Source organism: Fulvivirga sedimenti (assembly GCF_020328055.1).
The window spans coordinates 1,211,099-1,268,769 of sequence record NZ_JAIXNE010000004.1; the positions used below are offsets into that span (position 1 = coordinate 1,211,099).

Genomic DNA, 57,671 nt, shown 5'->3' on the forward strand with positions numbered 1-57,671 from the left:
CCGAACGATAGCCATGTCACGAAATTCATTTTCTGAACGGTCACGATAGACCACTACCGGACCACGGGCAGTAATGGCAGCGGCCGTCTGGCAGCAATCACAAACACGATTATCCAATTCCCATTCGCCCTTTCTGGTACCATCACTTCCCAGGATGGCTGCACGGAGTGTCATTGCTCCTTCACCGTGGGAACCTGTAGTATTTCGTCCATCAAGCCAGGAGATGAACACATCAGTACCGGAGGGTACCATCGAAACAAATCCGTGTTCTGCAGGGACGCCATCTTCGTTCAGCGTGAACGGGGTGCTCCAGCTGATACCACCGTCAGCCGATCTGCGCAGGTATATATCGTAATTATATGTTCCCGGATCAGTCTTCTGAAGATAATGCGCGAAAATAATCTCACCCTGGCTCGTAACCAGGGAAGGAAAATCAGCCCAGTTCACAAACCAGTCAGCACCTTCGGCAATAGTCTGTATTTCCGACCATTGCTTGTTGCCCAGGTAACGTGTATACCGAAGTTGTGCAATTTCACCACGGGTGGTTGTCCAGGATAGAAACGTATTACCGCTGATATCAGTAAACAGGTTGGGAGCCTCACTGGGAGAGTCGGAAACTACAAAGTTTTCGACATCAGGAGAAAGTTCTGTTTGTGCCGTATCGCTTCCGGAACAGGCATTCAACACAATCGCGGTAGTAAGAAGAATTAAAATTTCACGCATAAGAAACACTAAGGACGTGAAATTTTCCTTTACATGAAACCCGCAGCACTTACAGTGCGTACCAAATTTCAAAGATTCCCTCAGCAATAGCCGAAGCTCCTAAAAACGCGCCGATTCCAATGGTAATATGCCTGGGAGCGATCCTGCCAAAGACATATGGAAGTCCGGAAACATTGGCTAGTCCGAATCCGGTTGCCAGCAAAAGACTGCCTGCAACAAAGAGAACTGAATTATTCCCTGCCATTAAAATGATGAGAATTCCAATGATCATCATACCTATGGTATATTGAAGTACACTTCTTATACCCGTCCGAATTACATAACGGCTGCTTACAAATGCAATCAATGCTGCAAGGCCGAGTGCCATGAACGAAAACTGATCTCCATTAAATATTTTAAGGGGTGAATTGACCGGTATATATTCTACCAGAAATGCTCTTCCAACGCCGAGCATTAAACCAATTTTAAGAATGGTTGAAACACTTGTTTTTACTGATCCGGGATTTGCACTTTGCTGAACACGTTCGTATACTTCATCAGTGGTAAGACGGTAAAAAAGATAACCGGTTCCCAGTACCAGTATGCCCCCGACAACGAATGTAAGTGTTTCCCCAAAAAACTGAATCAGTGAAATAACCAGGGGCTCCAGCGAATAGATCAGGTCGGTGATCAGAATAACCACACCCATCGCGATGGGCAGGTTTTTCTTGTTCGCGAAACTAACAAGCATCGAATAGGCAGGTGCTATAAATACTGCCATGCCGATCAGCCACAGAACTACCATCACTGGCAATATGGCCGCGATACCATGCTCAGGACCCAGGCTGATAATGCTTGCAACGATCATGAAAATCATTGCCGTTGCACTGATGCCGATCATATAGGTCATGAAATACTTACTTCTTCGGGCGAGATTTCGGTCAGCAATCCATCCTGCCACAACGGGCACCAGGATAAGTACAAGCGCCTTTACAAAAACAAGAAGGGTGGACAATCCGGTCAGCCCGAAACGCTGCAGTAAAACAGGCTGATATTCAAGATAGGCGATCCATGAGATAGCAATCGCGGCATTGAGGGCACCCAGACTGAGAACCTCGGGCCATTTAATTGAAGTATTATCCAGTGTGATAACGGGCTGTGAAGACTTTACGCCAGTTTGTTGGGAATAGGTATACATATTAATGCTAATCGATCCGCATATGTATACGATCGCTGAATACTTGGTAACTTCCGTTTACCCGTTCTTTTATCAGCTCCTCAACCGCAAAAAAACGACAGCAATCACCACAAAACCGATCCCGGTAATCCCGGGAGGATAGGCGCCAACTGAATAGGACAAATAGAACATGGCCAGTGCAAGGAGTATCAGAATAATGGCGGCTGACTTTAGCAGGGATTGGTTCATGATTTCAAGGGTTTGTATCATAAGATACAAAAATCAGGTTGAAGAGTAATCAATTCAGGCCTGCTGAATGGCCGCCAGGATTTTATCCCGCTTTTTCGTGAGGAAGTTCTTCTCTGAATTATTATTCACCTTTTCGATCGCGATATCAATTTGTGAGCGGGCCTTTTCATATATACCCTGACGGAAATAATATTCTGCCAGTAAGCCATGATACAGATACCGTCGCTGTTCCAGCTCTTCGGGCTCAATCTTTTGGAGAATATTCATGGCTTCGGTGAATTGTTCCAGCTGAATATGAATGATCGCCATATTGAGGTGATTCAAAGGTGATGAATAAACCGCATCCAGCCGTTCATACCACATCAGTAACCGGGACCAGTCGGTCTCCTCATATGTCGGTGCCTTCAAATGTTCCGATGCGATAGCCGCTTCATAGTGAAATCGGGAAAGTTCTTCGGTCTCGACTGCCTTATTCATCGCCGAGTGCCCAAGTTCAATCAATGGTCTGTACCATGCTGTACGGTCCTGTTCCCTCAGGCTTATCACTTCATGGTCTGCATTGGTTTTACTGCGAAGGCGGGCAGAATGAAAACACAAAAGTGCAAACAACGCGTGGGATGCCGCCGTCGATGTGTAGGAATTCGTTAGAAGCATTTTACTGAGCCTGAGCGCTTCCCCGCATAGTTCCTCCCGAATCAGGAGCTCCTTTTTGCCGCTATGAAATCCCTCGTTGAATATCAGATAGATCACATCATGTACCCGATCCAGCCGATGAGGCAATGAAGATCCCTCCGGGATCTCGAACGCAATCTGCTCAGCCTGGATCGTCTTGCGGGCACGTTGAAGCCGCTTTTTTACTGTTTCCTGCTTCAGCAGCAATGCAGAGGCAATCTCTTTCTCACTGAAACCCGAGATGGTTTTTAGCGAAAAGGCGAGCTGATCCCGTGTATCTAACCGGGGGTTGCAGGCGGTAAATATCATTCTGAGCTGGCTGTCGCTAACCTCGTTTTCCAGGATCAGATCGGTTTCCGACTGATTTTCAAAATCAGGAATCACTTTTGGAAACCGCTTCTGTTCTGAAGCGCGCTTACGCAGTATATCCAACATACGGTTTTTCGCCGCTTTATACAGCCATCCTTCGGGATTGTCGGGATATTGATTGGGCCAGGAACGGAATGCCGTAATGAACGTATCCTGTACTGCGTCCTCGATGGTATCCAAATGTTCGAGTCCGAATATTTTTGCAAGCAAAGAAACCATCTTTCCGTATTGATGACGGAAAAGATGGTCGAGCTGTTGGTTGTTGCTCATTGCTGGTCGAAGACCATCACCTCACGGATCTCTACGGTTCCGCCGATATCGTAATCCGGAAAATCTTCAGCCACCTTCGCCGCGGCTTCTGCGTTTTCCACATGGATTACGTAGTAACCTCCAACGAGTTCCTTCACTTCAGTAGCCGCCAGGTCTGTAACTGTGCGGTTCGGACCGGAGATTCGTTTTACTTCAGGGTGCAGCGCGTTGCCCTCCTTCACAATTCCGGCTTTTTCCATTTTTTCATGCCAGCCCCACCATTTACCCATCCGCTGCTGAATTTGTTCTGGGGAAAGTCCGAGTTCGCCGTAATCGGCACCGAGGAAAATCATCATATAGTCTTTCATGTTGATTGTTGTTTTAGATTATGAGTTGTCGTTATTTAATATAGTTACATTTCAGGTTTTCTGCTAGATTTCCAGCACTTCGTGGACCTCTACCGTAGCATTGGGATGCCAGTTCAGATGAGGATGATCACTGAAGAGTTGCAGAATTTCCTGCTGGTTCTGACCTTGAAGTACCGAAAATCCGCATACTTCCTTTTCAGAAAGCCGGGATTTCAGATCTTGTGTAACCGCGCTTCCGTTTCCCAGTGGTGCGCCAAAATCTACGATGGCTTCATCGTGTTTCGCTTTCCAGTCGAACCACATCTGCATGCTCGCTTCCCGCTGTTCAGGTGTCGACTGTGCTGATTGCTGCAGGGCTTGCGCCGGTGCATGATAGAGAACAATAAATTTTTTCATGATGATAAATTTTTGTGTTGTTATAAACTTTCAATGCAAAGACGTTGCTGTTATCATCAGGGGGGACAGACTTTCAATTTTTTTTTTGAAACATTCTCTTTTCAGCTCGTTGGCTGAGTACAATCACCTCAGGGAGAGATTCAGGTCATTGTTAATAAACTGTCTCCTTCCTAAAATCGTATAACATATCAGGAGCATGCTGATCGTCATTACGATATTGCTGCTTATCATCCTCGGAATCTTATTTGTTCCGATCGTGATTCAAATAGACACTGTTCACGAGACCTACCTTGTGAAGGTCAGCGGGATTGGTGCGTTTCAGATGGATCACGAAGAAAGTGAGCTTGTTTTCATTCTTATGCTGCCATTTTACAAAAAGGTGATTCATCCATTTCGTTTATCGGAGAAGAGGAAGAAATCTCCAAAGCCCGCAAAGGATACACCTGGAAAGAAGGAAAAGAAAAAATCACGCATGACGTTCCCACGGATGCTGTCCCTGATCAGGTCGTTCCGGATTAGGGAATTTTATTGCACGATCGATTCCGGCGATTATGTACGGAATGCCATGCTGGTTCCTGTTTTTCAGGCAATTACAAGTTACCGGAATAATCTGTCGGTGAATTTCACCGGCGAGTTTCAATTACAATTGTATGCATCCAATAACCTGTTCCGTCTGGGCAGGGCATATCTGAATGTGTAATCATAAATTAAATGTTCAACATAAAACTCAAAAGTCATGGAAATGCAATTCACGGAATTACTTGATAAGATCACAAAGTTCATCGAGTCGGAAGCCCGTTCTGAAACAGTGATCGGCAAACCCTTTAAGTTGGGTGAGTTTGATTGCGTACCTGTTATCCGGATCGGCATTGGATTTGGAAGCGGCGGAGGCGGCGGAAATGCCCCGAAAAACGGACAGGGTGAAGGCGGCGGCGCCGGTGCAGGCATGGGCATTGAACCCATCGGATTTCTGGTTACCAAGAATGACGAAATTTCCTTCCTGGGCGTAAACAAATCCAGCAAGGGAATATCAGCCGCGTTTGAAAAAATACCGGACCTGGTGGAGAAAATGATGACGAAGAAGAAGGAGGAAGCCTGAAACTAGTGGACAGTGGAGCAGTGGAGCAGTGGGTAAAGAGTCTGTAGTATTCAGTGCAAATATTTTAAAACGCAATATAATTGCCTTAAAATGTAGGATGAGATTCCGGCCTGTCCAGCTATATTATCACTCAGGCAAGTAAGCCGTCAAGGATGAAATTAAAGTTGTGTTTCATAACACACTCACTCTACACTTTCCAAACTAAAAAAGCCCATCGCTTCGCGACGGGCTTTTTTGATGTGATCCCGCTGGGGCTCGAACCCAGGACCCTCTCCTTAAAAGGGAGATGCTCTACCAACTGAGCTACGGAATCCTATTAAAAAAACGAACTTTAAATCGTTCGTTTTGTAAATGGAGTTGCAAAAGTAAGACCTCCCCCGTAAAATGCAAAGGTTACCTGAACAAATTTTTTCACAGGGCAGAATTCTTTAGCATCAGACAAATACTTAAGACCCAATTTCCAATTCGATCAAAATTTTTACTGAATTATCTTCAGATGATCCTTCACAATCAAACATACACAGATGTCTTCCGATAAATTCTTTATAATTGTGGTCGGATGAAACGGTTAATTCTTCTTGCATTCCTTTTTACCTGGTTGCTGTCTGCAGAAACAGTACTGGGTCAGCCGGCATTACTCAGCCGGGCAGACTCGCTGTTCACTGCGGGTAAGTACACCGAATCATTTGGAATATACGATGAAATCCTGACCGCCAACAAACAGTATTCACCGGCCATGCTGATGAAGATGGCCTATATCAAGGAAGGTCTCAATCAGTACAGCGAAGCCCTGTATTACCTGAACCTTTACTACCTGAAAACGGCAGACCAGGCTGTTCTCGCAAAGATGGATGAACTTGCCCAGGCCCGTAATCTTCGAGGCTACAGTGTTAACGATCAGGACATCATCTATACCTTTTTCTATCGTTATTATCCGTACATGATCGGTGCGCTCATGGCACTGGCCATTCTGATGCTTGCCCTGGTATACCGGGAACGCTTCCGGCTAAATCAAAGCGGGAAAGTGCCCGCTTTCTTTATGCTTGCCGTACTTGCCGTGCTGTTTTACCTGCTGAATTTCGGCCTGTCTTATGATAAAGGTATCGTAAATGACTCAACCGCCTACCTCATGGAAGGACCTTCCGCTGGTGCCGACGTGGTTGAGGTGATCGGGAAAGGACACCGGCTGGAAATCAATGGAAAAAAAGACGTCTGGATCAAAACATCCTGGGATAACAGGCCTGTTTATATCAAGGCCTCCAAACTCAAACCGGTCACTTTCTAATAACGTACGGTTACAGCTCCCTTAAATTCCTTGTCGGTCAGGCGAACGACATAATAGTATATTCCGGCAGGAACGCCCTCGCCATACCATCTGAAATACCGGTCGGGTGACCGAAAGACCGATTCTCCCCATCGATTATAGATGATCACCTCTTCAAATTTTCGTTCGCAATTATCCAGGGGTAGTCCTGTTACAATTGGCCGATTATCGTCGGTGAAACCATCCAGGGCAAAATATTGATTATATTCATCGTCATTGGGAGTGAAGATATTTGGCGGAATAAATTCCGAATCCGGGGAAACAATATCAGCAATCGATAATTCCAGCGTCAGGATTTCTTCACCACGTTCATAACAGTTGTCATCCGTCAACCGGAAGGTAAAGGAATACAGATCTTCTTCCTCCCCTATCGTGAATACATCACATTCAGGCAGCCAGATGAGTTCCGATTGTATTCGCTCCCTGCCGCGAACACTTTCAAATGTAAATCTGCCGACCAGCCGCGGGTCTGACTGAATCAATTCGAGGTGCATTTCATCATTATCGAAATCAATTCCCTGGATTCGTATTCTGATCTCTTCACCAATTTCAGCCTCGAGGCGGGCATTTACAATTTGGGTTTGGGTAAGACTTCTCGCGGTAAGCACAAGAGGTGTGGCAGCTGGCGGTTCCAAGATGAGATCCACCCTTAGAGTATCCCGGTTCGTAACTTGGCATTTATCAAAATCCTCAATGAAAAAGGCCATGTTCAATGTATCACGCTGTTCCAGCGGGTAGTCACAAGGAATGGCCATTCGAAATGGAGCAGATGGATTATCCAGTCCGCGCCCCGTAGCCCCCGCAAAGGAAATATCGTAATCGCCGAAATTAAAATTCAGACCTCTTCCTGTAATGGTCACCTCATCATTATCTTCATCAATACCGAGAACATTAAAATTAATCTCCTCACCCAGTGACAACCTGAATACAGCCTCCGGTTCATCCCTTCCTGTTCGGTTGGTATAAATCTCAGGAGATGTATTTGGCGGAAGATTGACTTTCAACCGGAGAGTGAGCCTTGTCGGGTCGCTGATCATACATTGATCTTCATCATCCAGCTGCAGCTGTATGGTAAATTCCGACCGCTCCGCGAAACTTGTTTTCGCACAATCATAATCCCATAAAAAACGGACCTCTGTACGTCCTGCTTCATTCTTTTCCTGTATGAATGACATTCCATATTCTTCAAGCCGGAAATTGAATGGGACAACAGCCATTGTAAGGGCATCCAGATCAATATCCCCCCCGACAATTAGCTGATCAAGCGATCCGCCCGATTCCTCATTCACTTCAATGGAATATACAGCCGGAAGATTTTCAAAGAATGGCCGGTTATTTGGAGGCGGACGTACATTCAGGCGGACGATCACTGTATCCAGTTCGGGTTGCGGACAGGCATCGTCCATCGCAATGATACCGATTTCATATGGCTGGTTTGGCACATAGGGACAATCGGGAAAGCAAACCGTAAATCTGGCTACATCATTTGCCCCGCGCAGCGGAACATTCTCACTGAAATCAATAACTATGTCTTCCAGGTTCGCGTCGAAATTGATTGGAATTGCGCGAATGCTGACGTTCTCGACGAGCTCGCCGCTCACAGGAATATCACGCACTTCAAATTCCACACATTTGTCATCATCTGTGTAGTCGAAGTCGATGATATCACCTTCCCTGTACACCTCCTGGCTGCCCACTTCCCTGGCAAGTATGGATGGTGCATTATTCACACAGCCATCCACGACGAGCATCTGGAAATCACGCCGCATCTCGCCAATCTTTATGCCATCACGAAATTCTTCACACTGTACAGCAAAAACAAAAAGACCTGTTTTCTTTGGAGTGACCGTTAGAAGACCTTTTTTACTAATCTGAAGATCAGGGTCCCCTTGCATAATGTTGGTCAGATTGAAACCATTTTTCCACTGAACTTCGGGATACGGACCCGGATTCGGCGGATCAGGCAACGGATCAAAAGTATTGAAAGTTGAATAGGGAGTAACCATGGAATATACCAGGGAATCTCCGTCGTCATCTACCCCGGAGAAGTCGACATAATAGAATTTGTCGACGCACCCGTAGTCGCGCAAGGGCGGAAACAGACGTGGGGTGGAATTTACAAAGGGCTGTCCATTTTTTGCTACCGGGGGAAACTCAAGATAGAAAGTCTGGCCGGCCGAGATTCCCATACCAGGAATGTCGCTGTATATATTATCAATCAGGTAGTTCCTGCAGCACCGTTCAAAGGCCACATAGTATCCCCCCGGATCATCAAAATCCTCCGGAGGCAGGTTTAGGGCCGCGGTGTAGAGCAAGCGCGACGTGCGCAGAAAATCTTCACTGCAGGCGACATTGCTGTAAGGTACATTTGACTGATTCGAGAGGGGTAACAACACCTGCCGCATAAACCGGTTGTCCGACTTCCGGTAAATGTAAACAGTCACGAAATTATCAAGGGCCCCGGGGCTTCCATTTACAAGATCGAAATACAGGATCAGGTTCAATTGATAGTTATAACCATCCTTATGCAGCAATTCAAATTCTCCACCTACGATATGAGAGGCAAATGCACTACCTTTGAATGCAAAAAGCATTAGGAGTACAAGCACACACCGGCGAGCTGTCTGATTCATCGTACGTAGTGGTTTGTAGTAGTTGGGTTAACTATGAAGATAAAAAATAAAATATTAACCGCCATAGAAATTGAAAGAATGGCGGCAGAAGGTAAATGTGTTGCGCATCATGATGGTAAAGTTGTTTTTGTAAATCAGGTGGCCCCCGGCGATGTGGTTGATATACAGATCATTAAGAAACGCCGCAACTATCTCGAAGGTAATCCGGTGCACTTTCATACCTATTCCCCTCTTCGTACTCAACCTTTTTGCGATCATTTCGGAACCTGTGGCGGATGCAAGTGGCAGCACATCGGCTATGAAACACAGTTGGCCTTTAAGCAGCAACAGGTTATCGATGCGATGGAACGCATTGCCAAAGTTCCGGTTCATACCATTCATCCCATCCTGGGATCAAAGGAAACCAGATTTTACCGAAACAAACTGGAATATACGTTTTCCAATAAACGATGGCTTACGCGGGAAGAAATTGAATCAGGTTCTGATCTGGGCCGCGAGGCGCTGGGCTTTCATATTCCCGGCCGCTTCGATAAAATCCTGGATATCGAAAAGTGTTATCTTCAGCCAGATCCTTCAAACCAAATACGTCTCTGGCTTAAGGACTATGCAATTAAAAATAAACTCCCATTCTTTGATCTGATTGATCAGACCGGGTATTTGCGAAACCTGATCATTCGTACCGCATCAACAGGTGAAGTGATGGTGATTGTCCAGGTAGCGGAAAAAAATGATGACTTGTTAAACCCGTTAATGGAAGCAATGAAAGTTGCCTTTCCGGAAATCACTTCTCTTAATTACGTAATCAATCAGAAAAAAAATGAAACCTTCCATGACCTGGAAGTCGTCAATTATTCAGGCAGAGCCTATATTCTGGAATCCATGGATTTACCCGACGGATCAGGAAGAACAGTCAGCTTCAGGGTTGGACCAAAATCATTTTACCAGACTAACAGCCGGCAAGCGAAAACGCTCTACGATGTGGCTTACAGAATGGCCGCGCTCAAAGGAGATGAAACAGTCTATGACCTCTATACAGGCACCGGAACCATTGCTAACTTCATCGCACATGGAGCGAAAAGGGTTATAGGTATTGAATATGTGGAAGCGGCTATTGAGGATGCACGTGTGAACAGTGCTGAAAATGAAATATCAAATACCAGCTTTTTTGCCGGTGACATGAAAGACCTCCTCTCAGCTGATTTTATTGAGAAACATGGTAAGCCTGATACGGTAATCACCGATCCTCCACGAGCCGGAATGCACCAGGATGTAATCAACGTGCTGCTTACAACTGCACCGGAGAAGATCGTTTATGTAAGCTGCAACCCCGCTACACAGGCAAGGGATATTGCGTTGCTGGCCGGGATGTACGATCTTATGGAAATCCAGCCGGTCGATATGTTTCCGCAAACACATCATGTGGAGAACGTGGCATTATTGCTGCGCAGGTAATACCAACCACTGCCAAAATCGACCGTTCCGGCAAATGATAACGGAAGCTGTCCCCTTTTTTAGTATCTTCCTTTTATGAACCGCCTGGTCCGTCATAAAGCATTTCCTGAAGCATATATCTGGATCACTGCACTGGCAGTGCTTGCATTTATAAATCCTGGAAATAATCACTGGACGCTGTGTCCGCTGGCAAATATAGGTATTGATTTTTGCCCCGGATGTGGTCTGGGTCGCGGCATATCGCACCTGCTGCATGGTGAATGGTCACAATCGTGGAATACACATCCTTTAAGTTTTCTGGCAGCGATCATTTTGGTTCATCGTATAATTCGTTTATTTAGTTCAAACAAACCTTTAACAACAACCACCTATGGCAAAAGCAATAGAGTTATTTCCTGAATTACAGGGGCTGGAATTGGATTATATCCAGAGCGTAATTGGTCCTCTTTCCGATGAGGAGGCAATCAAATTTCTTAATATTTACCGCGCACGTCGCAAACGGCCGGAAGATATCCTGATCTTCTCAATCATTGGCCTGTTCCTGATTCCGGGCTTGCAACGATTCTTCCTGAACCAGATCGGAATGGGAATTCTTTTCTTTTTTACAATCGGACTGTGTTTTATCGGCTCCATCATTGACCTGGTGAATTACCAGAAAATGACCTTCGAATTTAACCAGCGTGTGGCTGATGAAGTGCGAATGGGCCTGGGAATGTGAATTGTGGTCAGTAGTCAGTGGTCAGTAGTCAGTAGTCAGTAGTCAGTAGTATTTCGTTTATGCCATTGAGGTAGAATCGTATTCCAAACTTAAAATTCAACAACAAATAGCGAAGGTTTTGATGCAAAAAACTATTAGTCAGAAAGCCAGAATCGATTGTTAATCCCTACCACTACTACTGACTACTGACTACTGACTACTGACTAATCATTGTATTCATAGGTTCCGGAACCGATACTACCGAAATATTCCTGAAACACCTTCAGGTACCGGTCAAGATCCTGATCGGAAACCTTCTTGCCATTGAACCGAAAACTGTCTTTACTAACCTTTAGTTTATTCAGTTTTTCACCATTTTTCAGATAGTTGTCATTGCGCAACATTCTTTCAATCATTGACTGGAACTGGTTGTGCCGATCCATTTCCACCTGTGCACGCTCCATCTCCTTTTCAGCCATCTCAAGTTCTCTTGCCATCATTTTCTCCCGGATCTCCATCTGCTGCGCCAACTGCTTCTGCACCATTTCCATCTCCTGCGCGATTTGTTTCTGGGTGATTTCCATTTCCTGGGCAAGCTGCTTCTGGGCAATTTCCATTTCCTGCCTGATACGCAAACGCTCCTCGTCGGACAGCTTACCGCCGTTTTTTTCGAACTCTTCACGGACCTGTTCCCTTACACGTTCCCACTCTTCACGCATCTGTTCGCGCTGTTCAAGAAGTTGCTCCCGCATTTCCATCATCTGTTCACGGCTTACTTCCCTCAATTCAAGCTGGGCCCGTCGGATTTCCTCCCTCGCACGGCGTAATTCTTCGCGTTGGCGGTCATTAAGTCGGGTCCATGTGGTATCTCTTCTCAGAATATTGGTATCCAGTGCAACCTGCACAGAGCCTGTCAACACATTCATGTCCAGGTCTTCAATCACCTCAAATGCCTTTTCTATATTGATCTCTGCAACGCCCGAAAGTGTAATATCCATGTTCGCCATGGCATCCATGGATGCGGTCATGATCGGATCAAAATCTATTTCTGCAAATCCGGATAAATCAATATCAAGATCCAGGGTATCCAACGAATTCACCGCAACCACATTTGGCATCGTTGTTTGCGCAGGAACCTTCACCCGATTGATTTTTGAGGCTGGTTTGGTAGTGTCGGATAAAATGGATCTTGAGACGGACTGCGAAAGAATACCCGCTGTAACCTTTTGAGCCTGTGCCTGATCATCACCCGGCTTAACGCTGATGAAATTGAAGCCAATCAGGCCGACTGTAAATATAATGGCCATTACCACCAATTTGTAATTTCCACCCTGACGATAATCGGGTTCAAGCAACCGGCGGATCCTGTGTAGTAAATCACTTTTATCAGACCCCAGACCCATAGCCAGTCCTGTGCCAGCCAAACGATATGTCTCAAGACTGGACAGTGCTTCAACGTATAACCGACGGTCGGAACAAAAATCCACGGCAAGATCATCGCAGCATCGTTCCCGCTCGTTATTGATGCTTTTCGAGATCCACCAGACAAACGGATTGAAGAAGAATATAGCCTCCAGGCTACGTTGAATAATATTCACCAGGTAATCATGCCGGCGAATATGCGCGAGCTCGTGGGCAAATATGGCTTCAAGCTGTGTTGCTGAAAGACCACTCAACAACGTGACGGGTAACAGCAAAACCGGACGTATATGTCCGTAGATCATGGGCATATCCACATGCGCAGAATTCAGAACCCTGATCCTCCGCGTAATACCAAGATCCGTTGCCATGCGGTGTATTTTATCCTCCCAAACAGAAGGAACATCGGTGTTGGACAGAGCGGTAAGTCTTCCCAGGTAATGAAAACCCGCGATCATGCGAAGAACAAATAATGATGTGCCAACCAGCCAGAAATTAATAAACCAGGGCATCAATGTCCGGAAATCGGTTAAGATCGATTCGGCAGGAACTGCTGAACCGGCCAGCAGCAGGATATCCATCGATTCATCGGCAGCCTGTAAGCTTACAGTGGGCCAAATAATAAATGTCGTTACCGCAACGGAAATAAAAAAACCACCAAAGGCAATCAATCCTCCCAGGTAACGCCTGTGGGCATCTTTGAATAACTGCCGAATCATCAGCAGGGCCATTGACCAGATGGCGCCCTGCCAGAGCGAATGAAGTAATGCCATACCGACAGCCTCCTTATACATTTCAGGGATCATGACATTCATTTCACACCCCCTTCCAGATCATCCAGATACTTGCGAATAGCATCCAGTTCCTTTTTCGATGACTTGCGGCTTCCAAGCGCGCCCATTACAAGCTTCATCGCCGAGCCCTTGAAAGCCCCGTCCAGTAATTCATTCACCAGGGACTGCTGGGCATCTGACTCAGAGATGGCTGCTTCGTAAATATGCGTTTTACCATCGCGCGTACGTCCGACAATACCCTTGTCGAACATGATCTGCAAAAATTTCAGCGTGGTGGTGTACCCGATCTCACGATCCCGGGACAACTCATCGTTGATCTCCCGAACGGTCGACGGACCCCTCCCCCACAATACCTGAAGGATCTCGAATTCCTTCTCGGTTGGCTTTGACTTCTTTCCCATTGTTGTAATTTATTTTGAGTTAAAATCTTATTACGAATTGTTTCGTACTTCAATGGTACGGAGAAAAATTCTCTCCGCCAACTTTAATTACGAAAATTTTCGTAGAAGGTTTACAGAATTTTCAACCGGAGTTTATTTTACGCTCACTGACTGGGAAAATCAGTCATTTACCTGTTTATCACTTGCAGCACCGATCGAAAAATGGTTGCCAACGGTATTTTCACCAGAACTTCTGATCTAAATCAGTTGTTAATTTGAGGAGAATTACTTTCATACTCTGGTGGTTCTCATTAGTTTTGTAACTGCTTTAAAAAAATGTCCGTACATTTTAACGTCATAGGATTATCATTCAAAGGAACTCCCATAGAGATCAGGGAGCAGCTTGCGCTGGATGAAAGCGAAGTTCAGCGATTACTGCAGTTTCTTTCCGACTTCACATCTGTGCAGGAAGCGCTTGTGTTGTCGACCTGTAACCGTACGGAAGTTTTCTTTTCATCTGAAGACGGCCAGGCTAATGACATTATAAAGGGCATTGCCACCATAAAAGGTCTTTCCTTTGAGGATATCGTAAAGTTCTTTCAGCACAAGGCCGACCACGAAGCAAGTATCGAATACTTATTTCGTGTGAGCATGGGCCTGGAAGCACAGGTGATAGGTGACATTCAAATCTCCAACCAGGTAAAACGAGCGTACCAGCAAAGTGCAGATGTAAATCTTGCCGGACCGTTTTTGCACAGGTTGATGCATACCATATTCTTCACCAACAAACGGGTAGTTCAGGAAACAGCCTTCAGAGATGGTGCCGCGTCTGTTTCCTATGCTGCTAAAGAACTGGCAGAAGACGTGACCAGGGAGATCATTGATCCCCGTGTGTTGATCCTTGGCTTGGGGGAGATCGGACTCGATGTTTGCCGGAACCTGGTAGACTCTAAATTAAAAGACATTACCATTGTGAACCGGACATTCGCAAAATCAGAGGAGATGGCGGCAGAGTGCGGTTTCAAGACGGGCAAATTCGAAGATCTGATGTATCACATCGATCATTCGGATATTATTATTTCTTCAGTATCCTCACATGAGCCCCTAATCACCCGAAAAATGGTGGCTAATCTCGAGATTCTGACCCCGAAGTTTTTTATCGACCTTTCTGTACCCAGAAGTATCGACCTTCATGCAGAAGAAGTTCCGGGAGTATTAGTATATAATATTGACCACATTCAGGAAAAGACCAGCGAGGCACTACAAAAACGAATCGATTCAATTGAATCGGTTGAGAGGATTATTGATGAGTCTATCGCTGAATTCAGGGATTGGTCGAAGGAGATGATCGTATCACCAACCATCAAAAAACTCAAGAACGCACTGGAAGAGATCCGGCAGTCGGAAATGGAGAAATACCTGCGCACCGCCACTCCGGAACAGGTTGAGATCATCGACAGGGCCACAAAATCCATGGTACAAAAAATCATGAAGTACCCGGTTCTTCAGCTCAAAGCCGCCTGCCAGCGAGGGGATGCTGAAAACCTGATTGACATTCTTAATGATCTTTTCGATCTGGAGAAGCAATCGGCCAACACCAACAACTAATCTTTCACATAAAGTTCATATAGAAAAATGTCTGATTAGCGGCATTTTCCGTTATTTGCAACAAAATTTCTGCGATGAAAAAACTTTTGATCCTGATTCTTTCTTTGTCTATCTCCCTGAGCGGCTTTGGCTGGGGACAAACCGGACACCGGGCTATTGGTAAAATTGCCAGTAAACACCTCTCAAAAAGAACCAAACGTGCCCTGGCCCAGATCATGGGGCACGAATCACTTGCCATTGCCAGCACATGGATGGATGAAGTACGATCAGATGATCAGTATGATTACATGACCGACTGGCACTGGGTAACCATTCCGGATGGTATGACATACGAGCAGGCTGAAAAGAATCCGAATGGTGATATCATTGCGACGATCGAACGGTTGATCGATGAGTTAAAAGCGGGACACGAAACGATGTCGATTGAAAAGCAAAAGGAATATATCCGGATTCTAACCCATCTGATAGGTGATATACATCAGCCCCTGCACGTCGGCACCGGTTTGGATCGCGGTGGTAACGATGCCAGGGTGACCTGGTTCTGGAACACTCCTACTAATCTACATTCAGTATGGGATTCACGGATCATCAACGAAAAGGAATTAAGCTACACAGAATTGGCGGAAGCCATTGATCACACCAGCAAGGAAGTACTGGCCACATGGCAAGCGGCCACCGTACGTGACTGGGCCTACGAATCAATGACCTACCGGAAACAGGTTTATGACATTCCGGAAGATGGCCAGTTGAATTATAAATATGTCTACGATAACTGGGGCACGGTTCAGTATCGCCTGCACCAGGCCGGAATCCGGCTAGCCGGTGTTCTCAACGCGATATACGGTTAGTTAAACGGTGATTCCTGGATAACGACAGTGGTCCTTAAATCGGAAGTCGCACTTCCATGATAGAAACCCTGAACCGGCATGGTTCGGGAAGGCTCAAAACTGGCTGCAACGGGAATATATTTTTCCGTGGTAAGTAAACCAAGACTGGGATCCAGGCCGAGCCATCCTGCCCCGGGAATATAAACCTCTACCCACGCATGCAGCTCATGCCCTTCCTCCTCCCCGGGCGCGTAGCAGTAGCCACTCACAAATCTGGCCGGATACCCAAGAGACCTGAGCATTGCCATCAGCATTCGGGCCAGATCCCGACAAGAACCGGCACGCTTCTGAAAACACTCCTCAGGGCTCATGATATTCATTTCAAAGCGTTCATGGTGGTTCCACGCATCAGAAATTGCGAGATTAAGGGATGCGAAGAACTCAATCAGATCATCCTTTATAAACTGACGGGCAAATGCTGTAATACTTTCAGTCGCCAAATCTTCCTTCCTGTAAATTTCCAGGAATGAAGCCGAATTCCTCTGATATTCACTGGTACTCTGCGGTCCGTGAGTATCCACTATAAAATTAAATGGGTTGAAGGGCATTATCTCCACCTTCAGATCCACACGGATCGACAGTTTCCTGGTTTCGCCTGAGAACCACAGCTGATGATAGAGATTATTCTCCGGATCAAGGCGCGAAGAAAGCGAGTCAGGGTTGGGGTCTATGAAAATATCAAAAGACTTTGTCTGAAGATACGAGCGGATTTGTGGATGGAAATTAAGGTAATGCACACCGGGAGATACCGGTTCAGAATAAATATAATCCGTTTCATGCCGGATGAAGAGATCCATCAGGATGATTTTCTTAAGACCGACTTGGTAAAGGCGCGATCCAGAACCTCCACAGGCAATTCCTGAATTGCCTGACGAAGGCGTTCATTCCAGAAGTCGGAAACGTGACCCAGCTCCCGCTCCTCAAAGCGGTGCTCCATGAGGTCATAGGCGTCGCGTGGTAATACAACTGTATCGATCGGGTAAGCGACATCGTTCGCCGAAAGCCGCGTGGCGTCGAACGAAAGGAAGGCACTCTTCAGGGCAAATTCCAGCCCTGAATTATAGGTTATGGAACGTTTTAGTATGGGCTGTCCGAAACCGGAATTCCCAATAATCACATAGGGCGTATTCTCCCCCACTTCAATCCAGTTACCCTGGGGATACAGCATATAGAGCATGGGCTCTTTATCTTTTTCCAGCTGTCCGCCCACAATGGCATACAGGTTGAACTGCATACCGCTATCTTCCAGGTTTTGCTTGTCTTCTGCGGCCACACGCTTCACCTGTTCTCCGAACTTGTTAACCGCCTGATAGAGCCGGTGAAAGGACTGATCCTGGGTTTCGATAACTTCCTTAAAGTATGTGATAGCCTTATCACGCACCGAACGTAATCCGGAGGTCATAATAAAGAAGGAATGCTGCTGTCGCTTAACTGTAAATATCTTTTTAGCAGTGGTTGTGTCGGTTCCTGAGGTAAGCCTCGTATCGGCCAGCCCTACAATTCCTTCCCGTGTTCGTATTCCAAGACAATAGGTCATTCCTGTTCGCTGATTTGAACATTAAAGTTATCCTTAATACCGATAAAACAATCATAAATCGCCGTGGAAATTTGATTGAGCCGGATTTGCAAATGATCAAGGTATTCATGCAATCCATGGTCGATCACATCGGCAATATCATCATATTCAAGCTGTGACCGCAGTTCCCCCATCAACTTCTCCGCTTTATTTCCAAAACCCTTGGCAGGATGACCTGATATTTCATGCAAACAAATTTCAGCTTCCGTAAGACAGAAGTAAATGGAGCGTGGAAATTTACGGTTGAGCACCAGAAATTCCACCACCCCTTCCGGACTGATATTCCCAAATACACGACGGTAGGTATTGAAGGCGCTCACCGATTTAAGCAGCGCCATCCAGTGCAGCTGGTCCAGCGGACTTCCCACATCTTCAGGGGATGGCAGTAAATAATGGTATTTTACATCGAGGATACGGGAAGTCTTGTCTGCACGTTCGAGGTATTGCCCCAGTGTTACCCAGTACCAGCCTTCGGCCCGCGCTACACTGTTATAAGCGATTCCATAGAGTAACTGAATCCTGTATTTTACATCGATGAAGAACGGACGGGGATCTTCCTGGTTCCAAATCTTCTTAAAATTACCTTCTTTCATACGAAGATAAAGCTCATTCAACACCTCCCATGTTTCTTTTGTCAGGTTCTCACGTACAATGCGCGCATTTTCACGTGCTTTAGATACGGAAGAAAACAGGGAATTGGGATTATCGAGATCAAATGCAAGGAAATATATCGCCGTGGTTCGGTCACAGGTTTTATACCGGGCCTTAAACGACTCGAGGTCACCTGTTGCGGCGATCAGCGGCTCCCACTGCTCATTTAACTGGGGCGGCAGATCAAGTGCCAGGTTCGAGTTCACATCGATAAACCTGGCATAGTTCTCCGCCCGTTCAATATATCTTCCTAACCAGTATAAAGAATCTGCTACGCGACTTAACATAAATTAAAGTTCATTTTCCTTGTATAAAACCCAGGTGTCTTTGCTGCCGCCACCCTGAGATGAATTGACGACAAGGGACCCTTTTACCAGCGCCACGCGCGTGAGGGCTCCGGGGATTACATGGATATCCGGTCCATATAATATGTAGGGACGAAGATCCACATGCCTTCCTTCGATTTGATCATTATCAAGGGTTGGCACCGTAGATAATGAAAGTGTAGGCTGGGCAATATAATTATTGGGATTATTCCTGATCTTTTCCCGAAAAAGTTCGTGTTGTTGTGGGGTCGATTTGGGTCCGATGAGCATGCCGTAACCACCAGCCGCATTGGTCTCCTTCACCACCAGGTCGGCAATATTTTCAAGCACATAATTCCGGTCTTCCTCCTCCCTGCAAAGGTAGGTGGGAACATTTTCAAGGATGGGCTCTTCATCCAGGTAATATTTGATCAGGCGGGGGACATAAGCATAAACCGCCTTGTCATCTGCCACGCCCGTTCCCGGTGCATTGGCGAGGGCGACATTTCCGGCCTTATATGCCTCAAAAAGACCGGGTATACCCAGCATGGAGTTGGGATTGAATGCTTCAGGATCCAGGAAGGTATCATCGATCCTTCGGTATATGACATCTACCGGACTAAGGCCATGTGTGGTGATCATGAATACTTTGTTATTTTTTACCACGAGATCCTGACCAGTCACCAATTCCACGCCCATTTGCTGGGCCAGGTAGGAATGTTCGAAGTAAGCCGAATTGAATACTCCGGGGGTCAGGACCACTACTACCGGATCCTTTTTCGGACTCAGGTACTGGAGCATTTTAAACAGGTGTGCCGGGTAGTCTACCACGGGCCTCACACCAATCTGTTGGAACACCTGAGGAAACACCTTTTTAACTATTTCCCGGTTTTCAAGCATGTATGATACCCCCGAAGGACACCTCAGGTTATCTTCCAGTACATAAAACCGGCCATCCTTATTCCGGACCAGATCCGTACCTGTTATATGACACCAGATCCCTTTGGGAGGATGAAGACCGATACAAGGCTCCAGGTAGTCTTTACTTCCGAGGATCAGTTCTTCGGGAACAATACCATCCCGGAGCACATTCCGGTCATTATAAATATCCTCCAGAAAGAGGTTGAGCGCCTTAATGCGTTGCCTTAAACCTTCTTCCACCCGCTCCCATTCTTCCCCGCTGATAATCCTGGGAATAATATCCAGGTGCAGGATGCGCTCTACGCCTTCAGATTCATGATATACATTGAAGGTCATACCCATGGAAAGTTGTGACTTTTCCGTGGAATGCTGCAGCTGCTGAAGCTTCTTTCGGGATAAAGAATTTAAATGTTGACGAAACACGTCGTATTGCGGACGACATTTGTCCTCCGCCTCGAACATTTCATCAAATTGATCGTCGATCTTGTACTTTTCTATTTTCAAACGGTCCTATTTTTAATTGCTTAAATATATACACAAAAAGCGATGGTTTTCCAAAAAGAGACGGCAGATCGAAAATGCCTCAGCGTGTCCGGATCTCGCCCCGGAGGTATAATACAGCATTCCCTTCGAGCAATATCCGGTCCTTTTGTATTTTTCCCCGCAACATGCCACCACGAGCTGAAAGCTGCTGAGCAGTCATTTCAGTTTTATCAAGTTTCGGCCCCCAGAAGGAGAAAAGCGTGGTATGGGCTGAACCCGTTACAGGATCCTCGTCAACACCATATGCGGGATAGAAACACCGGGAAACGATATCGGTCTGTTCACCCCGGGCGGTTACGATAAACCCACGCACCGGAAAGGCGGTCATGGCCCTGAAATCAGGCTGCACATTTTGGACAATCTGCTGATTTTCAACCTCAATAAGCATATCAGAAACGCCCTTGTATGCGCCCAGTATGGGGCAACCGATCATGGCTTCAAATTCACCAGCAGGTACTGTGTTTGGGTTGTCGGACGGAAAATCCATCTGAAATCCTGTTGCTGATTTTGCAACGGTTAAGCGCCCGCTGCGTGTATCGAACCGGATGACATCCTGTTGATAGTTGAGGTGTTCAAACAGAACGAAGGCCGTGGCGAGCGTTGCATGACCGCAAAGATCCACTTCATTTACTGGTGTGAACCAGCGCAGATGATAGGCACCATCTTCATTTCTAACAAAAAAAGCGGTTTCTGACAGGTTATTCTCCAGGGCAATGTTCTGAAGAACGGGATCCGGCAACCAGTCGCTCAGGGGTACAACCGCTGCCGGGTTACCCTGAAAAACCTCGCTGGCGAATGCATCTATCTGATAAATGGGTAAGTTCATAGAGCAAGATACTTATTTCAGTGAAGTATATTGATCGCGTTGTGAAGGATGTACCGGAAGTACCAGGGGTTTTGTAATGTGTTTACTGATGGATGTGTTGTGAATTACCATAAGGACCTTAAAATAATCAGCATTCCATGGCAATTCCAATTGTACGCTGGGTCCCTTTCCAACCGGCATAATGGCCTTTTCATTACCAAATACATCTACCTGGACAAGGTACCAATCAATTGTCCATGGGCCTGAATCTGTTAATGCTTCCGGTTCACCGTTTCGGTATTGAATTGCCTGAAGCGGAAAGCTGGATTGCGGCCAGGCAGGTATGGCCGGCAGAATGAAATTCCATGCAGGAATGTCAACATCTACCCGGTTTCCATTAAGGCATTGATCAACTTTCAGATAGTTCTGTTTTCTCCTTCCCCAGATATCTACAAGACCATCGAAAACAACCAGTTCCCGTTGATACCTGTCCTGCCAGGGCATGAATCCGTTATAATCACAAAATATCTCAGGAGCAGGCCCCTCCCAGTAATATGGAACTTTCCATTTGTTAAGAGAGTCTGAAACTACTGTTAGCACCAAGGAATCTGCCGGATACAATACCCACTGATCTATCTCAGGGATCATGCCTGCAATCTGCAGAAACTCATGAACACCGGAAACCCCGAGTTTATAATCGATTGTTACAGGTCTTTCCGGATCAAGACTATGCAATCTCCCCGCCATTTCATTGACTCTCCGGGCCCACCAGTCGGCCTGAATAACACGCTCCACCGGATCATACAGCAGATCGATTTGATTAAAAACGGCTCCTGTTAAATTCCAGGAGGCGATTGACCGGTCATTCTTCAATTCCCGCACCCTATCCATAATATCCAGTTCCTGCTCTTGTATATATATAGAATCCGGCTCCAGCCAAAAGGCATAATGGACTTTCATATTCATGTCCTGCGCAACCGAAAGAACATTTTGATCATACATTCCAGGGCCCTGGCGTTTAATTTCAGTAAAGCCCAGCGATCTTATTTGAGCAAAATCCTCTTCGAGAACCCGACGGTTGAGAGAATGCACATTTCGAAACCACTGGTGGGCTTTGTTATAGGTAATACCGCTAACATCCATCGGTTGCTTTTTGAATGCTCCATTCGGTTTCCTGGTATTAATCAGTTGATTGGACCACTGCTGAACATCAAACTTATCCGACAACAATGCACTTACCTGACTCGTATTGTTAATACTCCAGTTCAGGAATTCAACATCTGAGACTCCGGGAGGAATGTTCTGATCCTTATCACTCTGAAAAAATATAAGGGCTGAAATTTCGGGATAGCGTTCATAAATGGATGAAAAAGCATTGCTTAACCATTTTGAACGGTCTTCCGACAAAGTTCCCATTTCAGCTAAAATGACGTGTTTGCCGGGATAGGCAATTAATCTCTCGTGAAACGGAGCATACAGCTCATTGAAGGAATAAGAACGATTTTGAAGGTGCGGACCATAATCCAGCAATGTTACACCGATCCAGTCTACCACATCATCTCCGGGGTAATATTGGTCAAGTGCTGATGCCTTCCATGGATTATACACCCATGTTACATTTCTCGCCCCCTGGTTCCGAAATACAGACACAACTCTTCTAAAGGCATTTTTAAAATTTTGCGGGGAAACACTGCCTTCTTCTGACCATGGGTAGAACGGGTTATCCACTTCATGTGCAAACCGTATAAGAACGGGACGTTCCAGTGCAGCGAAATACTTTGCCGACTCGGTAAGGTATTCATCAAATTCACCCTGGTTAATGAGCGAAAAAACCGATATGGAATGTAAATCCTCTTTTGAATCTGAAATCCAGGGCTCCCATGTCACCATGGGTATCCGTCCGGTATTATAAATACTGGCAAAGTACTCTTTATTTGGAAGCGAATCAGTCCAGGATGAATAGAAGGAAACAATCCCCGATGCCAGGTCAGACGGACCTGTTGCCGATAATCCCCTGTCCCCGTAAGGCGAAAATTCACCTGTAATTAACCTACCGGTATGCTGCTGCGCTTTTGGAGGATCCTGAAAGGCTTGTTTATCGTTACGCTGCGCCACGAACATTCCAAGGGTGAGTAACAGAAGTATCATCAGTCCACCCAGACGCAGTCCCCGGTAGAGAAAATGCCTCAAATACCAAAACTGTCGTTTGGTCCAAAGAAATACACTCATCGGTGTGATTCGGCCGGCTGAATGCTGCATGCGCCGGCTGTTTATGCCGATGTATGTAACGATAGACATACTCGTGAAATTGGTGAGCGCAATTCCGGCCATGATGATTGAATACGGATTCCAGTCGTAGCGCAATCCGTAGATAATCGCTGCTACAGAAAATAATCCTACCAGAATATTCGGTAACAGCAGGGTCCAGTGACTCTGGTCGCGGTTATCCTTTGGGGTAGGTAAATAGGGGACTTTCTTACCGATAAAGGTATAGAGTATCCCCAGGGAGTGAACCCACCAGGTTCCGATTTGAAGGATTCCCCCCAATAAATGAAACCCCCGCTCTTTTTCTTCCATCACCCACCGCTGCACATAATGACGGATCAAAACGGTCGACGCGAATAATGGTAGAATCAGCAGAGCAAAAGTGAAAAAATCACCCTTCCATGGTAAGATGGCAAAGACAAGGCAAATGATAGGGATCAGAAAATTCAGAAAATAGATGATGCCCGAAAAATAATAGAAGGGTGCGGTGAGGTAATGAAGACGTTGCCGCCACGACAGATCAGTGAAAATCTTTGGTAAAACATGTACGAGAAGGTCCCAGGTTCCCCTTGACCACTTCAATTGCTGCATAAAATAGGCATGCAGGGTGGAAGGAACCTGGCCCCGGGCCAGAATTTTAGGAACATAAACAGACTTCCATCCTTTTGCATGCAGCAACATGGATGTATGCATGTCTTCGGCCAATCCTGGCGCATGACCGCCAATTGAGTCAAGCGCCTCCCTTCGAAACGTACAATTGGCACCAATGGCCAGGACTGTTCCATAATGGTTCATCGACATCATCATGGGACCGTAGAACTGAAAGGTCTGCTGTGCAGCTCCCTTGGCTACAAAACTTTCATCAAAATTGTAATATGCCTGGACGATCTGAACATACCCAATTTCAGTATTTGCAAAATGCGGAACGATTGGATCAAGAAAATCAGGATGCGGAACATGATCTGGATCAATGATCACACATATTTCACCGGAAGCATACTGCAGTGCATTATTGATATTTCCGGCTTTTGCATCCTTCCGTGAATTGCGCGTTACATGATGTATGCCCCGGCTGGCACAGAACTCCTTCAACCTTTGATCGTTTGCCTCATCACAAAGCCACGTTTCATGCGGGTACCGGATTGATAATATTGCCTCCAGCGTTTGTTCGGTCATTTCATACGGTTCACCCGGGAAATAGGTTGTGAAAACGTCTACAGTGGGACGATAACCCGGTGGCATCGGAACGTTTGCGGGCATTTTAATATTAAAATAATGATACCATTCGTGCAGAATTCTCAGGAATTGAAAAAGCAATACCAGCACGATGATCACATAGAGTGGCAAATAAGAAATGTGGTCAGGTTGAATGAACCAGATGAAGAAATACGCCATGTTGATCACCCCAATAATGATCATCGCCCGAAGGATCCGGATCTCATGCTTTTTTGGTGATTTAACTGTCGTATGGTCCATTCTATTTTACCACATAAAAAGGAACATTTGCCGTTCCAAGATGTCCTTTGTTATCGAAAACATTTACCGCAACCCTGAACGCTCCTTCATGATCAGGAGTCTGAAAAGTCGTTTTCCGGGCCTTTGGGTCAACAATGTGTCCTGAAAGCGGGATGATTTCCCGCTCCTGATCAAAGGTAGGTTTATACCAATTTTCAGCATAAAGATACCATTCAAACTGAAGGGAATCCCCATCAGGATCATGAACCAGTACCTCGAGAGGATATGTTGCCCCTGGCCTGAGTAATATATCAGAATTCGGCCCCTTTTCATTCAACAATGCATATTCAACGACGGGAGCACGGTTCTCCGGGTATTTACCCGTCCACAGATACTGAAGCTCCTCTACCGACTGGGTTTCCAAACCGTCATCAGTAATGAGAGGATACCAGGTATCAGTCTTTTCCTGCCGGGAACCCCAGAAAAAAACGAGTGAACCCAGACACCGACGCTGCTCGGTAATAATCTTTTCGCTGTAAGCAGTTTTGATAAATTCTGCCTTCTTGGAACTGGGTTCTTCTACAGGGACTCCCCAAATCGTACTATCACTCTCCCAATGTCCGTTAACTCCCCATTCTGTTATGATATATGGACCATTCCAGAACCACTTATAATAGGAAAGGTCCTCTTCCAGTTGTCGTAATTTCCCGAATGTATTGATTGAAATGATATCAATATCCGGAACATACCACTTTATATTGGCCACATACCCTTCTCCAAAGCTCTGAATGGTAGTGGTTACAGGATGATTGGGGTCTTCACTGTGAATCAGTTGGATGAGTTGATTTAAGGCCTCATAGAATTTACCATACTTCGGACCGAATGTAAAATTAAGTTCATTGCCGAGGCACCACATGAGTAGTGCCGGATGATCCCTGTATTTCCGAATGGTATTCTTAACGGCGTCGTATTGTCCCTGAACAAGCGAATCATTGTGATAATAGGTGTTATAATGATAACTGCGGATTATCGGGAGTCCGACAATTACGGCAAGCCCATTTGCATGGGCCTCATCAAGTATACTGGTTAATTGGAGTGTATCATAGGTGCGAATGGTATTACCACCAATTTCATGCAGACGTGAAAGCTGAACGGTTCCATTTGCCCCCCTGATATAGAATGGCTCGCTGTTACGGATAAGTCTGTAGCGGCCTTCATGCTGATCTATGTATACCTTAGCTTCCGTTCTCCCATTCTGTTGCTTTGATTTGCAGGAAAAACAAAAACCCAGTATAACCAATACTAAAATTAACAAGCCGGCTTTAGACATCAACGAATTTTTCGGTTACACCAAATTAGTGATTGCTTCAATATGGAAACATACCAAAAAATGGGGATATATGATTTTCCTTTCATGGTTCGACTTTAAGTGATTTTCCCTGCTCATCTATTATACAGAACCCTGCTTTGTAACCTGTTTTTTGCCATTTTTGGTTTCAGCAATTTGTCACCTCTGAAATTTATTTTTAGTAATTACTAATATTTTTAGTATTTAATAATTATTTTAGCATACATGAAATTAGTAAAAAAGGTATGCAAGGGAGGGCAATATTGCATTTGGATCTGGACACATTTTTTGTGTCATGTGAACGGTTGCTGGACAGCCGGCTGGAGGGCAAACCTATCTTACTGGGCGGGGTAACAGACCGCGGTGTGGTAGCGGCCTGCAGCTATGAAGCGCGAAAATTCGGGGTTCATTCGGCCATGCCGATGAAGCTGGCCCGGCAATTATGCCCGGAAGCGGTTATCATACGGGGAAATACAGGTACATATACCGCAAAATCGCGTGAGGTAACGGAGATCATCCGGGAATCTGTACCGGTATATGAAAAGACCTCCATTGATGAATTCTATGTGGATCTTACCGGGATGGAGCGGTTTTTCAACAGTTTCAGGATGGCAGCGGATTTGCGGAAACGGATCATCCGGGAAACCGGGCTGCCGATATCCTTCGGGCTTTCTGAAAACAAGACTGTTTCGAAGATTGCCACCGGTGAAGCCAAACCCAACAATCAGCTGAAGATCGACTACGGGCAGGAGCGGCCATTCCTCGCGCCATTATCAGTACGGAAAATCCCGATGATCGGCGAAAAGACGTATCAATCGCTGTGCGGACTGGGAATTAAGCGGATCGCCACGATACAGGAAATGCCGATGGAGCTGATGGAAAAGGTATTCGGGCAGAACGGGATCAGTATCTGGAAAAAGGCGCAGGGGATTGATACTTCCCCGGTAATCCCCTACTCGGAACGAAAATCGATATCTACGGAACGGACCTTTGACAGGGACACGACGGATATGGAGAAGCTGCGGGGGATCATACTGGCTATGGCTGAAAATCTTGCGTTTCAGCTGCGGCGGGGCAAAAAAGTGACGGCATGTATAACGGTCAAAATCCGTTATTCCGATTTCAACACCTATACGCTGCAGTCACGCATTCCCTACACTTCAGCGGATCACATACTGATCCCCCGGGTAATGGAACTCTTCAACAGGGTTTACAACCGGCGTCTGCTGGTACGGCTGATCGGTATAAAATACAGTCACCTGGTATACGGGGGGCATCAGATCAGCCTGTTTGAGGATGCCGAGGAAATGATCAGCCTGTACCAGGCAATGGACCGCATCCGGGAGAAACACGGGGACCGGAAAATACTCCGCGCATCAGGCATGGAAGCGCGCACCATCGGCAGGTTCAACCCGTTCAGCGGAGAACCACCGCCACTGCTGGCGAACAGGCATAACTAGTCAGTAGTCAGTAGTCAGTAGTCAGTAGTCAGTAGTTATCGGCAGAGGCTTGCTGATTACTGAACTTAAACTATTGACTTAAAACCTGACTATCAACCCCACTACTGACTACTGACTACTGACTACTGACTACAAAGTGATGCTAAACAACCACACCTACTACTCCTTCCGCTACGGCACCATTCCCATACGGGAGTTGCTGAAGATGGCTGCTGAAAAAGGTATGGATACGCTGGCCATCACAGACATTAACACTACAGCCGCCTGCCTGGACTTTGTGCGGCTGTCGGAACAGTATGGGATCCGGCCGGTGCTGGGAATTGATTTCCGCCACGGAGCCCGGCAGCTGTATGTCGGACTTGCACGAAACAACGAGGGTTTTAAAGAGCTGAATGACTTCCTTTCGGAATACCTACACAGCAAAACGCCACTGCCGGAGGCACCTCCCCCACTGGGAAACTGTTTTATTGTCTACCCGCTCCATAACATACCGGAAAGACCGCTGGGGGATCACGAATATATCGGGGTATCTACCGGCGATCTCAGCCGTTTCCCGTTCCTCCCGTGGTCGGCACAACCCCGCAAGACAGTAATACTTCAACCCGTAACCTTCCGGAACAAGGCCGACTTCAATGCGCACCGGTTGTTGCGTGCCATCGACAACAATACCCTGTTGAGCAAACTTCCGAAAAGCGAAGAGGGGGATCCGGCACATGTAATGATGAACGTGGCGGACCTGGAAAAATCGTTCGCCGCCTATCCCGAAATGATCCGTAACACCCGGTCTGTCCTGGACCGCTGCACGATTGAGTTTGAATTCGGCGACAGCCATCCGCATAAGAACCTGCAGACCTATACGGGATCAGCGGCATCTGACGATGAACTGCTTCTTCGCCTTTGTGAAGAAGGACTCCGGTACCGGTACCCCAATCCCTCCCCGCGCATCCATGAGCGGCTGGAGAAGGAATTATCGATCATACGTGAAAAAGGATTCGTATCCTACTTTCTCATCAACTGGGATATCACTTCCTACGCACGCAGTAAGGGGTATTTCTATGTAGGCCGGGGAAGCGGCGCCAACAGCGTTGTGGCCTACCTGCTGCGCATCACCGATGTGGATCCCATTGAGCTGGACCTGTATTTTGAGCGTTTCATCAACCTGTACCGGAAAAATCCGCCGGATTTTGATATTGATTTTTCATGGAAAGACCGGGAAGATGTAACTCAATATATTTTCAGCCGGTTTCCCCATGTTGCCCTGCTTGCAACCTATACAACCTTTCAGTACCGTGCGGTGGTACGTGAATTGGGTAAGGTATTCGGATTGCCTTCCCATGAGATAGACGCACTGGCAGAGGGCCGGCTCCCCGGCAGCAGGGATGAACAGATGGACTACTATGCCCGCCTGATACTCCGCTACGGTAAGCTTATCGAAGGCTTTCCAAACCACCTGAGTGTGCATGCCGGCGGGATACTGATCTCAGAAAAACCCATCCATTACTATACTGCGACAGACCTTCCGCCAAAGGGATACCCGACCACACACTTCGATATGATCATCGCCGAAGATGTGGGCCTGTACAAATTTGATATTCTGAGTCAGCGCGGACTCAGTAAAATACGGGAAACGCTGGATATCATCGGGGAATCGAGAGGCCCGGACGAAGTACCCGACATTCATGACATCAACCGCTTCAAAAATGATGAGCCGGTAAAGGAACTGCTGCGTGAAGGAAAGGCGATCGGGTGCTTCTATGTGGAATCCCCTGCTATGCGAATGCTGCTCAAAAAACTTCGCGTTGATGACTACCTGGGCCTGGTGGCCGCCAGCTCAATTATCCGGCCGGGTGTCGCGCAGTCGGGCATGATGCGTGAGTATATTCTCCGTTTCCGCTACCCCGAAAAACGCAAGGAGGCGCACCCGGTGCTGATGAAGATTATGCCCGAAACATTCGGGGTGATGGTATACCAGGAAGATGTGATCAAGGTGGCGCATTATTTCGCCGGACTCACGCTGGCCGAAGCCGATGTACTGCGCCGGGGCATGTCGGGCAAATTTCGCTCAAGGGTGGAATTTAATAAGGTGAAGGATAAGTATTTTTCCAATTGCAGGGAAAAAGGCTATTCCGATGAGGAAACACGTGAGATCTGGCGACAGATCGAAAGTTTTGCAGGTTATGCATTCGCAAAGGGGCATTCTGCCTCTTATGCGGTGGAAAGCTATCAAAGCCTCTTTCTCAAGGCCTACTATCCACTCGAGTACATGGTGGCTACTATTAACAATTTCGGCGGATTTTACCGAACGGAATTTTATGCACATGAGGCAAGGCTGCACGGGGCAACCCTCCACCCGCCCTGCGTGAATCACAGCACGATGGACACCCGGCTATTCGGAAAGGAAATCTATCTGGGGTTTATCCTGGTGAAGGACCTGGAGCAAAAAGTAGTACATGCCCTCGTCGCCGAACGCGAGGCGAACGGCCTATACAGCGATATGGAAGATTTTGTGGATCGTGTTCCGGTGTCCCTTGAGCAGCTTACACTTCTCATACGTATCGGCGCCTTTTTGTTTACCGGCAAGAATAAAAAGGAACTCCGGTGGAAAGCACATTTCATGCTGGGGCACGCAAAAAAAAGTCAGCCCGAAAAAAGCCTTTTCAAAACCCCGAAACCAAATTTCACGCTTCCGGAGCTGGCGCTCGAAACCTATGAGGATGCCTTTGATGAATTTGAGTTGCTGGGCTTTCCGCTCACCAACCCGTTTGAATTGCTTCGGGAACCACCGTTATCCATGACGGCCGTACGTCAATTCCCAGAACTCGTCGGTCAGCAGATCACCATTTATGGATACCTCGTTACGGTAAAAAACACAAACACGACCAATAAAAAGCGCATGCATTTCGGGACGTTCCTGGACCATGAGGGTGCATTTATCGACACGGTACACTTTCCTCCTGTCGCGGCCCGCTATCCGTTCCGCGGACGCGGGATATACAGCCTCACCGGAAAAGTAGTGGAAGAGTTTGAATACTATACACTCGAGGTCGAAAGAATGGAGAAAGCCATTTTTATCGATGATCCCAGGTATGCGGGATAAGTCCTTAGTCAGTAGTCAGTAGTCAGTAGTCAGTAGTGGTAGAAATTAGTAGGGAGTATAGAGTGGGCCGGAATCTTCTGTTGGTATTAGTAGTCTTTGAATTGAGAAAGAAGCAGAGCTTCCCAAAAATATTTTACCGTAAATAACCCATATACTATTGCCATGAGCCAGGTACTACTGACTACTGACTACTGACTAAAAGTTAATCCAGCCCGAACAAATTCCTCACAAACTCAAAGGAGAAAATATCATTGAAGATCACGAAGACCATGAGTGCCAGCAGTAGGATCATCCCGATCTTCTGCGCATTCTCAAGGAATTTATCCGAAGGCTTATGCCCCGATATCATCTCATAGGTGAGGAACATCACATGACCTCCATCGAGAGCCGGAATCGGCAATAAGTTCATAAATGCCAGTACCATCGACAGCAAACCTGTCATAAACCAGAAACGTTCCCAGATCCATTCTCCACCGTATGCCTGTGCAATCCGGAAGGGGCCTGCCAATGATTTGGCGGGATTGATCACCCCGCTGAGCATCTTTCCAAATGCCTTCACCTGCAGAAAAACAATATTGAACGCTTTTTTTGTACCATGCGGAATGGCTTCACCAAAAGAGTAATTAATAGTCTCGCGAACAAGATTATCAGCCGGGAAGAACCCGATCACGGAGTCTGACCTGAAATCTGCCTTGAAACGATATATTTCACCATCACGCTTATAGGCTACGGTAATTGAATCTTCATGAAATCCTTTCACTACCGAGCTCACCTGATCCTGATATTGAACCGGAATGCCGGCAATCTCGACAACTTCATCACCCTCTCTGAGGCCTTCCCTTTCGGCGATGGTATTCGGACTAACCTCGCCAATTATCGATCTGTAACGGGGGTAGAGAAAACTAGAGATCGCGTCGGAACTGTTCATCTTCTCGATAAAATCGTCGGGAATCGAAACATCCACGAGTTGATTATTTCTCTTTACGGTATAAAATGCATCTTCTCCAAGGAACACCTGTGACTTCAACACATCCTGAAAGTCCTGAAAATCCTCCCCGTTGATCTTGAGAATCTGATCACCGGTCTCCAGCCCGAGCTCCTGAGCCAGTTCAAGTGCCACAATTCCTCCATTTTCATTTACGGCGTCCTTTGATATGTAGGTCTCCCCGTAGATATAAGTGAGGAAAATAAAGATGATCACACCTGTGATCACATTCACAATAATACCCCCCAGCATCACGATCAGTCGCTGCCAGGCCGGTTTTGAGCGGAACTCATAGGGCTGCGGAGGTTCCTTCATTTTTTCTGTATCGAGGGATTCATCGATCATCCCTGAAATTTTCACGAAACCCCCCAATGGAATAGCACTTAGCGCATATTCTGTTTCTCCGTACTTAAAACTGAATACTTTGGGTGGAAAACCGATGGAAAACTGCTCCACACGCATATCGAATAACTTGGCCGCCAACAAGTGACCCATCTCATGCAATCCCACCAATATTGAAAGGCTCAGTAAGATCTGAGCCGCCATGATAAATCCTTCCATTACTTAATTTTTTCTAACGCTATGCGTCGTGTTTCCCGGTCAGTTTCAACATAATCTTCGTATGCCGGTGTTTTTATAAAAGGAACTTTAGCCAGACAATGTTCTACAACGTCCGACATTTCCAAAAATTTGATGCGGTCTTCCAAAAAGGAGGCCACCGCTATTTCATTTGCTGCATTCAGCACACACGGCATATTTCCGCCATCGTCAAGCGCTTTATAAGCAAGTGCAAGATTACGAAAAGTTTTCGTATCGGGCGCCTCAAAAGTAAGAGAACTGTAATTACTGAAATCAAAACGTTTGAAATCCGACTTTAATCGCTCCGGAAATGCCAGGGCGTATTGTATCGGCAGTTTCATATCGGGCAACCCCATCTGTGCTTTCATCGATCCGTCCTCAAACTGAACAATCGAATGAATGATCGACTGCGGATGAACCACTACCTCAATTTGGTCGGTACGCAATCCGAATAGCCACTTCGCCTCAATAACCTCCAGCCCTTTATTCATAAGTGACGCGGAATCTATCGTGATCTTCGCCCCCATATCCCAGTTTGGATGTTTCAGTGCCTGTGCCTTTGTAACTTCAGCCAGTTCATCCCTCGTCCTCCCACGGAACGGTCCGCCGGAAGCAGTGAGAATAATCTTTTCTATCGGATTATGGAATTCACCCACCAGGCATTGAAAAATCGCTGAGTGTTCGGAATCCACGGGATAAATGTTCACGCCTTTTTCGCGGGCCATGGCAGTGATCAGCTCCCCTGCAACGACAAGAGTCTCTTTATTCGCCAACGCAATGCTCTTACCCGAACGGATCGCATGCATGGTTGGTTGCAATCCGGCATAACCTACCAGCGCAGTGAGCACGAGGTCAATCGAATCCATCTCAACCACACTTGCCAGGGCATTGGCTCCTGCATACACCTTGATACCCAACGGATCCAGCGCATTAAAAACTTCATCATACCGATCCTCATTCCCGATGATCACTACATTCGGTCTGAATTTCGAAGCCTGGCGGATCAATAATTCGCAGTTATTCTGCGCTGATAACACCTCCACCTCAAAATGATCAGGATTTGCTTCAATCACTTCAAGTGCCTGTGTGCCAATCGATCCCGTAGAACCGAGAATCGCAACCCTCTTGCCGGCAAATTCTGTATTATTCATCACTAATCGTTTTTCCTGTATTTGATTAACTCTCCGGCAATTTTCCGGTCGTTCGACAGTCTGGGCACTTTATTCTGACCGCCCAACTTACCCTGATCTTTCATATAATCAATAAATGCGCTTCGCCGGAGCGGAACTATTTCCAGGACCTTTAAAATATTTCCTGATAACAGATCATCATAGTACGAATTCAGCCTGCGCAGGGCATGATCCAGATCCTCAATAAATGCATCCAAATCCGACGGCATTTTTGAAAATTCGATAAGCCATTGATGGTGGGGCATTCTTCCATCCGTTGGGGTGACATTGGGCGCAACCGTAAATTCAACTATTTCCGCCTCCGGATGCCTGGTGAGGGATTCACGCATGGCTTTTTCAACCTCCTCCCCGATCACATGTTCACCAAATGCCGAAATAAAATGTTTGATCCTGCCGGAGACGATAACTCGGTAAGGGTCTGTCGATACAAATTTGATCGTATCTCCCAGGTTATACCCCCACAATCCGGCATTGCTGTTGATTATTACGGCATAATTCACATTTGTCTCCACCTCACCAATCGTGAGACGCGGCGGATTATCTTCAAAAAAGCGATCCGCCGGGATAAATTCGAAAAAGATCCCGCTGTTAAGTAATAAAAGCAGACCTTCCTCGTGCTGGCTGTCCTGGTAAGCGATGAACCCCTCAGATGCGGGATACGTTTCTATGGAGTCGACTGATTTACCGATACTTTCAAATAATTTTGCGCGGTAAGGCTCAAAGTTTACCCCTCCATAAACAAAGAGTGAAAAATCACGAAATACATCCTTTATCTTCTTTCCGGTGCGTTTTTCGATCCGGTCGAAATACATTTGAACCCATGGAGGAATTCCGGAGATCAATGTCATTCGCTCATCAATCGTCTCATCAATAATTCGGTCGAGCTTCGTTTCCCAGTCATCGATGCAATTGGTCTCAAAGCTGGGAAGCTGGTTGGTGCGCAAATAGCCTGGCACGTGATGATTTACAATTCCGGAGAGACGCCCTGTATGAATACCTGCCCGCATGTCCAGCTCCGGACTACCGGAGAGGAAGATAAGCTTGCCATCCAGGAAGGCTGAATTTCCGGTCTCGTGCACATAGCTCAACAGCGCATTTCGCGCACTATTAATGTGGTTTGGAAGTGATTCCTTTGTTATTGGAATATATTTTGTGCCCGAGGTGGTACCGGAGGTTTTGGCAAAGTAAGTTGGCTTGCCCGGCCATAAAACATCCTGATCCCCATCGAGGATCTGAGCGACATAGGGCTTCAACTCCTCATAATCACGAACCGGAACGGCCGATTTGAAGTGATCATGATTCCTGATTTCAGCAAATCCATGATCATTTCCAAATGTTGTATCGCGTGCCGTGGATATGAGTTGCTGTAAAATGCGTTCCTGGGAACCCACCGGATCTTTTGCCCACTTACGTGTTTGTGCTGCTATATACGCGGCAAAAGGTTTACTTAAAACTGATCTGAACCCCATAGATTATCTTCCGATAACGACAATTTTAACAAGATTTAACCAGATACAGGCACAACTTCCGGATTTTTGTCACGTTATAAAGTGTTGTAAATTTACCTGAAAAATGTACTGACCATGAGGAAAACCATTGCAACCATTTTGATCGGATTTATTGCCGGAATCGGGGGATCGTTTGTCTATGATCAACTTGCGTTGGATTCAAAGGCCAGCGAGACCAATATTCCGGTTCAAACCGTCGCAAATTATTCTGAAAACGAACCTGCAATATCTGAATCACGCACGGTTCTTCCCGCCGAAGATTTCGTGGAAGCGTCCCGTCTGACTACCCAAAGTGTGGTTTACATAAAAAATATCAGCGAGCAGGTTTATTCACGCAGCTACCTGGATTACCTATTTGACAGGGATCCCGGAACGGAAACACGGATCAGCAGCGGATCAGGTGTGATTTTCACAGCAGATGGCTATATCGTTACCAATAATCATGTTGTAAATCAGGCCGATAAGCTGGAAGTAGTCTACAATAAAAAAACATATGAAGCGAGCCTGATCGGTGTGGACCCTTCCACCGACCTTGCAGTACTTAAGATTGAGGATAAAAATCTTCCTGCCATCAGGCTGGGAAGTTCAAAAGTCCTGCAGGTTGGCGAATGGGTAATCGCGGTAGGTAATCCCTTCAACCTGACCTCCACGGTTACAGCCGGCATAGTGAGCGCCAAAGGCCGTGAGATCAATATACTTCAAAGCAACTTCCCCATTGAATCGTTCATTCAGACTGATGCGGCCATCAACCCGGGAAACAGCGGAGGAGCACTGGTTAACAGTGCGGGCGAACTCGTTGGGATTAATACAGCAATTCTGTCGCAAACAGGCTCCTATGCCGGTTATGGCTTCGCTGTTCCCATCGACATCGTAAAAAAGGTGGTAGATGATATTATTGAATACGGAGAAGTTCAGAAAGCATTTTTCGGAGGTGAAGTCGTAGACTTTAATTCTGTAATTGCCGACCGCCTTGATATTAAGGTGGATGCCGACAAAGAATTCAAGGGAGTGGTGCTGGGATATATTCAGGAAGACGGAGCAGCAGCACGTGCCGGTCTGAAAGAAGGTGATATCATTCTAAGCATCAACGATGATCCGGTTAACAGCCGGTCGGAATTTGAGGAAGATCTCAGCTACAATTCGCCGGGCGACGTGATCACCGTAGTGTACGAGCGCGACGGTACTGAAAAGGCGGCGAAAATAACCCTCACCAACCGGGAGGGAACGACATCGATTCTTCGCCGACAGATCTTCTCCTCAGAGGTGCTGGGAGCAAAATTTGAAACTGTATCAAAGGTGGAAAGGGATATCCTGGAAATTGAATATGGCGTGAAGGTATTCAATATTGAAAACGGCTTATTAAAACGCATCGGTGTCACCGAAGACTTCGTAGTTACGGAGATCAATAATTATAAGATCAAAACCCCCGAGGAACTGGTGGATATTTTAACCAAAATCCGCGGACGCGTAATCATGGAGGGTATCAATAAACAGGGGCGCCGCGGGTATTATTCCTTTGATTTGAGATAATTCAGTACCGATTCAGGCACATCATAGGAAGCCTTTGAATCCGGATCTGTTTCCGGAGTCAATACCTGCCGTTTGAACGGAACGGTCCCGGCCCAGATCGGCAGGTCATAGTCTTCCGTGTCATCCTTCGGTCCACCCGTACGAATTTTTGCGCTGGCCTGATCAATTTCAAGCCGAAGTACCATGGTTCCCTTCAATTCCTTGTCGGTAGGCTCCCGCACCTCATTCCAGCGACCCGGGATCAGGTGTTCGGAGATCGTTCGAAGAGCTTCATTCTTTTCGTCGCCCTCCACCTTTCGGGCGGTACCAAATAAAACAACAGACCGGTAATTCATTGAATGATGGAATGCAGATCTCGCAAGTACGAGGCCATCCACCAGGGTAACGCAAACTGAACAAGGAATCCCCACCTCAAGCGCTTTCAACATTCTGCTTGCCGCAGAACCATGGATATAAATTACTTCTCCGCTTCGCCCGTACAGGGTAGGAATAACAAATGGCTGTCCGTCGGCAACAAATGACACATGGGCAATCTCTCCTGCATCCAGGACTTCAAAAACCGTTTTCTGATCATAGTGACCCCGGTTCGGGACACGTTTCACCTTATTTCGTGAATTGATGGGATAGGAATTACTCATACCTTAAAGGTACGGGGTGTTGGTATGCGGCGTTACAAAAAGATAAAAATTAAATCAGATAGCTTTCATCTTGAGCTTTTTCTTAAGCTCTTCAATCTGGGATTTGAAACTGTTGCTGGTATCCATCATGTCATTCACAGACTGCACCGCATGTATCACTGTACTGTGATCACGGCCCCCGAAATGATATCCGATCGCCTTCAGTGAATGATCGGTGTATTCCTTGGAGAAATACATCGCAACCTGGCGCGCGATAACGATCTCCTTCTTGCGGGTTTTATCCTTGAGATCTTCAACATCAACTTTAAAATATTCAGAGATCGTCTTCTGGATGTAGTCGATGCTTACTTCAGTGTCAATATCATGGACAATATTTTTCAGAATTTGCTTTGCAAGTTCCAGGTCAAGTTCCGCCCTGCTTAAGGATGCATGCGCAATCAGCGAAATGAGTACTCCTTCCAGTTCCCGGACATTCGTGTCGACGCTGTAAGCAAGGTATTCAATCACATTATCCGGAATATTGATCCCGTCGGCCTGCATCTTGCGCTGAATAATGGCAACGCGCGTTTCATAATCAGGCTGCTGCAGATCTGCTGTAAGTCCCCATTTAAACCGCGAGAGCAGCCTTTCCTGTAAACCTTTCAGATCCCGCGGCGGGCAGTCACTGGTCATAATAATCTGCTTACCCGCCTGGTGCAGATGGTTGAAAATATGGAAGAATATTTCCTGGGTTCTTTCTTTTCCTGCCAGAAACTGCACATCGTCGATGATCAGGATATCTACCTGCATGTAGAAGTTCTGAAATTCCTGGATCTTATTATTTCGAAGTGCCTCTATGAACTGATTTGTGAATTTTTCCGATGAAACATAAAGCACAAACCGGTCACCGATATTCGACTTGATCTCATTTCCAATGGCCTGAACCAGGTGAGTCTTGCCCAATCCCACCCCGCCATAAAGCATCAACGGATTGAATGAAGTGATTCCTGGTTTCTGGGCAACTGCAAATCCGGCAGATCGGGCCAGCCGGTTGCAATCCCCTTCAATATAGGTATCGAAGGTATAATTCGGATTAAGTTGCGATTCCTGGTAAAGTGTATCCACATTTTTCAGGTGGAACGGAGAAAAATAATCAGTAGATGAATTTTGTCCGTTACTGTTCTTATTATTCGGTCTGTTGGGAAGGTTTACCGATAAGGGCGAGGTTCTACTGTTGCCCCTGTCTACAATTACCGAATATTCCAGGCGGGCCTGCGGGCCCATTACGGCGGTAATCGCCTTTTTTAAAACCTGTACATAATGCTCTTCAAGCCATTCATAAAAGAATTGACTGGGCACTTGTATTGTTAGCACGTCATCCGAGCAACTCAAAGGGATAATGGGCTTGAACCAGGTATTAAAACTCTGCTCCGGCACATGTTCCCTGATCACTCGAAGACAATCGCCCCAAACTGTTCCACAATCAATCTTCATGTAATAAGAATATAAACTTTTGTTCAGATGTAACTTCTGATTTAAAAAGGGAAACAAATTTGGCAAAAAAAACAGGAACATGAAAGATTAACGTGAGGGATATTCTGAGTTTTTTAGATATGCCCTCTAATCGCCTGTTTGTGTCTTTTTGCAGAGACCCTTTTTACAATCGGTGTTTCTTATCAAATTAGTAACTTTACTGCGTGATCCAACAATTATGACAGAATTTAAATCAGTAAATTTCGACGAGTGGCAAAAACACGCCATCAATGATTTAAAATCGGCGGAAGCTTTTGAAGCACTGTTCAAAAATTGGGGCGACCTTCAAATCAAGCCATACTACGATTCGGGTGATCTGAATGATAAAATCCTGACATTCAGCAATCAACTGACCCCCGGGGACGGCAAGGGTATGGCAGCGCGGGGATGGTATAATGTAGTTCGTATTGTCGTGGATGATGCCTCCACCGCAAATGCCGAAGCGCTCGAACTCCTGATGAATGGGGCCGAAGGAATACATTTTGACATCCGGAAGCCTGTTTCGATTTCAGTCCTTCTCCAGGATGTGCTGCCGGAATATATTTTCCTGTCCTTCACCGTGAAAGAAATGAAGCAGGCCGACGCCATCCGTGCGTGGCTCGATTCCCGGGATGTGGATCGGCAGGACGTTACCGGTTATATTCATCTGAAGGAATCAAAAGATAACACTGATCACCTGATCAGTCTGTTTGAGCCCTGGCCAAAATTCCGGAGCCAGTATTTTGAACAACCGGAAAGTGGTGAAGGCGTCATAGATTCATTGGCAAACCTGATGATTAACGTAAGTGATAACCTGGATAAGTTTATCAGTATGGGACATACAGCGGATCAGGTGGCAGGTGAACTTGTCTTTGGCATCAAACTGGGGCCGGCATATTTTCATGAAATTGTCCGATTGCGTGCCATTCGCATGTTAATGTATAAGCTTGTTCATGCCTGGGGAAGCAGGATTAATCCGGACGATATATTGATTCATGGAATATCCACACCGTGGATTGAGGAAAACTATCAACCCATGGGTAATCTTATTAAATCGGCTTCATCGGCAATGGCCGGGGTCCTGGGAGGTGTCCATGCACTAACGGTGATGCCGGAGGATGCCGAAAGCCTGTTGCAGAAAAGGATCGCCAGAAATACCGGAATCATTCTCAAGGAAGAATCATACCTGGATAAGACAAGGGATGCCCTCGCGGGAGCCTACTACATTGAATCACTCACAGAACAGCTCGGAAGAGCCGTTTGGGAGAAATTTCAAAAACTTTCAGCCGAATGAAACCAGATTTTAAAAATATTGATTTCGATACGTATCAACCTGCCCCGGCATCTTCACCTGCATCTGAATGGGAGGCGGCTGAGAAAATTACGGTAATGTCGGAATACAACATCACTAAAAAACTGCCGCACACCGGTTTTTCTTCCGGAATACCTCCATATCTGCGGGGACCCTACACAACCATGTATACGGTAAGGCCCTGGACGGTTCGCCAATATGCGGGCTTTTCTACTGCAGAGGAATCAAATGCTTTTTACCGCAGAAACCTGGCGGCAGGTCAGAAAGGCCTTTCAGTAGCCTTCGACCTGGCCACCCACCGTGGATATGATTCCGATCATCCGCGGGTTACCGGGGATGTGGGAAAAGCCGGGGTCGCTATTGATTCCGTACTGGATATGAAGATCCTGTTTGATCAGATCCCACTGGATAAGATGTCGGTATCTATGACCATGAACGGTGCTGTTATCCCGATTATGGCATTTTACATTGTCGCAGCGGAAGAACAAGGCGTGAAACCGGAACTGCTCAGCGGCACTATCCAGAACGATATTCTAAAGGAATTCATGGTGCGGAATACGTATATCTATCCGCCCAAGCCATCCATGCGCATTATATCAGATATTTTCAAGTACACATCTGAAAAGATGCCACGCTTCAATTCCATCAGTATCAGTGGGTACCACATGCAGGAAGCCGGGGCCACTGCGGATATTGAACTGGCATACACCCTGGCAGACGGACTGGAATATTTGCGTACCGGTATCGCAGCAGGGCTTGATATTGATGCATTTGCACCAAGACTGTCATTCTTCTGGGGAATTGGCATGAACCATTTTATGGAGGTAGCAAAAATGCGTGCAGGCCGGTTGATGTGGGCGCAGATCGTGAAGGAATTCAATCCAAAAAATGAAAAATCAATGGCATTGCGCACACACTGCCAGACCTCAGGATGGAGCCTCACCGAGCAGGATCCTTACAACAACGTAACACGTACATGCATTGAAGCCATGGCCGCGGTGCTGGGTGGAACACAGTCTCTCCACACGAATGCGCTTGACGAGGCCATTGCATTACCTACCGACTATTCCGCACGCATTGCCAGGAACACGCAGCTCTTTTTACAAAAAGTTGCAGGTATTACGGAAGTTGTTGACCCATATGGTGGATCGGCGTACCTCGAAAATCTTACCAACGAACTCGTCGGACGGGCGTGGGAACACATCCGGGAAATTGATTCTCTCGGGGGTATGGCGGCTGCTATTGAGAGCGGGATCCCCAAAATGCGCATTGAGGAAGCAGCTGCACGTAAGCAGGCAAGAATTGATTCAGGCAAGGATATCATTGTAGGCGTAAACAGATACGAAACGGATGAGAAGCCGGATTTTGAGATCCTGGAAGTCGATAATACGCGTGTACGTGATGAGCAGATCGCCCGTCTGAAAAAGCTGAAAGAAGAACGGAATGATGCAGCGGTACAACAAGCCCTGGACAATATCAGTGAAATAGCTGCCTCAGGAAAAGGCAACCTGCTCGAAGCAGCGGTTGAAGCTGCACGGGCACGTGCTACCCTTGGCGAAATATCCGATGCCATGGAAAAAGTATTCGGCCGGCATAAGGCCACCACCCGTGCCATCAGCGGGGTTTATTCATCTGAATTGCAAATGGACAAGAAATTTCACGAAGCACGCGAGCTATCTGATAAATTCGCGGAAAAAGAAGGACGCCGGCCAAGAATCCTTGTGGCCAAAATGGGTCAGGACGGCCATGACCGTGGCGCTAAGGTTATCGCCACGAGCTTTGCCGATCTCGGATTTGACGTTGATATTGGTCCGCTTTTTCAGACCCCCGAGGAAGTGGCGAAACAAGCAATTGAAAATGATGTGCACCTTATCGGAGCATCAAGCCTGGCGGGCGGACATAAAACCCTGATTCCCGCGTTGATCGAATCCTTAAAATCAATGGGGAGGAATGATATTACGGTCATTGCAGGGGGAGTAATTCCTCCGGCAGATTACGATTTCCTGTACGATGCCGGCGTTGGCGGGATATTCGGACCGGGCACGGTAATCTCTAAAGCGGCCATTGAAATCCTTCAGAAGCTGATGGACTAGAAATTACCGGCCGCACTCTTTGATTGACTGACAGGTTTTCTGCCATTTGTATTTAAGCTAGTAATCTTAGAAATTACACCCATGAAGCATGAATCTCGATATGAGCGCTTGCGGGAGAAAACCCATGAGGTAATATTTGAAGCTGATACATTCTGGGGTAAAACTTTCGATGTTGTTCTGCTGGTTGCGATTGTGCTGAGTGTGATCGCCGTAATGCTCGAAAGCGTTCTGGAAATCAGACTCAAGTACGGCAATATCCTCTTCATTGCCGAATGGATTTTCACTGCGCTTTTCACAGTTGAATATATTGCTCGTCTTTGGTCTGTTAACAAACCCTGGAAATATGCCACCAGTTTCTATGGTGTAATTGACCTCCTTTCCATCCTGCCGGCTTTCATCGCTTTATTCATATCAGGTGCACAGGCTTTCCTGATCCTCCGAAGCATTCGGCTTATCCGGGTTTTCCGTGTATTCAAGCTGGTCCGATTCCTGGGCGAAGCCTCGGTGCTTAAGGAAGCATTACGGGCCAGCCGCGCCAAGATCATCGTATTTGTGGGCAGTGTTTTTATCATGGTGGTAATCCTTGGAACAATGATGTATATCATTGAGGGCGGTGAAAATGGATTTACCTCTATCCCTAAAAGTATCTATTGGGCGGTTGTTACACTCACGACCGTAGGATATGGTGATATCGCACCGCAAACCCCACTTGGACAGGGTCTCGCAACACTGATCATGATCCTGGGTTACGGGATTATTGCAGTTCCCACGGGAATTGTAACATCAGAAATGGCAAAAAAAGGAAATATCATTCACAGTAATACCCGGTCATGCCAGCACTGCGGTGCCGAAGAGCACAGTGACAAAGCTTCCTATTGCTACAAATGTGGTTCTGAGATGTAATTATTCGTGACTCTCTTTATGCAGATTAACAAAGTGCACAAGTGCTTCATTTACTTTACCGGGATTTTGCCAGTATTCACGGCTGAAGAATGAAGTGAAATACCAGTTTTTATCAGACAGAATTCTTGGCAAATAGACGTGGCTGTCCTTTACCGATTCGGACTGGAAATATCGTTCATCGTCGGTTAAAACCAGACCCACATACTTTTTACCTTGTTTCGCTGTGAGATCAGAAAATGGCAGTTCATTTGTAAGAGTCACATCCTCAAGGGATTCTTCACCGAATTCCAGCAACTTCGACTTCAGATACCATTCCGCCGGATGTGCTTTTTGTTCTTTCACAAACGGCTCAAACCTGCCTTCAGAAACCTCCCAGGCATATTCCAGGTATTTTTTTAACAACTTCGGACCTTCATTTTTGGTTTTGTCCGTTTTGAGTTGCTGTGGCAAAATACTACTCACAAGAATGACTTTTTCACGTGCGCGGGTCACGGCCACATTAAGCCTGTTTTCGCCATTTGCGGCATTCAGACTTCCGAACTGAAGGCTCATTTTACCTTTTTTGTCGGGGGCATAGCCTACCGAAAAGATGATCACATCTTTTTCATCACCTTGAACATTTTCAATATTTTTTACAAACCAGTGTTCCGGCCAGATTAAACCGCTTTCCAGCAGCCGTTCATCCAGCATATCCTGGATATATTCCTGTTGTCGTGCATTAAAAGTAACTACCCCTACATCCTTTTTAGACTTCTTCCGGATCATTTCCAGCAGAATATCTGCTATTTCGACCGCTTCAGCATCATTTGTATTATTCTCCCATATACCTTCAACCTTCCTGTATTCAATCGCCGGAATTCCTGAATTGACAACCTGGTATTCGGGAAGGAGAATGAGATTGCCTTTATAGAAATGACGGTTGGAAAAGTCGATCAGGTCCAGTGATTTACTCCTGTAATGACCCTTGAGGTGAACCTGCATCAGGTGTTTAGACGCGAGCTCCAGCAATGAATCAATTTCAAGCTCAAGTACATCATTCGTCTCCCCTTCAAAGCGAACCTGGTAAAGGTCATTTGGCCGGAGCTGTTTATCATCACCGGCGACCACCAGCTGACGGCCACGGTACATCGCAGGTATACCCTTCTCCACAAAGCATTGGGATGCCTCATCGAAAATCACCAAATCAAAGAAAGGCCTCATGGGAAATAGAGAAGAAACCGCCTCCGGCGATGCCAGCCAGCAAGGCATCAAATCAAAAAGCTCATCCTGAAATTCATTGATTACCCTTCTCAGTGGCCATATTCTCCGCTTCTTGGTCACCTGGTGATAGAGATCCCGGTAGGTCACACGATTATTGAGCCTGTTGTATTCAACATGCTCGTACATGCGCTCACGTGCGCGGAGCAGAAGCATGTCATTGCTGATATCCAGCTTTTCATCAACACGCTGCTGCAGCTCTGCCACCTTTTTCTGAAATGTTCGCGATGAGACGGTTCGAAGGACCGGATATTTTGTTTCGATATGATCGATCCACGCCAGGCGCAGACTATTCATGAATACGTCTTCAACATCCTTCGCTGTCTCCACCTCATCAAGCTCAATGATGCGCTCGATTACCTGAATTTCAACATTCAGCATCGAATCTCTCAGGCGGTCATACTCGCAAAGTGCATCAAAGTCTTCATCGAGGGCACTGGAAAGATCATTCGCCAGTTGGGGCGCACTGATCAGTTTTCCTACCTGACTGGGTGTGAGATAGGTGAGCCAGGCAGCCTTTTTCTCAGGAATATCCTTCAGCACGACAAAAAGCTCCTCCAGCTTTTCTCTCAGTTCCTCATATGAAAGTACCTGTACGTTCAGAAATTCCTTGAAATTTCGAAGTGAATTAAACACCAGTTTGGCTTTAACACTCAATTTCTGGACATGAAACCAATTCTGGTAATCTACCTTATCATATGTGTCCGGAATTTCACTTAACCATTTCTGATCCCGCAGTTTGGTAAGGTTATGTTCCAGGTTAAGCCGGTTATCGATCCGTTGGGCCATTGCATTGAAGCCTTCGCGATTGATATCCAGTCCGTTTTTCTGGATAGTATTGATCAGGAAAGCCTTTTCCCGCGAGAAAAGACGCCATTGAATTCTCTTGAAAATATTCTCATGGGCTTCAAGGCCCTGCTGCAATGATTCCTGAAAATGACCTAATTCTTCCGTTTTAAGGATTTTTTCCGGGCCATCTCCTGTGTAGCATTCCATCATCACACGTTCGATATTGGAAAGCCATAAATGGTTGGTGTCCTGATCAGGATAATTCATCATATGCCTGAAATACCGGTAGGCCCTGGGCTTCTTTAAAATACCCAGCATCTCGACAATGAAATCCCTGCGTGAATAAATCAATTCACAATCCTGCAATGTTACCCGGTGACCCAATATTTTTTCTACCCGATCTTCAATCCGCTTATGGAACTTCGGAATGTCGTCCAAAATATCCCGGATATTTTTAAGCTCCCCTGCCTGAAGCCTGGCAAAGGAGATGCGGTCGTTCCAGATATGATCAGTCCCCCGGAAACGGAGCAGGTATTCACTATATGTATTGAGCTTTCGTGCAAATTCACTCAACTCATCAAACCTGAACTGGGTATATTCCTGTTTCAGTGGCACTGAAGGCGCATGAATGTGTGCAGTCAGGTAAAGTTCCTTAATCGATACTCCGCACTCCTGTTCATTAAACAGGGCAAATCTGAATTCTTCAAGTTCTTCCTTGAGCTGATCAATATTACGGCTGGTCTGAAGGAAATTTCTTTCCAGCTGGATAGCATCAAGTCCGTTGTTGCGCGACTGATATTCTTCCAACCGGTCAATCTGTCCGGCTATTTTACCATAAATTTCTTTTCGGTCGTTTCTGAAGTCATGTACAAGGCCTACAAAATTACCCAGCTGCCGCTCGGCTAGCCGCTGATACACGATATCCAGTGCAGCACGTTTCTGGGAAACCACGAGTACTTTTTTGCCGGCCGCCATATGATCGGCGATCAGGTTACAGATCAGCTGTGACTTTCCGGTTCCCGGAGGTCCCTCCACTACCAGGGAGAAACCCTGCTTCACTGCCTGCAGCGCTTTTTCCTGGTGGGCATCCATTGGAAAAATATTCAGAACCTTTTCCTCGTGAACCTGACCACCTCCGGCACGTTCGGTGAAAACCGCCCGCTTTTCAAAGAATTCATCCATCGATTCTACCTGCTCATTTTCAAGCAAATGCAGGTAATCGGGAACAAGGTAGGATCCGGCCTGTGGAAAGATTCCAACCACAGCTTCAGAATAAAGCTTCAGCTTACCGGTGGAATGATTCTTTTCATAATCGTCCTTGCGATAATCCTCGAAGCTGATCAGGGTATCCATAAAGGTATCCTGGTTGAAGTGCAACTCCACATTGCTTTCCTTGAGCAGCTGATACAGGGAGGTACGGAACACTGCACTGTCCATTTCGAAGTCATCGAAGGTGCGTTCGAGCAAGTCCTCATCCAGCTTGATCTGGTTATAGTGACTGTACGCCAGGAGAAATGACTTATTGAACATCGTTCCACTGTCATTGCGCGGCACAAGCACCCACTGATCTTTTTTGAGCTGGATTTCCACGGGGAAGAACAAGAGGGGTGCACGGACAATCGTATCGTTAGCAAGCTTTCCATGTACAAACGGCCAGCCTACATAGAGATCTTTTGAGCCACGCTCATCAAAAATGAACCGGTCTTCACGGTCAAGTTTACGAATCTTCCGGCTCATCGCATTGGCTTCATCGTCGCGCGAATCCATCAATGGACATAACGGCTGTTCTTTCCCGGAAATAAGTGATTCAATTATTTTGAAGGAACCATCCTTGACCAGGAACTCAAAATCACGGAGGTCGATGAACTGATTTGCCGGCAACCGCAGCAATAAGAGTGACCTGTTATTGCCCGAGAGATTCGTAAGCCTGTTTAAATATGAACGGAGAATTTCCTGCATGCTACCTTCAATACGAATTCGAAAATTAGGAAATTAATTGAATTATTGAACGGTGCCGAACGATTAATGGTATATCTAAATATTATTTTTAGCAGTACCCGGCAAGATTACCTGTCGATCATTGCAGTAATAGATTTGGAGTAAACTAACGGTAAGCGGGGACTGTGTCTGTAATAATGAGGTATGGCCGTAACCGTTCTGCCTCATCAGCTGAAAAAAGCGGGTTATCCAGGAGTGCTTCAAAAGATATGGAATCTCCGTGATGCTGACGGTATCGAAGCAACATAACCGCCTGCCTTGAGTTGAGATAGGGATGACTATATAATTCGCGATAAGTTCCTGTTTTCAATGGAATTGCTCTGGGTCTGAAATCCGTGTCTACGTAAATACGGCTACGGATATGTTCAAATGTCTCGTCTTTTAATCCGTATACCTCAAGTAATTGACGAATATCAACGTACCCGCCTAATAACGAACGATAGGAAATGATCCTGGAAGATAGAACCGGACCTATGCCGTGCAGCAGGCTCAGCATCAGCGAATCTGCCAGATTTACATCCATCGGATCGGGACATCCTGGACGGTTCGTTGGCTGACTATTACGGTCCTTTTTCAGGTTGATTCGTTGCCGTTCTTTGAAAACCAAATGATCACTAATCATTCCAAAAAGGCTGTCGGTCATCCCGTAAATGGACCTTATCTGCTCCTTATCACGAAATCCGCCTGATTTGGTTCTGTAGGCAATCAGGTTTGAAGCCACATTTTCAGGCATTCCCATTGATGTTAGTCCCTGAAAGGAGACGGTATCCGGCATGAACGGCTCAACCGGCCGGCTGACCGCGGGAGTTAACGGCGCGGATTCTACAATATAACGGGTAAAGAGGGATGCTTCCTGATCGGAAAGAGGCCATTGAAAATTCAGTAATTTCAATGCATCAATAATGACCACGATGATCACCAATCCCAGGATACCCCGAAATTCAGCCATAGAAAAATCCATCGCGAATTTCAGGTAATTCATAGCTCGACGATAAGATCTTCGTAACAGGTGCATGCAGGCAAGTAAATACCTGATGCGGACAAATAATGTCAGCCTTCCGAGGTAAATTCGATTATTGCTTCCCGGATCCGGGTAAAGGTCGTTGTGAAGGTCTCTTCATCCTGTTCGAGTAAGGTCATACGGAATCCCGAAAGGTCGGACTGGAAAGAAGAAAGCGGAACGACACATATTCCGGTAGCAGCAAGCAGGTAATAAACAAACCGGCGATCCGGAGGCATCTCCGGGTTCACCCAGGACTCCACCAATTCTCTGGCCGCGGCATTCTGTACATCCAGGCGCTGTTTTCCATTCAAAAAGGCCGGATTGAAAATGATGGTGTTGTAGAATGCTCCGCGCGTGGGTGAAAAATAAATTTGCGGCATGTTGCTAAAGAGATTGCTGAGAATCTCGCCCCTGCTGGCGATGGCCTGATTTTTCGTACACAGGTAATCCTCGTAGCGGGAATCGGTAAAGATAGCCGGGATGGCTTTTTGCGGCAAGGTTGTCGAACATACCTCAACCATCTTGGCATTTTCAAGTGCCGTGCAGAAACCATCGAACTGCGGGTCTTTCTTTCGGTTGTAGAATTCCATCCATCCGCACCGGGACCCTGGCCATGGCAACTCCTTGGAAATACCTTTCATGGAGATCGCAGGTCTGTCACCAACGATGCGGGAAAGAAGTTCTGTTTGATTTCCGCTTGCAGTGATGGCAGAATAGATCTCATCGGCAATGAGAAGCAAATCAAATTCCCGGGCAATCGACACGATTCGCTCCAGGTATTCATGGGGATAGATCATGCCTGTCGGATTATCCGGATTGATGATCAGGATACCCGAGATATTTGGATTGAATTTAACCTTGTTGTAAAGGTCCTCCAGATCCGGATACCAGGAATTTTCAGGGTCCAGCAGATAGGTGAGCGGTGCACTGTTGGCATGGGCTGCTTCCGCCGAGCTATGGGTTGAATAGGCCGGTGACGGACCGATAATCCGGGATGTCGGGGGAAGGTATTGATATAGCTTTGAAATGGCATCGCCAAGCCCATTGAAAAACAGAATATCTTCTGCAGTGATCTGTACGCCTCCCAAAGCATTATTGCGCTTTGCAAGGAATTCTCTTGTGGCAGGAACACCTTTCGAATGACAATACCCGTAACTGGAATCTTCCATAACAAGACCCGATACGATCTCCTTGATCCAGCCGGGAATCGTATTGTGTTTTTGTATGGGATCACCGATATTTTCCCAGGTAATAGGAATACCCAGTGCTGCGATCTGTTCCGCTTTCCGTACAATCTGCCGGATCTCATATTCGAGCTGACTGGCTCCTTCGTAGACTAATCTGTTCCGCAATGAATAAAAATGTTAGTTCTTTCCGAAAGTTAGGAAATAGTACGAAGCCTCTGACCTTGAAGGGCTCTTTTTCTTTGAATCCAATGATAAGAAAAACAAATTCCCTTAACTTGTTCGAAAAATCAATGCTATGAAATTCCACAATCTTTTTCTCGTGGTCATCCTTCTCACATTTTCATGTAGCGAAAAGCCCGCGGAAATCCAGGATCAGCCCGATGTAACCGCAATAGAAAACGGACTGATCCCAGGTATCGTCATCAAAGGATCCGAGCTGCCTGCCTGGACGATCTCGGAGCGGATGGCACATTACAGGGTGCCGGGAGTAAGCATTGCGTTTTTCGAAAATAACGAGATCCAATGGACCCGGACATATGGATTTCTGGATTCAGGACGAACCCAGGCAGTGGATGAAAATACCCGGTTTCAGGCGGCATCGATCTCAAAACCCGTTGCCGCATCCGGTATGATGAAACTGATTGAATCGGGAGACCTGGATCTGGATGCAGATGTCAATACATACCTTACCGGATGGAAGCTTCCGGAAAACCCGTATGATCCGAATGAACACGTCACATTGCGCAGGTTAGTTACCCACAATGCCGGCCTTACAGTTCATGGTTTTCGGGGCTATGCCTCGGACGAACCTGTTCCCGGTACCATGGAAATTCTTTTAGGGGAAACGCCGGCGAATTCTGATGCCATACTTCCGGATACGATTCCCGGGGCAATATGGCGTTATTCCGGCGGAGGCTATACGCTGATGCAATATGTGATCGAAACAAATTTCAATTCTTCGTTCTCCGCATTTATGAAGGAAAATGTACTGGATCCCGCAGGTATGGAAAGAAGTATCTATCAGCAGCCTTTACCAGAGGACATGCACCAAAATACTTCAGTCGGACACCGCCCTGACGGACAACCTGTAACCGGGAAATGGCATACATATCCTGAGATGGCTGCTGCCGGATTATGGACAACACCTTCGGATCTCGGCAGGTGGGCCATGGCTGTTCAAAGGGCTTATAACGGTAGTGAGACGGAATTCATTCAGCCGGAAACTGCCAAAATGATCCTTACCAAACACATCAATGACTGGGGGCTGGGTCCGGGCCTCGGAGGTGAGGGAGACTCGTTGTATTTCAGGCATGGAGGCGCGAATGAAGGATATCGCTGCATGCTGTTCTCATTCGCGGGTCCCGGCGGTCAGGGTATGGCGATCATGACGAATGGTGATCTTGGTGGTCCACTGATGAATGAAATTGCCCGTTCCGTGGATGCCGCTTACGGATGGAATGTTTATCTTCCGGATGTTCGGACTGTCATTGATATGAGCACAGCAGATTTAAATTCCTATGCCGGTACTTATGTGGCAGAAGAACGGGGTATTGAGGTCGAAATACTTATGGAAGGGGAACTGCTCAAGGGTAAAGTTGGCACTAATGTATTTACGCTTTATCCGGAAGATACGGATCGGTTTTTCGATGATCAGGACGGGCAAAGCATATTTTTTGAACGAAACGACGAAAATATTATTACAGGTTTTAGTGTAGACGGATTACAATTTGTAAGACTGTGAAATATTGTTGAGGAATCCCCAACAGAAGACTACCCTCACTCGTCATCCTGAATTGAGTTCGCCTGCCTGCCTGGAAAGAGGGGATAACGAATTGTTAAAATACGGGACACTGTGTAACACCGCCGGATGTCGCTAATACGAATTTGTAGATAAAAAAAGCCCCTGCAAATTGCAGGGGCTCGACTAACACAATCTACCGGGCACACGCCCGGTGAAAACACTATTCAATTTCAACCTTATCCAGGTTCAGAAACTCTATCGTTCCGTTGTCTCCCATGTCAACTCCAACAATCGAGTCCTTATCAATTTTACCGGCAAGGATTTCCTTCGACAGTTCATTGAGTATTTCACGCTGAAGAACCCGCTTGAGTGGTCTGGCACCAAATTGAGGATCATATCCCTTTTTGGCAATGTAGTTCACCACCTTGTCTGAAACCTCCAGATTTACACCGTTCTCTGCGAGTCGTTCCTGAACCAGTTTTATCTGGATTCCAACGATCTTGCGGATATCCTCTTTGGAAAGCGGACGGAACATGATGGTTTCATCAATTCGGTTGAGAAATTCCGGACGAACTGATTTTTTCAGAAGTTCAAATACATCCTGTTTTGTTTTCTCGATCACCTCTTCCTCGTTCTCCTCATTCATGTATTCAAAATTTTCCTGAATGATCTGCGAACCCATGTTCGTAGTCATAATGATGATCGTATTCTTGAAGTTTGCAACACGTCCCTTATTATCTGTAAGTCGACCATCATCCAGCACCTGCAGCAGAATATTGAATACATCAGGGTGCGCCTTTTCAATCTCATCGAGCAGAATAACCGAGTAAGGCTTTCTGCGAACGGCTTCAGTAAGCTGTCCGCCCTCATCATAACCCACATAACCGGGAGGCGCTCCTACGAGTCTGCTCACAGAGTGACGTTCCTGGTACTCCGACATATCAATTCGAACCATGGCATTCTCGTCGTTGAACAGGTATTCCGCCAGGGCTTTTGATAACTCTGTTTTACCGACACCGGTGGTTCCCAGAAAAATGAACGAACCAATCGGGCGCTTTGGATCCTGTAACCCTGCCCGGCTTCTGCGGACTGCATCTGACAGCGCGGCAATCGCTTCTTCCTGTCCGGCAACCCGCTTGCTCAGCTCTTGCTCCAGGTGGAGTAATTTCTCGCGGTCGCTCTGCAGCATCTTTGAAACGGGTATTCCGGTCCATTTGGCTACCACTTCAGCGATATCTTCGCTGTCAACCTCTTCCTTGAGGAGTGAACTTTCACCCTGCATGGCTTTCATATCCTCCTGCAGCTTCTCCAGTTCCTTTTGTGTATCCAGCATTTTGCCATAGCGGATTTCTGCGACCCGTCCGAAATCACCAGATTTTTCAGCCTGCTCAGCTTCAAATTTCAGCTTGTCGATTTCCTCCTTCTTCTGCTGGATACCATGCACCACCTGCTTTTCATTTTCCCACTTGGCCTTCAGGTCGTTACGGGTTTCAGACAGGTCGGCAATCTCCTTGGAAAGGATCGATTCCTTTTCCTTGTTTTTTTCGCGGCGGATAGCTTCGCGCTCAATCTCGAGCTGCATGATCTTCCGGTTCAATTCATCAAGTTCCTCAGGCATGCTGTCCATCTCCAGGCGAAGCTTCGCTGCCGCCTCATCCATCAGGTCAATAGCCTTGTCTGGTAAAAAGCGGTCGGAAATATACCTGTGTGAAAGCTCTACGGCCGAAATTACCGCATCATCCTTGATACGCACACCGTGGTGCAGTTCGTACTTGTCCTTTATCCCGCGAAGAATTGATATGGCATCCTGCGGAGACGGCTCATCAACCACAACAGTCTGGAATCGCCTTTCAAGGGCTTTATCCTTTTCGATGTGTTTCTGATATTCCTTCAGTGTGGTCGCACCGATTGCATGCAGTTCGCCACGGGCCAGTGCCGGTTTGAGCAGGTTGGCCGCGTCCATTGCGCCTTCACCCCCACCTGCACCAATCAATGTGTGAATTTCATCAATAAAGAGGACGATCTGACCGTCGGAATCCGTTACTTCCTTGATCACCGATTTCAGTCTTTCTTCAAATTCACCTTTATATTTGGCACCGGCAACCAGCAATCCCATATCGAGGGAAATCAGGATTTTATCCTTAAGATTTTCGGGTACATCTCCGTCAACGATCCGCTGAGCCATACCCTCGATGATGGCGGTCTTTCCCACACCGGGTTCACCGATCAAAATCGGGTTATTTTTCGTACGTCTCGACAGTATCTGAAGCACCCTGCGGATCTCATCATCCCGTCCGATTACAGGGTCGATCTTGCCCGCTTTAGCGAGTTGGTTCAGATTCTTTGAATACCTTTCCAGTGAGCGGTATTTTGATTCCGCATTCTGGTCGGTCACCGAACTGCCGCCCCGCAATTCTTTAATCGCTGCCAGGAGTCCTTTTTTCTCAAACCCTGTATCCTTCATGAGCTGGGCAACTTTCTCTTTGCCTTCATATAATCCCAGGATAAGATGCTCAACAGAGATGAATTCGTCTTTAAATTCCTTCAGGAAAGACTCCGCTTTTTGCAACGCGGTATGTGCATCATTTGATAAATATGGTTGCTGTCCGGTAACTTTCGGATAGCTGTTGATAATGTCCTCGAGCTTTGAATCAAGGACAGCACGGTTTACGTTCAGCTTTTTAATGATGAACGAAATCACATTTTCATCCGACAACAGGATGGCCTTGAGCAGATGCCCCGGCTCAATCGCCTGCTGCTGATTTGCGGAAACAATTTCAGCAGCTTTCTGAATCGCTTCCTGTGCTTTTATGGTATAATTATTAAAATTCATATCACTTGTTTTACTCTATTCCCATACGATCAAATTAGGTTCCACTTCCAATTTCAGGACATTCTGTCTGAATTTGACGATGGTAAACCACTTATTGTAGACATATTGTCCGAAAATGAACAACGCTTTTTTAGTCAGTAGTCAGTAGTCAGTAGTCAGTAGTGGGAGTAATTAGTAGGGAGTAGTGAGTAGGGAGTAGCAAGTAATGAATAGGTCGTGGCGAATAAGCTGGGATTCCCTGATGATTGTTTAGTCTTTCCGGATAATTTCTAATTGGTCGCCCAAATAAAAATGACGCAAGCCAGATACTACTGACTACTGACTACTGACTACTGACTACTGACTAGTATGTTTCCGTTCAGCATCAAAAAACCAACGTTCATATCAGAGTGTAATGAATTCAGCTTTAGAAATCTTAATATTAGGACCAGATCTGACAAAGCAACAATGAAAATCAACAAAACAACACTTCGCATTAGCCTGGGGGCACTTCTTATCATTTCCGTATTTGGTGCCCACGCCCAGGAGGCTAAAACCGCTGCCGACTATGAGCAGGCGACTAAATTCCTCTGGTTCAACACCAACAGCAAGGTACACTATGATGGTGTCCGCCCGGTATGGCGGGAAGATGGCACCTTCTGGTATAATGTCTCCACTCCAGGCGGAGATCAGTTCGTTCTGGTCAATCCGGCTAAAAAAAGTAAGAAAACAGCTTCGTCCCGTGCCGAACTGCTGGGAGAGGAAAATAATGGCGCACAGAATACAACCCCACCCATCAACAGGAATGAGATTCCCTCACCCGACGGAAAGAAGGTCGTATTTATTCGTGACTGGAATCTGTGGATGCGCAATCTTGAAACCAATAAGGAAACACAACTCACGACGGATGGCACCGAAAACTTCGGGTATGCCACGGATAATGCGGGATGGAGAAAAAGTGACCGTCCGGTAGTTCTCTGGTCACCGGATTCAAAAAAGCTGGTCACCTTCCAGCAGGACCAGCGCCATGTGAGTGATATGTACCTGGTTTCAACAAAGGTTGGAGAGCCGGAATTGCAGGCATGGAAGTATCCGATACCACAGGATGAGGATATAATTCGCATTCACCGCGTGATCATCAATGTGGATGAGCCAAAAGTAATCCGTCTGAAAATGGAGCCGGATGCACGCCGCGGAACGCTGTGCGACGACATCGCCTGCACCGGAGCTTTTGATGACAATGAATGGAGCGCCGACGGGAGCAAACTGGTATTTGTTTCTACCTCGCGCGATCATAAAGAAGCGAAAGTCCGCATGGCGGATGCCACAACAGGTGAAGTACGTGATATTTTTGAAGAGGTGGTAGACACCCAGTACGAATCCGGCCAGGGAACGGTGAACTGGCATTACCTCGATGCAACCAACGAGATCATATGGTACTCCGAGCGCAGCGACTGGGGACATTTATATCTGTACGATGCTACAACAGGAGCACTGAAAAATCAGATCACCAGCGGGGATTTTGTTGTGACGGAACTTATCAGGGTAGATGAGAAAAACCGAATGCTTTACTTCTATGCGCAGGGACGGGAAGAAGGACGTGATCCCTATTTTGCACATTTCTACAGCATTGATTTCAATGGGAAAAAACTTTCATTGCTAACCCCGGACAACGGTCACCATTCAGTAAGTATCTCCGGTGATGGAAAATTCTTCGTTGATACCTATTCACAGCCGGATGTTCCGCCCGTGTCGGTACTGCGTAACAGCAAAGGCAAGGAGATCATGGTTCTTGAAAAAGCTGATATTTCTGCACTTGCCGCTACAGGATGGAAAGCTCCTACACCCGTTAAGGTGAAATCGCGTGACGGCAGGTGGGATTTATACGGACTGATGTTCACTCCAACCACACTGGATGAATCGAAAAAATATCCCGTGGTAAACTATATCTATCCGGGTCCGCAAGGCGGTGGTGTTGGCCGCAGATCATTCTCTGCATCACGCAGTGACCACCAGGCTCTTGCAGAGCTGGGTTTCGTGGTGATCGTGATCGACGGAACCTGTAACCCGGGTCGTTCGAAGTCATTCCACGACGTATGTTACGGAAATATGGCCGACAATACCCTCGAAGATCAGATTTCAGGCATAAAACAGCTGGCCGAACGGCATCCGTACATCGATACAGACCGTGTTGGCATATGGGGGCATTCAGGAGGTGGTTTTGCAACCGCAGCGGCAATGTTCCGATATCCTGAGTTCTATAAAGTGGGAATTTCCGAATCAGGAAATCATGACAACAGAAACTATGAGGATGACTGGGGAGAGCGTTATATCGGACTTATCCAGGGTGATAACTATGAGGAACAGGCCAATCAGAATTACGCCAAAAACCTGCAGGGCAAACTTATGCTGGCACATGGCGGACTGGATGATAATGTACCTCCGTACAATACATATCTTGTTGTCGATGCACTCGTGAAGGCGAACAAAGATTTTGATCTGATCATTTTCCCGAATGCCCGCCATGGTTTCGGTGCCGACTCATACTACATGATGCGCCGCCGTTGGGATTACTTTGTCGAGCATCTGCAGGGTGTGGAGCCACCGAAGGAATTTAAAATTAGTCAGTAGTCAGTAGTCAGTAGTCAGTAGTCAGTAGTCAGTAGTTTTAGTGTAGAGTTATGAGTTAGGAGTAGGGGATGTAGATAGGCTGGAATATTCAGGTGATTTTGCAGTTTAGCCATCAAGAAATAATGTACTGCCTTCCAGGATTAATTCCTGAAAGTCTCTAAATAAAAATGACGCAAGCCAGGTACTACTGACTACTGACTACTGACTACTGACTACTGACTAAAGTCTGTAACCAACCCCCCACTCTATCACATCCGCTTTTCCCAAATGTGCCTTGAGAGCGAAGCCGGTGAAGAAATGATCTGTGAAATGATGTTTAATGCCAATTCGCCAGTAAAATGACTTATCAACCTCCTCAGGGCGATAAACATAATAACCCAGCTGGAATACGACAGAATTCGGACCGGTGGTAAGCTCAGGCCCAAGGGCAAGTCCGAGACGGAAACGGTTTGCACCAGGATCACCGGTGCGATCCGGGATTGATGAATTGTAAAATACGTCGGCACTCCCGTTTAATGCCACTTTGTGATTCAGGTACCGGATGGCATTGACCGATGCTGTAAAGGCAAAATACTTTTTAGGATCTTCTTCATTGTATGCTTTAACCGAAGGAGCGAATTGCACCGAAAATCGTGTGCGTCGTTGGAAGGCCCCTACAGGATCAGTATTTCGCTTGTACTGATCGGGGTTGGGCGTATATAGCATTCCGACCGTTAGCGACGGAATATTAAAACCTGAATTGGGTACCTGTACGGCCCCGTTCGAATAATGCGTAAAAACAATCCCGCCATTCACAGCCATATGGGGTGTGAGCTGATAATGTGCCAGAAAATTACCTTCCATAACGCCATTAATGGTTGTCGAAATGAAAGTGTTTTCAGGATTGGTTTCGGGATCATATTTCTCGTCGGAAAATGAGACGCCTGGAGCTATCTTAAAACTGAACCGAAGTCTGTTATCCGGGTTTCCGATATATTTCTGAATGAAGAAGGATGTAACTAATGCCTGCCCCAGCCGTGAATCCCCGTAATTCAGGTATGCAAGGCTGATACCGATATCGGGATAATTCCAGACCCGCTCCCATTCATCATCACCGGTGGTCTTCGACAGGTAGGTAAATTCA

The 57,671-nt window shown here is 46.5% G+C and carries 42 protein-coding genes and 1 tRNA gene (2 of these 43 running past the window's edge); 16 read left to right on the top strand and 27 right to left on the bottom strand.

Annotation, left to right across the window (positions count from 1 at the left end; genetic code table 11):
- The 6 genes from LDX50_RS23345 to LDX50_RS23370 form a co-directional block, all read right to left on the bottom strand.
- Window positions 1-723: the 5' portion of an exo-alpha-sialidase gene (locus LDX50_RS23345; protein WP_225698624.1), read on the bottom strand. The gene continues 465 nt to the left of window position 1, outside the view; the window shows 723 of its 1,188 coding nt (coding positions 1-723); the start codon lies at window positions 721-723; its stop codon lies off the left edge, out of view.
- A gap of 49 nt (window positions 724-772) precedes the next feature.
- The gene (locus LDX50_RS23350; protein ID WP_225698625.1) at window positions 773-1,900 is read right to left on the bottom strand and encodes an MFS transporter; all 1,128 of its coding nucleotides are present in this window, start codon (window positions 1,898-1,900) and stop codon (window positions 773-775) included.
- 72 nt (window positions 1,901-1,972) lie between these two features.
- A complete protein-coding gene (locus LDX50_RS23355) occupies window positions 1,973-2,128 on the bottom strand; it encodes a hypothetical protein (RefSeq protein WP_225698626.1) in 156 nt (51 codons plus the stop codon).
- 54 nt (window positions 2,129-2,182) lie between these two features.
- Window positions 2,183-3,439: an RNA polymerase sigma factor gene (locus tag LDX50_RS23360; protein ID WP_225698627.1), complete on the bottom strand. Its 1,257-nt coding sequence runs from the start codon at window positions 3,437-3,439 to the stop codon at window positions 2,183-2,185.
- Window positions 3,436-3,786, bottom strand: a complete 351-nt coding sequence (locus LDX50_RS23365; RefSeq protein ID WP_225698628.1) for a YciI family protein — start codon at window positions 3,784-3,786, stop codon at window positions 3,436-3,438. Before LDX50_RS23365 ends, LDX50_RS23360 begins: the two co-directional genes overlap by 4 nt.
- 63 nt (window positions 3,787-3,849) lie before the next feature.
- Window positions 3,850-4,182, bottom strand: coding sequence for a hypothetical protein (locus tag LDX50_RS23370; protein WP_225698629.1), 333 nt, complete (start codon window positions 4,180-4,182; stop codon window positions 3,850-3,852).
- Between the two features lie 196 nt (window positions 4,183-4,378).
- Between LDX50_RS23370 and LDX50_RS23375 the strand changes: the two genes are divergently transcribed.
- Entirely contained in the window at window positions 4,379-4,882 is a 504-nt protein-coding gene (locus tag LDX50_RS23375) for a hypothetical protein (RefSeq protein WP_225698630.1), read from the top strand.
- Window positions 4,883-4,918: 36 nt separating this feature from the next.
- A complete protein-coding gene (locus LDX50_RS23380; protein WP_225698631.1) occupies window positions 4,919-5,281 on the top strand; it encodes a GerW family sporulation protein in 363 nt (120 codons plus the stop codon).
- A 240-nt stretch (window positions 5,282-5,521) separates the two neighbouring features.
- Here the strand turns inward: LDX50_RS23380 and LDX50_RS23385 are convergent.
- Window positions 5,522-5,594 (bottom strand) — tRNA-Lys (locus LDX50_RS23385).
- Between the two features lie 246 nt (window positions 5,595-5,840).
- Between LDX50_RS23385 and LDX50_RS23390 the strand changes: the two genes are divergently transcribed.
- On the top strand, window positions 5,841-6,566 hold the full coding sequence (locus tag LDX50_RS23390; protein ID WP_225698632.1) for an SH3 domain-containing protein: 726 nt from the start codon (window positions 5,841-5,843) through the stop codon (window positions 6,564-6,566).
- Here LDX50_RS23390 and LDX50_RS23395 read toward each other — a convergent pair.
- Window positions 6,563-9,238, bottom strand: a complete 2,676-nt coding sequence (locus tag LDX50_RS23395) for a T9SS type B sorting domain-containing protein (RefSeq protein ID WP_225698633.1) — start codon at window positions 9,236-9,238, stop codon at window positions 6,563-6,565. The two genes, LDX50_RS23390 and LDX50_RS23395, sit on opposite strands and share 4 nt — an antisense overlap.
- Before the next feature lie 33 nt (window positions 9,239-9,271).
- Between LDX50_RS23395 and rlmD the strand changes: the two genes are divergently transcribed.
- The 3 genes from rlmD (at window position 9,272) to LDX50_RS23410 (ending at window position 11,408) form a co-directional block, all read left to right on the top strand.
- On the top strand, window positions 9,272-10,690 hold the full coding sequence (gene rlmD, locus LDX50_RS23400; RefSeq protein WP_225698634.1) for a 23S rRNA (uracil(1939)-C(5))-methyltransferase RlmD: 1,419 nt from the start codon (window positions 9,272-9,274) through the stop codon (window positions 10,688-10,690).
- Between the two features lie 75 nt (window positions 10,691-10,765).
- Window positions 10,766-11,089: a DUF2752 domain-containing protein gene (locus tag LDX50_RS23405; protein ID WP_225698635.1), complete on the top strand. Its 324-nt coding sequence runs from the start codon at window positions 10,766-10,768 to the stop codon at window positions 11,087-11,089.
- A complete protein-coding gene (locus LDX50_RS23410) occupies window positions 11,061-11,408 on the top strand; it encodes a TM2 domain-containing protein (RefSeq protein WP_225698636.1) in 348 nt (115 codons plus the stop codon). The genes LDX50_RS23405 and LDX50_RS23410 overlap by 29 nt, the downstream gene beginning before the upstream one ends.
- A 203-nt stretch (window positions 11,409-11,611) precedes the next feature.
- Here the strand turns inward: LDX50_RS23410 and LDX50_RS23415 are convergent, their stop codons facing one another.
- Complete coding sequence (locus LDX50_RS23415; protein ID WP_225698637.1) at window positions 11,612-13,612, bottom strand: M56 family metallopeptidase; 2,001 nt, start codon at window positions 13,610-13,612, stop codon at window positions 11,612-11,614.
- Window positions 13,613-13,617: 5 nt separating this feature from the next.
- A complete protein-coding gene (locus LDX50_RS23420) occupies window positions 13,618-14,001 on the bottom strand; it encodes a BlaI/MecI/CopY family transcriptional regulator (RefSeq protein WP_225698638.1) in 384 nt (127 codons plus the stop codon).
- Between the two features lie 315 nt (window positions 14,002-14,316).
- Between LDX50_RS23420 and hemA the strand changes: the two genes are divergently transcribed.
- Together hemA and LDX50_RS23430 are read left to right on the top strand one after the other, a co-directional pair.
- On the top strand, window positions 14,317-15,588 hold the full coding sequence (gene hemA, locus LDX50_RS23425; protein WP_225698639.1) for a glutamyl-tRNA reductase: 1,272 nt from the start codon (window positions 14,317-14,319) through the stop codon (window positions 15,586-15,588).
- 74 nt (window positions 15,589-15,662) lie between these two features.
- Window positions 15,663-16,436 carry a S1/P1 nuclease gene (locus tag LDX50_RS23430; RefSeq protein WP_225698640.1) on the top strand — a complete coding sequence of 258 codons (774 nt, stop codon included), beginning with the start codon at window positions 15,663-15,665 and terminating at the stop codon, window positions 16,434-16,436.
- Here the strand turns inward: LDX50_RS23430 and LDX50_RS23435 are convergent.
- The 7 genes from LDX50_RS23435 to LDX50_RS23465 form a co-directional block, all read right to left on the bottom strand.
- On the bottom strand, window positions 16,433-17,272 hold the full coding sequence (locus LDX50_RS23435; RefSeq protein WP_225698641.1) for a transglutaminase family protein: 840 nt from the start codon (window positions 17,270-17,272) through the stop codon (window positions 16,433-16,435). The two genes, LDX50_RS23430 and LDX50_RS23435, sit on opposite strands and share 4 nt — an antisense overlap.
- The gene (locus tag LDX50_RS23440; RefSeq protein ID WP_225698642.1) at window positions 17,272-18,012 is read right to left on the bottom strand and encodes a proteasome-type protease; all 741 of its coding nucleotides are present in this window, start codon (window positions 18,010-18,012) and stop codon (window positions 17,272-17,274) included. Before LDX50_RS23440 ends, LDX50_RS23435 begins: the two co-directional genes overlap by 1 nt.
- Complete coding sequence (locus LDX50_RS23445; RefSeq protein WP_225698643.1) at window positions 18,009-18,989, bottom strand: alpha-E domain-containing protein; 981 nt, start codon at window positions 18,987-18,989, stop codon at window positions 18,009-18,011. Before LDX50_RS23445 ends, LDX50_RS23440 begins: the two co-directional genes overlap by 4 nt.
- Window positions 18,990-18,992: 3 nt before the next feature.
- Window positions 18,993-20,390, bottom strand: a complete 1,398-nt coding sequence (locus LDX50_RS23450) for a circularly permuted type 2 ATP-grasp protein (RefSeq protein ID WP_225698758.1) — start codon at window positions 20,388-20,390, stop codon at window positions 18,993-18,995.
- A gap of 121 nt (window positions 20,391-20,511) precedes the next feature.
- Window positions 20,512-21,297 carry a PhzF family phenazine biosynthesis protein gene (locus LDX50_RS23455; protein ID WP_225698644.1) on the bottom strand — a complete coding sequence of 262 codons (786 nt, stop codon included), beginning with the start codon at window positions 21,295-21,297 and terminating at the stop codon, window positions 20,512-20,514.
- 12 nt (window positions 21,298-21,309) lie between these two features.
- Window positions 21,310-25,017: a glycosyltransferase gene (locus LDX50_RS23460; RefSeq protein ID WP_225698645.1), complete on the bottom strand. Its 3,708-nt coding sequence runs from the start codon at window positions 25,015-25,017 to the stop codon at window positions 21,310-21,312.
- A gap of 1 nt (window position 25,018) precedes the next feature.
- Window positions 25,019-26,326 (bottom strand): glycoside hydrolase family 2 TIM barrel-domain containing protein, encoded by a 1,308-nt coding sequence (locus LDX50_RS23465; protein WP_225698646.1) that lies wholly within the window; start codon window positions 26,324-26,326, stop codon window positions 25,019-25,021.
- 263 nt (window positions 26,327-26,589) lie between these two features.
- On the opposite strand from LDX50_RS23465, the gene dinB reads away from it, so the two are divergent.
- Both dinB and LDX50_RS23475 read left to right on the top strand, forming a co-directional pair.
- Window positions 26,590-27,804 (top strand): DNA polymerase IV, encoded by a 1,215-nt coding sequence (dinB, locus tag LDX50_RS23470; RefSeq protein WP_225698647.1) that lies wholly within the window; start codon window positions 26,590-26,592, stop codon window positions 27,802-27,804.
- Between the two features lie 139 nt (window positions 27,805-27,943).
- Complete coding sequence (locus tag LDX50_RS23475; RefSeq protein ID WP_255647364.1) at window positions 27,944-30,901, top strand: DNA polymerase III subunit alpha; 2,958 nt, start codon at window positions 27,944-27,946, stop codon at window positions 30,899-30,901.
- A 202-nt stretch (window positions 30,902-31,103) separates the two neighbouring features.
- Here LDX50_RS23475 and rseP read toward each other — a convergent pair whose 3' ends face one another.
- Genes rseP through LDX50_RS23490 form a run of 3 tightly spaced genes read right to left on the bottom strand, consistent with a single transcriptional unit; the run spans window position 31,104 to window position 35,124 of the window.
- The gene (rseP, locus tag LDX50_RS23480) at window positions 31,104-32,447 is read right to left on the bottom strand and encodes an RIP metalloprotease RseP (RefSeq protein WP_225698649.1); all 1,344 of its coding nucleotides are present in this window, start codon (window positions 32,445-32,447) and stop codon (window positions 31,104-31,106) included.
- The gene (locus LDX50_RS23485) at window positions 32,447-33,616 is read right to left on the bottom strand and encodes a 1-deoxy-D-xylulose-5-phosphate reductoisomerase (RefSeq protein ID WP_225698650.1); all 1,170 of its coding nucleotides are present in this window, start codon (window positions 33,614-33,616) and stop codon (window positions 32,447-32,449) included. The genes rseP and LDX50_RS23485 overlap by 1 nt, the downstream gene beginning before the upstream one ends.
- A gap of 2 nt (window positions 33,617-33,618) precedes the next feature.
- Window positions 33,619-35,124 (bottom strand): GH3 auxin-responsive promoter family protein, encoded by a 1,506-nt coding sequence (locus tag LDX50_RS23490; RefSeq protein ID WP_225698651.1) that lies wholly within the window; start codon window positions 35,122-35,124, stop codon window positions 33,619-33,621.
- Between the two features lie 114 nt (window positions 35,125-35,238).
- On the opposite strand from LDX50_RS23490, the gene LDX50_RS23495 reads away from it, so the two are divergent.
- The gene (locus tag LDX50_RS23495; RefSeq protein WP_225698652.1) at window positions 35,239-36,693 is read left to right on the top strand and encodes a S1C family serine protease; all 1,455 of its coding nucleotides are present in this window, start codon (window positions 35,239-35,241) and stop codon (window positions 36,691-36,693) included.
- On the opposite strand, the gene LDX50_RS23500 is transcribed toward LDX50_RS23495, so the two are convergent.
- Together LDX50_RS23500 and dnaA are read right to left on the bottom strand one after the other, a co-directional pair.
- Window positions 36,672-37,331 carry a pyridoxamine 5'-phosphate oxidase family protein gene (locus LDX50_RS23500; RefSeq protein ID WP_225698653.1) on the bottom strand — a complete coding sequence of 220 codons (660 nt, stop codon included), beginning with the start codon at window positions 37,329-37,331 and terminating at the stop codon, window positions 36,672-36,674. The genes LDX50_RS23495 and LDX50_RS23500 overlap by 22 nt on opposite strands.
- 54 nt (window positions 37,332-37,385) lie before the next feature.
- Entirely contained in the window at window positions 37,386-38,804 is a 1,419-nt protein-coding gene (gene dnaA / locus LDX50_RS23505) for a chromosomal replication initiator protein DnaA (RefSeq protein ID WP_225698654.1), read from the bottom strand.
- A 217-nt stretch (window positions 38,805-39,021) separates the two neighbouring features.
- On the opposite strand from dnaA, the gene LDX50_RS23510 reads away from it, so the two are divergent.
- The 3 genes from LDX50_RS23510 to LDX50_RS23520 all read left to right on the top strand — a co-directional run bounded on the left by LDX50_RS23510 (window position 39,022) and on the right by LDX50_RS23520 (window position 43,130).
- Window positions 39,022-40,116 (top strand): methylmalonyl-CoA mutase family protein, encoded by a 1,095-nt coding sequence (locus tag LDX50_RS23510; protein ID WP_225698655.1) that lies wholly within the window; start codon window positions 39,022-39,024, stop codon window positions 40,114-40,116.
- Window positions 40,113-42,227, top strand: a complete 2,115-nt coding sequence (scpA, locus tag LDX50_RS23515; protein WP_225698656.1) for a methylmalonyl-CoA mutase — start codon at window positions 40,113-40,115, stop codon at window positions 42,225-42,227. Before LDX50_RS23510 ends, scpA begins: the two co-directional genes overlap by 4 nt.
- Before the next feature lie 81 nt (window positions 42,228-42,308).
- The gene (locus LDX50_RS23520; protein WP_225698657.1) at window positions 42,309-43,130 is read left to right on the top strand and encodes an ion transporter; all 822 of its coding nucleotides are present in this window, start codon (window positions 42,309-42,311) and stop codon (window positions 43,128-43,130) included.
- On the opposite strand, the gene LDX50_RS23525 is transcribed toward LDX50_RS23520, so the two are convergent.
- The 3 genes from LDX50_RS23525 to LDX50_RS23535 form a co-directional block, all read right to left on the bottom strand.
- Window positions 43,131-47,135, bottom strand: coding sequence for an AAA domain-containing protein (locus LDX50_RS23525; protein ID WP_225698658.1), 4,005 nt, complete (start codon window positions 47,133-47,135; stop codon window positions 43,131-43,133).
- A 145-nt stretch (window positions 47,136-47,280) separates the two neighbouring features.
- Window positions 47,281-48,156 (bottom strand): helix-hairpin-helix domain-containing protein, encoded by an 876-nt coding sequence (locus tag LDX50_RS23530; RefSeq protein WP_225698659.1) that lies wholly within the window; start codon window positions 48,154-48,156, stop codon window positions 47,281-47,283.
- Between the two features lie 68 nt (window positions 48,157-48,224).
- Window positions 48,225-49,529: a pyridoxal phosphate-dependent aminotransferase gene (locus LDX50_RS23535; protein ID WP_225698660.1), complete on the bottom strand. Its 1,305-nt coding sequence runs from the start codon at window positions 49,527-49,529 to the stop codon at window positions 48,225-48,227.
- A 130-nt stretch (window positions 49,530-49,659) separates the two neighbouring features.
- Here LDX50_RS23535 and LDX50_RS23540 point away from each other — a divergent pair, with 130 nt between their 5' ends.
- Window positions 49,660-51,105, top strand: coding sequence for a serine hydrolase domain-containing protein (locus tag LDX50_RS23540; protein WP_225698661.1), 1,446 nt, complete (start codon window positions 49,660-49,662; stop codon window positions 51,103-51,105).
- 220 nt (window positions 51,106-51,325) lie between these two features.
- On the opposite strand, the gene clpB is transcribed toward LDX50_RS23540, so the two are convergent.
- Window positions 51,326-53,938 carry an ATP-dependent chaperone ClpB gene (gene clpB, locus LDX50_RS23545; protein WP_225698662.1) on the bottom strand — a complete coding sequence of 871 codons (2,613 nt, stop codon included), beginning with the start codon at window positions 53,936-53,938 and terminating at the stop codon, window positions 51,326-51,328.
- A gap of 447 nt (window positions 53,939-54,385) precedes the next feature.
- Between clpB and LDX50_RS23550 the strand changes: the two genes are divergently transcribed.
- Window positions 54,386-56,548: a S9 family peptidase gene (locus LDX50_RS23550; RefSeq protein WP_225698663.1), complete on the top strand. Its 2,163-nt coding sequence runs from the start codon at window positions 54,386-54,388 to the stop codon at window positions 56,546-56,548.
- 219 nt (window positions 56,549-56,767) lie between these two features.
- On the opposite strand, the gene LDX50_RS23555 is transcribed toward LDX50_RS23550, so the two are convergent.
- A protein-coding gene (locus tag LDX50_RS23555) for an acyloxyacyl hydrolase (protein WP_225698664.1) crosses the window boundary here: on the bottom strand, window positions 56,768-57,671 show its 3' portion. The gene runs 164 nt beyond the window's last position; only the last 904 of its 1,068 coding nucleotides appear in the window; its start codon lies off the right edge, out of view; its stop codon occupies window positions 56,768-56,770.

Coding starts and splice junctions, on each gene's coding strand:
- LDX50_RS23350 (WP_225698625.1), bottom strand. CDS start 1,900: ATGTATACCTATTCCCAACAAACTGGCGTAAAGTCTTCACAGCCCGTT.
- LDX50_RS23355 (WP_225698626.1), bottom strand. CDS start 2,128: ATGAACCAATCCCTGCTAAAGTCAGCCGCCATTATTCTGATACTCCTT.
- LDX50_RS23360 (WP_225698627.1), bottom strand. CDS start 3,439: ATGAGCAACAACCAACAGCTCGACCATCTTTTCCGTCATCAATACGGA.
- LDX50_RS23365 (WP_225698628.1), bottom strand. CDS start 3,786: ATGAAAGACTATATGATGATTTTCCTCGGTGCCGATTACGGCGAACTC.
- LDX50_RS23370 (WP_225698629.1), bottom strand. CDS start 4,182: ATGAAAAAATTTATTGTTCTCTATCATGCACCGGCGCAAGCCCTGCAG.
- LDX50_RS23375 (WP_225698630.1), top strand. CDS start 4,379: ATGCTGATCGTCATTACGATATTGCTGCTTATCATCCTCGGAATCTTA.
- LDX50_RS23380 (WP_225698631.1), top strand. CDS start 4,919: ATGGAAATGCAATTCACGGAATTACTTGATAAGATCACAAAGTTCATC.
- LDX50_RS23390 (WP_225698632.1), top strand. CDS start 5,841: ATGAAACGGTTAATTCTTCTTGCATTCCTTTTTACCTGGTTGCTGTCT.
- LDX50_RS23395 (WP_225698633.1), bottom strand. CDS start 9,238: ATGAATCAGACAGCTCGCCGGTGTGTGCTTGTACTCCTAATGCTTTTT.
- rlmD (WP_225698634.1), top strand. CDS start 9,272: ATGAAGATAAAAAATAAAATATTAACCGCCATAGAAATTGAAAGAATG.
- LDX50_RS23405 (WP_225698635.1), top strand. CDS start 10,766: ATGAACCGCCTGGTCCGTCATAAAGCATTTCCTGAAGCATATATCTGG.
- LDX50_RS23410 (WP_225698636.1), top strand. CDS start 11,061: ATGGCAAAAGCAATAGAGTTATTTCCTGAATTACAGGGGCTGGAATTG.
- LDX50_RS23415 (WP_225698637.1), bottom strand. CDS start 13,612: ATGATCCCTGAAATGTATAAGGAGGCTGTCGGTATGGCATTACTTCAT.
- LDX50_RS23420 (WP_225698638.1), bottom strand. CDS start 14,001: ATGGGAAAGAAGTCAAAGCCAACCGAGAAGGAATTCGAGATCCTTCAG.
- hemA (WP_225698639.1), top strand. CDS start 14,317: ATGTCCGTACATTTTAACGTCATAGGATTATCATTCAAAGGAACTCCC.
- LDX50_RS23430 (WP_225698640.1), top strand. CDS start 15,663: ATGAAAAAACTTTTGATCCTGATTCTTTCTTTGTCTATCTCCCTGAGC.
- LDX50_RS23435 (WP_225698641.1), bottom strand. CDS start 17,272: ATGGATCTCTTCATCCGGCATGAAACGGATTATATTTATTCTGAACCG.
- LDX50_RS23440 (WP_225698642.1), bottom strand. CDS start 18,012: ATGACCTATTGTCTTGGAATACGAACACGGGAAGGAATTGTAGGGCTG.
- LDX50_RS23445 (WP_225698643.1), bottom strand. CDS start 18,989: ATGTTAAGTCGCGTAGCAGATTCTTTATACTGGTTAGGAAGATATATT.
- LDX50_RS23450 (WP_225698758.1), bottom strand. CDS start 20,390: ATGTTCGAGGCGGAGGACAAATGTCGTCCGCAATACGACGTGTTTCGT.
- LDX50_RS23455 (WP_225698644.1), bottom strand. CDS start 21,297: ATGAACTTACCCATTTATCAGATAGATGCATTCGCCAGCGAGGTTTTT.
- LDX50_RS23460 (WP_225698645.1), bottom strand. CDS start 25,017: ATGGACCATACGACAGTTAAATCACCAAAAAAGCATGAGATCCGGATC.
- LDX50_RS23465 (WP_225698646.1), bottom strand. CDS start 26,326: ATGTCTAAAGCCGGCTTGTTAATTTTAGTATTGGTTATACTGGGTTTT.
- dinB (WP_225698647.1), top strand. CDS start 26,590: ATGCAAGGGAGGGCAATATTGCATTTGGATCTGGACACATTTTTTGTG.
- LDX50_RS23475 (WP_255647364.1), top strand. CDS start 27,944: ATGCTAAACAACCACACCTACTACTCCTTCCGCTACGGCACCATTCCC.
- rseP (WP_225698649.1), bottom strand. CDS start 32,447: ATGGAAGGATTTATCATGGCGGCTCAGATCTTACTGAGCCTTTCAATA.
- LDX50_RS23485 (WP_225698650.1), bottom strand. CDS start 33,616: ATGAATAATACAGAATTTGCCGGCAAGAGGGTTGCGATTCTCGGTTCT.
- LDX50_RS23490 (WP_225698651.1), bottom strand. CDS start 35,124: ATGGGGTTCAGATCAGTTTTAAGTAAACCTTTTGCCGCGTATATAGCA.
- LDX50_RS23495 (WP_225698652.1), top strand. CDS start 35,239: ATGAGGAAAACCATTGCAACCATTTTGATCGGATTTATTGCCGGAATC.
- LDX50_RS23500 (WP_225698653.1), bottom strand. CDS start 37,331: ATGAGTAATTCCTATCCCATCAATTCACGAAATAAGGTGAAACGTGTC.
- dnaA (WP_225698654.1), bottom strand. CDS start 38,804: ATGAAGATTGATTGTGGAACAGTTTGGGGCGATTGTCTTCGAGTGATC.
- LDX50_RS23510 (WP_225698655.1), top strand. CDS start 39,022: ATGACAGAATTTAAATCAGTAAATTTCGACGAGTGGCAAAAACACGCC.
- scpA (WP_225698656.1), top strand. CDS start 40,113: ATGAAACCAGATTTTAAAAATATTGATTTCGATACGTATCAACCTGCC.
- LDX50_RS23520 (WP_225698657.1), top strand. CDS start 42,309: ATGAAGCATGAATCTCGATATGAGCGCTTGCGGGAGAAAACCCATGAG.
- LDX50_RS23525 (WP_225698658.1), bottom strand. CDS start 47,135: ATGCAGGAAATTCTCCGTTCATATTTAAACAGGCTTACGAATCTCTCG.
- LDX50_RS23530 (WP_225698659.1), bottom strand. CDS start 48,156: ATGAATTACCTGAAATTCGCGATGGATTTTTCTATGGCTGAATTTCGG.
- LDX50_RS23540 (WP_225698661.1), top strand. CDS start 49,660: ATGAAATTCCACAATCTTTTTCTCGTGGTCATCCTTCTCACATTTTCA.
- clpB (WP_225698662.1), bottom strand. CDS start 53,938: ATGAATTTTAATAATTATACCATAAAAGCACAGGAAGCGATTCAGAAA.
- LDX50_RS23550 (WP_225698663.1), top strand. CDS start 54,386: ATGAAAATCAACAAAACAACACTTCGCATTAGCCTGGGGGCACTTCTT.